Origin of the sequence: Cytobacillus gottheilii (assembly GCF_001636345.1) — a bacterium.
GTDB lineage: Bacteria > Bacillota > Bacilli > Bacillales > Cytobacillaceae > Cytobacillus > Cytobacillus gottheilii.
Genome location: NZ_KV440945.1, coordinates 1721677 through 1771549, shown reverse-complemented (window position 1 = coordinate 1771549; position 49873 = coordinate 1721677). Strand labels below are relative to the sequence as shown.

58 protein-coding genes and 1 riboswitch (1 of these 59 cut by a window edge) are annotated in these 49873 nt (G+C 38.9%); of the genes, 14 read left to right on the top strand and 44 right to left on the bottom strand.

Annotation, left to right across the window (positions count from 1 at the left end; translation table 11 throughout):
• Nucleotides 1-477: 477 nt before the first annotated feature.
• The 8 genes from A6754_RS08545 to spoIIIAA are packed head-to-tail and all read right to left on the bottom strand — an operon-like array spanning nt 478 to nt 5718.
• Nucleotides 478-1047 (bottom strand): SpoIIIAH-like family protein, encoded by a 570-nt coding sequence (locus A6754_RS08545; protein ID WP_066443767.1) that lies wholly within the window; start codon nt 1045-1047, stop codon nt 478-480.
• A gap of 15 nt (nt 1048-1062) precedes the next feature.
• Nucleotides 1063-1719, bottom strand: coding sequence for a stage III sporulation protein AG (gene spoIIIAG / locus A6754_RS08540; RefSeq protein WP_066443765.1), 657 nt, complete (start codon nt 1717-1719; stop codon nt 1063-1065).
• Nucleotides 1720-1725: 6 nt separating this feature from the next.
• Nucleotides 1726-2337 carry a stage III sporulation protein AF gene (spoIIIAF, locus tag A6754_RS08535; protein WP_066443763.1) on the bottom strand — a complete coding sequence of 204 codons (612 nt, stop codon included), beginning with the start codon at nt 2335-2337 and terminating at the stop codon, nt 1726-1728.
• A gap of 11 nt (nt 2338-2348) precedes the next feature.
• Nucleotides 2349-3548 carry a stage III sporulation protein AE gene (spoIIIAE, locus tag A6754_RS08530; protein WP_066443761.1) on the bottom strand — a complete coding sequence of 400 codons (1200 nt, stop codon included), beginning with the start codon at nt 3546-3548 and terminating at the stop codon, nt 2349-2351.
• A gap of 60 nt (nt 3549-3608) precedes the next feature.
• On the bottom strand, nt 3609-3998 hold the full coding sequence (spoIIIAD, locus tag A6754_RS08525) for a stage III sporulation protein AD (protein WP_240056581.1): 390 nt from the start codon (nt 3996-3998) through the stop codon (nt 3609-3611).
• 14 nt (nt 3999-4012) lie between these two features.
• On the bottom strand, nt 4013-4219 hold the full coding sequence (gene spoIIIAC / locus A6754_RS08520; RefSeq protein ID WP_009332905.1) for a stage III sporulation protein AC: 207 nt from the start codon (nt 4217-4219) through the stop codon (nt 4013-4015).
• Between the two features lie 57 nt (nt 4220-4276).
• Nucleotides 4277-4792 carry a stage III sporulation protein SpoIIIAB gene (gene spoIIIAB / locus A6754_RS08515; RefSeq protein ID WP_066443755.1) on the bottom strand — a complete coding sequence of 172 codons (516 nt, stop codon included), beginning with the start codon at nt 4790-4792 and terminating at the stop codon, nt 4277-4279.
• Nucleotides 4786-5718, bottom strand: coding sequence for a stage III sporulation protein AA (gene spoIIIAA / locus A6754_RS08510; protein WP_066443750.1), 933 nt, complete (start codon nt 5716-5718; stop codon nt 4786-4788). Before spoIIIAA ends, spoIIIAB begins: the two co-directional genes overlap by 7 nt.
• A 280-nt stretch (nt 5719-5998) precedes the next feature.
• Here spoIIIAA and A6754_RS08505 point away from each other — a divergent pair, with 280 nt between their 5' ends.
• Nucleotides 5999-6667, top strand: coding sequence for an SIMPL domain-containing protein (locus A6754_RS08505; RefSeq protein WP_066443747.1), 669 nt, complete (start codon nt 5999-6001; stop codon nt 6665-6667).
• A 53-nt stretch (nt 6668-6720) separates the two neighbouring features.
• On the opposite strand, the gene efp is transcribed toward A6754_RS08505, so the two are convergent.
• From efp to A6754_RS08485, 4 genes are all read right to left on the bottom strand, one after another.
• A complete protein-coding gene (efp, locus tag A6754_RS08500) occupies nt 6721-7278 on the bottom strand; it encodes an elongation factor P (protein WP_066443744.1) in 558 nt (185 codons plus the stop codon).
• A 22-nt stretch (nt 7279-7300) separates the two neighbouring features.
• Nucleotides 7301-8362: a M24 family metallopeptidase gene (locus tag A6754_RS08495; RefSeq protein ID WP_066443743.1), complete on the bottom strand. Its 1062-nt coding sequence runs from the start codon at nt 8360-8362 to the stop codon at nt 7301-7303.
• A gap of 13 nt (nt 8363-8375) precedes the next feature.
• Nucleotides 8376-8807: a type II 3-dehydroquinate dehydratase gene (gene aroQ, locus A6754_RS08490; protein WP_066443738.1), complete on the bottom strand. Its 432-nt coding sequence runs from the start codon at nt 8805-8807 to the stop codon at nt 8376-8378.
• Between the two features lie 260 nt (nt 8808-9067).
• Entirely contained in the window at nt 9068-9592 is a 525-nt protein-coding gene (locus A6754_RS08485) for a YqhR family membrane protein (protein WP_082851650.1), read from the bottom strand.
• 308 nt (nt 9593-9900) lie between these two features.
• Between A6754_RS08485 and A6754_RS08480 the strand changes: the two genes are divergently transcribed.
• A complete protein-coding gene (locus tag A6754_RS08480; protein WP_257297431.1) occupies nt 9901-10287 on the top strand; it encodes an SA1362 family protein in 387 nt (128 codons plus the stop codon).
• 19 nt (nt 10288-10306) lie between these two features.
• On the opposite strand, the gene A6754_RS08475 is transcribed toward A6754_RS08480, so the two are convergent.
• A complete protein-coding gene (locus A6754_RS08475; protein WP_066443733.1) occupies nt 10307-11191 on the bottom strand; it encodes a patatin-like phospholipase family protein in 885 nt (294 codons plus the stop codon).
• A gap of 195 nt (nt 11192-11386) precedes the next feature.
• Nucleotides 11387-12223 carry an octanoyltransferase LipM gene (lipM, locus tag A6754_RS08470; RefSeq protein WP_066443723.1) on the bottom strand — a complete coding sequence of 279 codons (837 nt, stop codon included), beginning with the start codon at nt 12221-12223 and terminating at the stop codon, nt 11387-11389.
• Nucleotides 12224-12403: 180 nt separating this feature from the next.
• On the opposite strand from lipM, the gene A6754_RS08465 reads away from it, so the two are divergent.
• Entirely contained in the window at nt 12404-12784 is a 381-nt protein-coding gene (locus tag A6754_RS08465; protein ID WP_066443721.1) for a rhodanese-like domain-containing protein, read from the top strand.
• A 193-nt stretch (nt 12785-12977) separates the two neighbouring features.
• Nucleotides 12978-13754, top strand: a complete 777-nt coding sequence (locus A6754_RS08460) for a serine/threonine protein kinase (RefSeq protein WP_306806922.1) — start codon at nt 12978-12980, stop codon at nt 13752-13754.
• Here A6754_RS08460 and A6754_RS08455 read toward each other — a convergent pair.
• The gene (locus A6754_RS08455) at nt 13751-13939 is read right to left on the bottom strand and encodes a hypothetical protein (RefSeq protein ID WP_066443719.1); all 189 of its coding nucleotides are present in this window, start codon (nt 13937-13939) and stop codon (nt 13751-13753) included. The genes A6754_RS08460 and A6754_RS08455 overlap by 4 nt on opposite strands.
• 153 nt (nt 13940-14092) lie before the next feature.
• The gene (locus tag A6754_RS08450; protein ID WP_066443716.1) at nt 14093-14698 is read right to left on the bottom strand and encodes a YdcF family protein; all 606 of its coding nucleotides are present in this window, start codon (nt 14696-14698) and stop codon (nt 14093-14095) included.
• Nucleotides 14699-15007: 309 nt separating this feature from the next.
• Here A6754_RS08450 and A6754_RS08445 point away from each other — a divergent pair, with 309 nt between their 5' ends.
• Together A6754_RS08445 and A6754_RS08440 are read left to right on the top strand one after the other, a co-directional pair.
• Nucleotides 15008-16117 (top strand): acyltransferase, encoded by a 1110-nt coding sequence (locus A6754_RS08445; RefSeq protein ID WP_180320205.1) that lies wholly within the window; start codon nt 15008-15010, stop codon nt 16115-16117.
• A 190-nt stretch (nt 16118-16307) separates the two neighbouring features.
• On the top strand, nt 16308-16745 hold the full coding sequence (locus A6754_RS08440; protein ID WP_066443711.1) for a cell wall hydrolase: 438 nt from the start codon (nt 16308-16310) through the stop codon (nt 16743-16745).
• Between the two features lie 53 nt (nt 16746-16798).
• Here the strand turns inward: A6754_RS08440 and gcvPB are convergent, their stop codons facing one another.
• The 3 genes from gcvPB to gcvT are packed head-to-tail and all read right to left on the bottom strand — an operon-like array spanning nt 16799 to nt 20717.
• A complete protein-coding gene (gene gcvPB, locus A6754_RS08435; protein WP_066443708.1) occupies nt 16799-18259 on the bottom strand; it encodes an aminomethyl-transferring glycine dehydrogenase subunit GcvPB in 1461 nt (486 codons plus the stop codon).
• Entirely contained in the window at nt 18252-19598 is a 1347-nt protein-coding gene (gene gcvPA / locus A6754_RS08430) for an aminomethyl-transferring glycine dehydrogenase subunit GcvPA (RefSeq protein ID WP_066443705.1), read from the bottom strand. The genes gcvPB and gcvPA overlap by 8 nt, the downstream gene beginning before the upstream one ends.
• 15 nt (nt 19599-19613) lie before the next feature.
• Complete coding sequence (gene gcvT / locus A6754_RS08425) at nt 19614-20717, bottom strand: glycine cleavage system aminomethyltransferase GcvT (protein WP_066443699.1); 1104 nt, start codon at nt 20715-20717, stop codon at nt 19614-19616.
• 184 nt (nt 20718-20901) lie between these two features.
• A riboswitch (glycine riboswitch) is annotated at nt 20902-20994 on the bottom strand.
• A 417-nt stretch (nt 20995-21411) separates the two neighbouring features.
• Here gcvT and A6754_RS08420 point away from each other — a divergent pair.
• Both A6754_RS08420 and A6754_RS08415 read left to right on the top strand, forming a co-directional pair.
• The gene (locus A6754_RS08420; RefSeq protein ID WP_066443697.1) at nt 21412-23088 is read left to right on the top strand and encodes a DEAD/DEAH box helicase; all 1677 of its coding nucleotides are present in this window, start codon (nt 21412-21414) and stop codon (nt 23086-23088) included.
• Nucleotides 23075-23872: a YqhG family protein gene (locus A6754_RS08415; RefSeq protein ID WP_066443694.1), complete on the top strand. Its 798-nt coding sequence runs from the start codon at nt 23075-23077 to the stop codon at nt 23870-23872. The genes A6754_RS08420 and A6754_RS08415 overlap by 14 nt, the downstream gene beginning before the upstream one ends.
• Nucleotides 23873-23932: 60 nt before the next feature.
• On the opposite strand, the gene A6754_RS08410 is transcribed toward A6754_RS08415, so the two are convergent.
• From A6754_RS08410 to comGA, 7 genes are all read right to left on the bottom strand, one after another.
• A complete protein-coding gene (locus A6754_RS08410; protein ID WP_066443687.1) occupies nt 23933-24118 on the bottom strand; it encodes a YqzE family protein in 186 nt (61 codons plus the stop codon).
• A 113-nt stretch (nt 24119-24231) separates the two neighbouring features.
• Nucleotides 24232-24612, bottom strand: coding sequence for a competence type IV pilus minor pilin ComGG (comGG, locus tag A6754_RS08405; protein ID WP_066443683.1), 381 nt, complete (start codon nt 24610-24612; stop codon nt 24232-24234).
• Nucleotides 24609-25082 carry a competence type IV pilus minor pilin ComGF gene (gene comGF / locus A6754_RS08400; RefSeq protein ID WP_082851648.1) on the bottom strand — a complete coding sequence of 158 codons (474 nt, stop codon included), beginning with the start codon at nt 25080-25082 and terminating at the stop codon, nt 24609-24611. Before comGF ends, comGG begins: the two co-directional genes overlap by 4 nt.
• 251 nt (nt 25083-25333) lie before the next feature.
• Nucleotides 25334-25774 (bottom strand): competence type IV pilus minor pilin ComGD, encoded by a 441-nt coding sequence (gene comGD, locus A6754_RS08390; RefSeq protein WP_066443677.1) that lies wholly within the window; start codon nt 25772-25774, stop codon nt 25334-25336.
• Complete coding sequence (comGC, locus tag A6754_RS08385) at nt 25771-26088, bottom strand: competence type IV pilus major pilin ComGC (RefSeq protein ID WP_066443675.1); 318 nt, start codon at nt 26086-26088, stop codon at nt 25771-25773. The genes comGD and comGC overlap by 4 nt, the downstream gene beginning before the upstream one ends.
• Nucleotides 26088-27122: a competence type IV pilus assembly protein ComGB gene (gene comGB / locus A6754_RS08380; RefSeq protein WP_306806921.1), complete on the bottom strand. Its 1035-nt coding sequence runs from the start codon at nt 27120-27122 to the stop codon at nt 26088-26090. Before comGB ends, comGC begins: the two co-directional genes overlap by 1 nt.
• Entirely contained in the window at nt 27106-28176 is a 1071-nt protein-coding gene (gene comGA / locus A6754_RS08375) for a competence type IV pilus ATPase ComGA (RefSeq protein ID WP_066443673.1), read from the bottom strand. The genes comGB and comGA overlap by 17 nt, the downstream gene beginning before the upstream one ends.
• A 203-nt stretch (nt 28177-28379) precedes the next feature.
• Between comGA and A6754_RS08370 the strand changes: the two genes are divergently transcribed.
• Together A6754_RS08370 and A6754_RS08365 are read left to right on the top strand one after the other, a co-directional pair.
• Nucleotides 28380-29081: a helix-turn-helix transcriptional regulator gene (locus A6754_RS08370; protein ID WP_066443665.1), complete on the top strand. Its 702-nt coding sequence runs from the start codon at nt 28380-28382 to the stop codon at nt 29079-29081.
• An 82-nt stretch (nt 29082-29163) separates the two neighbouring features.
• Nucleotides 29164-29409 (top strand): DUF2626 domain-containing protein, encoded by a 246-nt coding sequence (locus A6754_RS08365; protein ID WP_066443663.1) that lies wholly within the window; start codon nt 29164-29166, stop codon nt 29407-29409.
• A 164-nt stretch (nt 29410-29573) separates the two neighbouring features.
• On the opposite strand, the gene A6754_RS08360 is transcribed toward A6754_RS08365, so the two are convergent.
• The gene (locus tag A6754_RS08360) at nt 29574-30209 is read right to left on the bottom strand and encodes an MBL fold metallo-hydrolase (RefSeq protein WP_066443660.1); all 636 of its coding nucleotides are present in this window, start codon (nt 30207-30209) and stop codon (nt 29574-29576) included.
• Between the two features lie 416 nt (nt 30210-30625).
• On the opposite strand from A6754_RS08360, the gene A6754_RS08355 reads away from it, so the two are divergent.
• Nucleotides 30626-30799: a DUF2759 domain-containing protein gene (locus A6754_RS08355; RefSeq protein WP_066443657.1), complete on the top strand. Its 174-nt coding sequence runs from the start codon at nt 30626-30628 to the stop codon at nt 30797-30799.
• 46 nt (nt 30800-30845) lie between these two features.
• Here A6754_RS08355 and A6754_RS08350 read toward each other — a convergent pair whose 3' ends face one another.
• The 8 genes from A6754_RS08350 to A6754_RS08315 form a co-directional block, all read right to left on the bottom strand.
• Nucleotides 30846-31160 (bottom strand): MTH1187 family thiamine-binding protein, encoded by a 315-nt coding sequence (locus A6754_RS08350; RefSeq protein ID WP_066443655.1) that lies wholly within the window; start codon nt 31158-31160, stop codon nt 30846-30848.
• A gap of 17 nt (nt 31161-31177) precedes the next feature.
• Nucleotides 31178-32338: a YqgU-like beta propeller domain-containing protein gene (locus A6754_RS08345; protein WP_082851647.1), complete on the bottom strand. Its 1161-nt coding sequence runs from the start codon at nt 32336-32338 to the stop codon at nt 31178-31180.
• 231 nt (nt 32339-32569) lie between these two features.
• On the bottom strand, nt 32570-33757 hold the full coding sequence (locus A6754_RS08340) for a M14 family metallopeptidase (RefSeq protein ID WP_066443650.1): 1188 nt from the start codon (nt 33755-33757) through the stop codon (nt 32570-32572).
• Nucleotides 33758-33879: 122 nt separating this feature from the next.
• Nucleotides 33880-35736, bottom strand: coding sequence for an LTA synthase family protein (locus tag A6754_RS08335; protein WP_180320202.1), 1857 nt, complete (start codon nt 35734-35736; stop codon nt 33880-33882).
• A gap of 268 nt (nt 35737-36004) precedes the next feature.
• Entirely contained in the window at nt 36005-36970 is a 966-nt protein-coding gene (locus A6754_RS08330) for an ROK family glucokinase (protein ID WP_066443647.1), read from the bottom strand.
• Between the two features lie 4 nt (nt 36971-36974).
• Nucleotides 36975-37187: a YqgQ family protein gene (locus A6754_RS08325; protein WP_066443644.1), complete on the bottom strand. Its 213-nt coding sequence runs from the start codon at nt 37185-37187 to the stop codon at nt 36975-36977.
• A gap of 288 nt (nt 37188-37475) precedes the next feature.
• A complete protein-coding gene (locus A6754_RS08320) occupies nt 37476-38966 on the bottom strand; it encodes a spore germination protein (protein WP_371806974.1) in 1491 nt (496 codons plus the stop codon).
• A 97-nt stretch (nt 38967-39063) separates the two neighbouring features.
• The gene (locus A6754_RS08315) at nt 39064-40605 is read right to left on the bottom strand and encodes a rhomboid family intramembrane serine protease (RefSeq protein ID WP_066443636.1); all 1542 of its coding nucleotides are present in this window, start codon (nt 40603-40605) and stop codon (nt 39064-39066) included.
• A 300-nt stretch (nt 40606-40905) separates the two neighbouring features.
• Between A6754_RS08315 and yqgO the strand changes: the two genes are divergently transcribed.
• Nucleotides 40906-41082 (top strand): protein YqgO, encoded by a 177-nt coding sequence (gene yqgO, locus A6754_RS22935; protein WP_180320201.1) that lies wholly within the window; start codon nt 40906-40908, stop codon nt 41080-41082.
• A gap of 56 nt (nt 41083-41138) precedes the next feature.
• Here yqgO and A6754_RS08310 read toward each other — a convergent pair whose 3' ends face one another.
• The 7 genes from A6754_RS08310 to A6754_RS08280 all read right to left on the bottom strand — a co-directional run bounded on the left by A6754_RS08310 (nt 41139) and on the right by A6754_RS08280 (nt 47327).
• The gene (locus A6754_RS08310) at nt 41139-42092 is read right to left on the bottom strand and encodes an L-lactate dehydrogenase (RefSeq protein WP_066443634.1); all 954 of its coding nucleotides are present in this window, start codon (nt 42090-42092) and stop codon (nt 41139-41141) included.
• 43 nt (nt 42093-42135) lie between these two features.
• Nucleotides 42136-42927: a DUF92 domain-containing protein gene (locus A6754_RS08305; RefSeq protein WP_066443629.1), complete on the bottom strand. Its 792-nt coding sequence runs from the start codon at nt 42925-42927 to the stop codon at nt 42136-42138.
• Nucleotides 42920-43492, bottom strand: coding sequence for a 5-formyltetrahydrofolate cyclo-ligase (locus A6754_RS08300; protein WP_082851815.1), 573 nt, complete (start codon nt 43490-43492; stop codon nt 42920-42922). The genes A6754_RS08305 and A6754_RS08300 overlap by 8 nt, the downstream gene beginning before the upstream one ends.
• Before the next feature lie 82 nt (nt 43493-43574).
• Complete coding sequence (gene rpmG / locus A6754_RS08295; protein ID WP_066443624.1) at nt 43575-43724, bottom strand: 50S ribosomal protein L33; 150 nt, start codon at nt 43722-43724, stop codon at nt 43575-43577.
• Nucleotides 43725-43780: 56 nt separating this feature from the next.
• Nucleotides 43781-44413 (bottom strand): hypothetical protein, encoded by a 633-nt coding sequence (locus tag A6754_RS08290; RefSeq protein WP_066443620.1) that lies wholly within the window; start codon nt 44411-44413, stop codon nt 43781-43783.
• 19 nt (nt 44414-44432) lie between these two features.
• A complete protein-coding gene (locus A6754_RS23170) occupies nt 44433-46691 on the bottom strand; it encodes a glycosyltransferase (protein WP_156495733.1) in 2259 nt (752 codons plus the stop codon).
• 3 nt (nt 46692-46694) lie between these two features.
• Nucleotides 46695-47327 carry a DUF4912 domain-containing protein gene (locus tag A6754_RS08280; protein ID WP_066443618.1) on the bottom strand — a complete coding sequence of 211 codons (633 nt, stop codon included), beginning with the start codon at nt 47325-47327 and terminating at the stop codon, nt 46695-46697.
• 342 nt (nt 47328-47669) lie between these two features.
• Between A6754_RS08280 and A6754_RS08275 the strand changes: the two genes are divergently transcribed.
• Together A6754_RS08275 and A6754_RS08270 are read left to right on the top strand one after the other, a co-directional pair.
• Entirely contained in the window at nt 47670-48071 is a 402-nt protein-coding gene (locus A6754_RS08275) for a hypothetical protein (RefSeq protein ID WP_066443616.1), read from the top strand.
• A complete protein-coding gene (locus A6754_RS08270) occupies nt 48064-48570 on the top strand; it encodes an endolytic transglycosylase MltG (RefSeq protein WP_066443614.1) in 507 nt (168 codons plus the stop codon). Before A6754_RS08275 ends, A6754_RS08270 begins: the two co-directional genes overlap by 8 nt.
• Before the next feature lie 26 nt (nt 48571-48596).
• Here A6754_RS08270 and phoU read toward each other — a convergent pair whose 3' ends face one another.
• A complete protein-coding gene (gene phoU / locus A6754_RS08265) occupies nt 48597-49256 on the bottom strand; it encodes a phosphate signaling complex protein PhoU (protein ID WP_066443611.1) in 660 nt (219 codons plus the stop codon).
• Nucleotides 49257-49268: 12 nt separating this feature from the next.
• Nucleotides 49269-49873, bottom strand: the 3' portion of a protein-coding gene (gene pstB / locus A6754_RS08260) for a phosphate ABC transporter ATP-binding protein PstB (RefSeq protein ID WP_066443609.1). It continues 217 nt past the right edge of the window; the window shows 605 of its 822 coding nt (coding positions 218-822); the start codon falls outside the window, past its right edge — the gene reads right to left on this strand; it ends in the stop codon at nt 49269-49271.

Genomic DNA, 49873 nt, shown 5'->3' with positions numbered 1-49873 from the left:
CTTCTACACAGGAATTGTATGCCTAGTTCTCGTTCTTCCTAATTGTTCAGTCCTTCCCTTACCGTCTCGAGTAGGTAAGGTACTATGACCTCTGCTGACTTCTGGTTGTTCAGCTATCTATTTCTAGATAGGTTACCAAGTGTACTTGGCGTACCAACCAGACCTCCCCGGGTAAGAGTACAATCTTTCCCTCCATCTATCTGCTCCATTTACTCTGTACCACCTTCGGCAGTAAGGACTTTGTTTTGTCTGGCAAACTCATCCAATGATACCTAGCCTTGTATGAAGTTCGTGTTCCTCAGACCGGAGGTTTGCCGCTCGCTTCCTTCAGATTCCGCGTCGCCGCGGACACCCTTGCGTTAAGCTAACCACTACTACTGCCTTCGTGGCTCGGGACTTGCACCCTATAGATTGCACCCATGCCGGGCGCACCAACAAAAAGCAGCTGACGCGACCGCCAGCTGCTTTTAAACCATTTTATTTTACTTGAAACTCAACAGCTACTGCTCCTAGATTTTCAATTTCATTCTTTGCTGCACGGATAATTTCATTTGCCGCTGATTTAGAATGCTCTTCAGCTTTTACAGTGATTCTTACTTCTTCACCCTCAGCACGGACGAGCACGTCTTCATAGTTCATGGATTTGATCAGCATTTCTAATGTGTGTTCTTTGGTGGCAATTTCATTCAATTGCTCAATCTGATCCTTCGCTTCACTGATTTGGGCAGTTGTAGCTTCACTTGAAGCAACTACAGCTGTTAATGCCTCTTTCTCTTTGCTTCTTTGGTCATCTAAGTCCAAACGCAGCTGAACAAACATTTCATCTGATTCTACTGTTGAAACAGTTGCATCTGCATTTTCACCCTGCATCTCAGCTTCTTCTTCAACAGTTCCTGTTTCTTCTGCATTTTCTTCAGCATTTTCTGATTCCTCAATTCCTGCTAAATCCTGGCTGCCTTGTTCTGGAGACGTAATGTAATACACCGATAATACCACCACTAAACTTAACATTGTTAATAACCAAACCGTTTGTTTTTTTAATAACATCTATGATTCCTCCTCTTATTTTTTAGGCATTACAGATACTCTATGGCTAGGCACATCAAGTGCTCTTGTTACTGCTTCGATAATCATTTTTTTCACTTGGATGTTTTCGGCTCCTTTGGCAACGATTAAGACCCCTCTGATGGCTGGTTTCTTCGTTTCTATCACAATAGGAACCTCTTTTTCTCCTTCACGGATGATGACGAGCTGTTCTTCCTTAGAAGTATCTTCAACAACCCTCTTTCCGCCTTCGCGATCCGTTTCGTCTGTTGTTTGAGTCTGGCTTGTTCTATTTTTTTCAAGCACTTTTTTCTCTGTTGCATCCACATTGACGACAACTGCTACATCGTCAACCCCTGCAATGGTGTCGAGCGCTTCTTTTATTTGTGATTCATACATCTTTTCATAGTCCGTTATAGCACCTGTACTTTCTCCCTGCTTCTGGCCAAATGTGGCTACATCTTCTTTGCTGCTATCTTCTTCACTGTTATTAAACACCGGAAGCTCTGAGGTCGACTCTTCCTCACTGAAAAACATATTGCTTACCAGCATGATGGCTGCTCCAAAAAGGAGAACAAGCAGTAGATAATGGTATTTTCCAGGCTTTTTATCAGGCTGATTTTCCTTTGAGAGCCATTTTTTCAACAACGATATGGGCCCTTTATCTTTGTCCATTGCTGTTTATGCCCCCCCTTCCACCAATACTTCGATTATTTTTCCATCTACATCCCATGATTCGGAGAGGAGTGAGGCAATACGATCAGAGTTATGATCCTCCGAACGTGAAGGCAGTGGTTTTCCGGTATTGATATCAACCGGTTCTACCGCTTCAACTGCTTCGCTTTCCTCTTGTGCCTGCTCCAGCTGCACAATCAGCTGCTGCAGGACAGGAATGTCGTTTTCATCCTTTTCATCAGATATTATTTCGATATGAGCGATTTGCAGCCCGTATTGTGCCATCAACTCCTCCTCTGCGTCCATTTTCAGTTGGACAGCCATGTTTTCTAAAATATATGCATCATGTGAGGCTTGTATTTCTTTTTTTTTCATTTCTATCGAATTTTCCATATTATTTTCATTTACAGCCTGAAAGGAGGGCACATCAGCAAATGCCTGCTCAAAATCCTTTGATATAAATTGCAGGATTGGAGTAAGGATTATCGCAATTAATAGCAGTCCGGTGACCATCTTCGTATATTTCTGCAGCTTTGTATTCGGCAGCAGCATATCTATGACTGTTGCAATGAGAATAAATAGGATAATATTTGTAATCCACTCTTTAATAAAGTCCATCATCTGCCTCCTTACCGGATCATCATCGTTAAATTTCCTGCGGCAATGATAACGGTTAAACTAAGGAAAAACATTAAAGAAACAACCGCCAATGCTGCAAACACATAAATGACACTTTTGCTGATAATATCCAGACAAGTGATGATTGGCCCACCGCCAAGGGGCTGGAGAATGGCTGCAGCAAATTTATAAATGAAGGCGATCATTAAAATTTTGATTGCCGGAAATGCTGCAATAATAATTAAAATCGCTACTCCTGCGATGCCGACTGTATTTTTCAAAAGAACCGAAGCACTAATCACTGTATCTGTTGCATCTGTAAACATCCGACCGATAACCGGGATAAAGTTTCCAGTGATAAACTTGGCCGTTTTGATCGTAATGCCATCTGTTACTGCTGAAGATGCACCCTGCACAGAAATAACACCTAAGAAAACCGTTAAAAACAGACCGAGCAGACCAATGCTCCAATTACGCAATAAATTAGCCAGCTGTGTTACTTTATATTGATTAGATAAAGCACTGACAATACTTAATATTGCTGATAATAACAAGAGCGGCAAAATCACATACTGTATAAGCAATCCGCTGATATTCATTAGAAAGAGAATAACGGGATGAAAAAATGCTGCTGATACAATTCCTCCCGATGTAGCAATCAATGCCAAAAGCAAGGGAATCAGTGCCATGATAAATGAAATCATTGTGCTAATGGCATCTTCTGTGTATTGCATGGCAACATGAAAGCTGTTTAACGCAATAATCATCAGAACCATGAACACGATCGCATAAGCAACCTTGCTGATCGTACTTTGTTCAAAAGCGTTCTGCAGAGATTGCAGAAACATGCTAAAAACCGTTAAAAGGATTAAAGTTCCGAGCAGCTTTCCATTCACAATTAATTCATGAAAAGCAAACTTTAGAGCCCCTTTAGCCCATTCCTGAAAGGAAAACTGCTTGTCCCCTTTAATAAATTCATACAAACTGCCTTTTTGACTCTCTGGCAGAAAGCCTCCGTATGTGGTGCTGATCTCTTCCCAGAATGTCTTTAATTCATCAAGATTTAAGGATTCTATTTGGCTATCAAGCAAGTCTTCCGCATGAATGGCCGCTTCGGCATGATCTGTCTGCGGGGAGGCTTGTACACTCGGAATGAATAGGAAAAAAGCAAAAATACTTAACATCAGCACGTTCCGGATATAGTGCTTCATATGGACACCTCTTTAAAGGAATTACGACTATTGCTGCGTCTATTGGTGCAGTGCTTCAAACTAATTAGGGATCATCTGAACAATTGTTTCGATTAAAACGGTTAAAATCGGAATAGCCATGGCTAATATTAATATTTTTCCTGCCAGTTCAATTTTGCTGGCGATCGCTCCCTGGCCGGCGTCCTTTGTCATTTGTGAAGCAAATTCTGCAATATAAGCAATGCCGATGATCTTTAAAATCGTTTCCAGGTAGACCATATTAACGTTTGCATTCACAGCAATCTTTTCAATCATCATGATGATTGCATGTACTTGGTCGATTAAAAATAAAAAAATGGCGCAGCCGGCAAACATAACGATAAAAAAAGCAAAATTGGGCTTTTGCTCTTTAACAACCAGAACTAAAAACGTTGCAACAAGACCGAGACCGACTATTTGAAGAATTTCAATGGCAGCCGCCTCCCTTAGCCCTGGAATAGAAAGACCGATTTAATTTTTTGAAATAGGTTATCGACAATCGAGGCAACCATAAACAAAATATAGATAAAACCAAATAATGTAACCCACTGGGCATATTCCTTTTTGCCAACTTGATCAAGAATGGTATGAAGAAAGGCAACGACAATTCCTACACCAGCAATTTTAAAAATAATATCAACTTCCAAGCCCATTATTTACTCCTCCTAAGGTCTCGCCCTCTTGGTTCATTTAGATTGATTTGAAGAATTTTATATTAATAAGATGATAATGAGCAGACCAGAAAGAAATCCAAAGCTTTTGGCCATTCTTTCATATTTCGCCTGTTTTTCATGTGCATCATTGACTTCTCTTTCCAAATGAGCAAGCGCAAGCATGATCTGCTTTTGCTGAGAAATCCGATCATGTCTGCCCAGCGTTTCACCAAACTGTTTCATAATCTCAAATTCCCCTTGCTTTAATGCTGTCTTGCTCCAAATCTCTTTTAAGCTATCCTCCCATGCGTCTCTAACCGTCGTCTCTGTCTCTGTTAACCTATTAGAAAATGACGAGAAAAATGAAGCCAATGGATTAGATAGCTGAGCAGATAGCCTTCTTGCCGCTTCATGCAGAGGTGTATGACCATACATGATCTCTGCATCCAGCGACTGCAAAGCTGATTTCAGCTGTCTCAGCTGCCGTGGCCTTTCACTAAGATGCCTTGAGGCTTCAAAGCCGATCCATGAGGTAGCAAGTATGATTAAAATGGCACCGATGACCTTTACCATTTTGCCATCGCCAGCTTTTCAGATGTCACAAGCAGACCTTGTCCATCTCTAATTGCCTTAATGCCACCCGGTCCATGCTTCCGATCCAGTTCAATAAATCGCTCAAATATGCCTGCTTCTATGATCGGGGCTAAGGTAGGACGCTGCTTGATTTCTTTAAAGGAGGTGCCATGTGTAGTCATAATCAGCTTAATTCCAGCATTTACAGCTTCCATGATCGCTTCTTTATCTTCATGAGATCCTATTTCATCCACGATTAATACATCTGGGCTCATGGACCGGATCATCATCATCATACCCTCGGCCTTTGGACAGCCATCGAGAACATCAAGGCGGTGTCCAAAGGTCATTTCTGGAATACCGTTTACACTCCCGGCAATCTCAGATCTTTCATCAACGATCCCGACTTTTTGAGCCTGAAACCTCCCAGAAGGATCTCCACTTGAAATGATCCTTGCAATATCACGGAGCAGGGTTGTTTTTCCGGTTTGCGGCGGACCGATGATCATTGAATGCTGCCAGCACCCGTTATAAATAAAAGGAATTAATTTTTCTGCTATGCCAAGCTGTTCTTTGGCAATCCGAATATTGAAAGAGGAAATATCTCTTATGGCTTTCACCTTCCCTCCTTCAAGAATGACCTTTCCGGCTAGACCAATGCGATGACCGCCTTCGATCGTAATAAAACCTCTCTTCAACTCTTCTTCTAATGTGTAGATCGAATGGTGACTGATTTTATTTAAAAGCTGAACAGCATCATCATGTGTAGCAATATAGGGCAAGAAGCTTGTCTCACCTTTCCAAGTCAATTCCAGCGGTCGATGAATGCGAACGCGTATTTCTTCAAGCTGTGATAGATGGTCTGGAGGAATATGTCTGCAATGATCTGAAATATTATTTGGCAAATAGGCTAGAATGTTTTCCAAAACGCAATGCCTCCCTTTAAAAATTCAACAGCTATTGGACTAGCTTTCATTACTTAAAATGTATGCTGGGGAATGGACTTTATGACCTTGTTTGAATTTTTTTAGGTGGATATTAAGGATAGGCGGTGTTGATGCATTTTTAAACGTGGCAATCCTTCTTATGAGAAGGGGTGTGACTGAAGGCAGAGGAAATTAGAAGATATTAATTAAAGGAAAACAAAGACATCTACCTGAATAAAATAGATAAGACCAACAATACATCACAAGTGGAGGAGAGAGAATGGTATACGGACAATCATTTTATCGGGAAACTGGACATTCTGCTTCAAAGAAACGAATAACGGTTGTCGGCGTGGGAGAATGGAAAATACAGCCGACCGAGGCACAAATCCAGCTGGGCGTGAGGGAGGAACAGAAGACACTAAATGAGGCTCAAGCGATCAGCACATCTACGATGACAAGAATTATACAAGGACTAAAAGAACAAGGTATTCCTGAGGAACAAATTCAAACGGCAAGTTATCAAGTGTTCCCTGTTTATGACTATGATGAAGGCACACAAGTTCTGCGGGGCTATCAAGTTGAACATCTTCTGCAGATTACAGTAAAGGAATTAGAAAAAACTGGAGAAATTGTTGATACAGCTGTACAGAACGGTGCAAATATAGTGAACAGCATTCAGTTTACTTCTTCACTTCCAAATGCCTATAAGCAGCAAGCACTTTCCATTGCCGTATTTAATGCTGTTGAGAAAGCAGAAGCTATTGCCAGGAGCATGGGTGTTCAATTGAATCAAACACCGCTGCGTGTCTCAGAACAATTACAAACTGATGGAATAGCCCCTTTCAGCAGTACGGCTCTAATGGCTAAAGCAGAAGCAGTTCCAATTCAGCCGGGAGAAATAACAATAAACAGCAGGATCATCGCAGAGTTTTCTTATTATTCATAAACAGAAAATCCCGAGGAGCAATAACCCTCGGGATTTTTGTCTGATGCTATTGATTATGCACGAGATACATAAGAACTATCAGTTGTATTAATGATCAGTTTGTCGCCTTCGTTAATGAAGAATGGCACTTGAACACTTAAACCAGTCTCCATAATTGCTGGCTTTGTACCGCCTGAAGCAGTATCCCCTTTGATGCCCGGCTCTGTTTCAGTTACAACAAGTTCAACTGTATTTGGCAGTTCAATTCCAAGAGATTCGCCTTGGAACATCATAATATGAATTTCCATGTTCTCTTTCAAAAACTTCAATTCGTACTCAATTGAAGTTGCAGGAAGTTCGAGCTGCTCATATGATTCATTGTCCATGAATACATGCTGATCACCGTTTGCATATAAATATTGCATTTTACGGTTATCAATTTGTGCTTTTGCTACTTTTTCTCCACCACGGAATGTTTTTTCCTGGATTGCACCTGTACGCAGGTTTCTAAGCTTTGAACGAACAAAAGCAGCACCTTTCCCTGGCTTAACATGCTGGAAATCCAGTACGCGCCAAATGCCGTTATCTACTTCAATTGTCAATCCTGTACGAAAGTCATTTACTGAAATCATGCAAAAAATCCTCCAATTTTCATTACAATATAATTAAATCTTTTTTAGAATGAGTAAGCGATTCATTATGATCAGCTGTAATAATCGTATCATCTTCAATACGAACGCCGCCTACACCTGGAATGTAAATTCCTGGTTCTACTGTTACAACCATGCCTGGCTCTAGAACTACTTCTGATTTACTGGAAAGTCCAGGACCTTCATGCACTTCAAGACCAATCCCATGACCTGTTGAATGTCCAAAGTATTCGCCAAAGCCTTTTTCAGTAATATGATCACGAGTTAAGGCATCAGCTTGTTTTCCAGTAAGACCTGGCTTAATTCCATTCATTCCTTTTAATTGTGCTTCTAAAACCACGTTATAGATTTCTGCAAGCTGATCTGACGGCTGTCCAACAGCAACGGTACGAGTGATATCTGAAATATAGCCGTTATACAGTGCACCGAAATCCATTGTGACAAAATCACCAGTTTCAATGACTTTATCACTTGCCACACCGTGCGGATAAGCTGAACGGTATCCTGAAGCAACAATAATATCAAAAGAAGAAGAAGTAGCACCAGCTTTTCTCATAAAGAATTCCAGCTCATTCGAAACCTCAATTTCCGTTTTGCCTGGCTTAATGAAGTTTAATATATGCGAAAAAGCATCATCCGCGATCTTCGCAGCTTCCTTTAATATCTTAATCTCAGATGCATCCTTAATCAAGCGCAACTTTTCAATAACACCTGAAATCGGTACAAGTTCGGCTGAAACAGCTTTTTCATACGTTTTAAAACTAGCAAATGAAACATAGTCCTGTTCAAATCCAAGCTTTGTTATGCCCAGCTTTTTCACCTGTTCCTCTACTTCAGCAGGGATCACGCCAGTATGCTGAACAATTTCATAGCCTTCGCATTGCTTGCCTGCTTGTTCAACATAACGAAAATCAGTGATAAAAAGTGATTTTTCTTCACTTATTAAAACCACACCAGCACTGCCAGTAAAACCTGACATGTAACGGCGATTATACGAACTCGTAATCAGCATCCCATCAATGCCTAATTCACTAAACTTTGAACGCAATTTTTCAATTTTCCCCATGTTTCTCTCTCCTTTATAAATCCAATAATGCAAGAAGCGCCAGCTCATAGCCTTTTATCCCTAAGCCAGCAATCTGTCCCTTACTTACAGGTGCAAGCACGGACGTATGGCGAAAAGATTCTCTTGCATGGATATTTGATATATGTACTTCGATAACAGGAACTTGTATTCCTGCAATAGCATCCCTAAGGGCATAGCTATAATGGGTATAAGCACCAGGGTTAAAAATAATGCCTGTACACTCAGAGGCGTTTGCTTCCTGCAGCTTATCAATTAAAGCTCCCTCATGATTGGACTGAAAAGCAGAAAGCTCGGCTCCATGCTTTGCTGCAGCTTCTTTCATTTGCTCTTCGATCTGCAAAAGAGTGACAGCACCATAAATACCAGGTTCCCTTTTCCCGAGCATATTCAGATTCGGTCCATTCAGCAACAGAATTTTTTTCATTCCCCACACCTCTGCCAAACAATTTATACAACACTCTTATTTTATCACAATTATGGCAATTGAATAAAAAAGAAAGTTTGAGACACGAAAGAATGTTCAAAACAGCTATGAATTATTAGAAAGACTACCAGTTGGCATTAGACGGAAACTGAAAAATCACAGCAATAGCTCCAGATTTAAAACGTGCTTATCATTTAGATCTGATCTGACCTGTCCTGAAACGATTTTCAGAACAGGTTTTTCTCTGCTTCCAAAGACCTTTAACCGCGCGCATCGGCTTCTTCTGCCTTTTGTTCCATTTTCTTTAGCTCGCTATTTTCATAAGAAATTGAATAACCAACAAACACTCCATATAAAATGTATAAACAGCCTGAAGTTATAATTGTATTCCTTTCCAGCTCCCCGAACGGAGGAATCCCTGGAAAAATTGGATTTAACACCAAAAATACTAATAAAAATAAGACAATTCCGTACCCCATTCCGATCCAGATACTGTAGAATCTTCTTAATAAAACATAATAAATGAGAGCAGCTACAATGGAGATCGCTCCCATCATTAAAATAGAGATGACGATTCCCAGCCAGCCGTCTTTCCAATCTCCAATTGTCCATGGCTCTAATATTGTATTTGCAGGTATCTCTGTAAAATTAAAAACATGTGCAATATAACCTACACCACTCCAGAGTATCCCGCCTATCAGACCAGTTAAAACCGTCATCATTAAAATTGACATCGGCTTTTCTTTTTGATTTTGCTCCAGTTTTTTGTTATCTTTATCAGCCAAAATAAACACCTCCACACCTAGTATGCCCCGCTGCAATTATTCCTTTGCATGCTCAATAGAATTTAATAAGGCATGTGTTTGGTGTGCATGATGATCGGATGACATGAAACGAGCATTAAACCTCTTTTCTTAAACATATTTTTATTTCTTCTAAAGGTTTTGACGCAGAAAAAGAGAATTTATTATAATAACGAATACAACCTTCATTTTTATCGTTTAAAAATGTCTTTTATGGAAAAAATATATAGAAGTATATCGTGCCAAAAATTGTTATGAAAATAATTTTTGAATAGCAAGTACCTAAGGAGGTGGCATTCTTGAAGAATCGAGTTTCATTTTATGTTGTTGCAGCACTCATTGTATTGGGGGTATTGGGAATTGCCGTCAGTGTATTCTCTGATCCAGCTGGCGTTTTGCGCACAGTCGCCATATCTGCGATTGTCATCGCAATAGTCTATTTTCTGATTACGCGTTTAACCTCCAGTAACTCTGGCAATAAGGAAAACCGTGCGTTTAAACAAGCTGCCAGAAAATCCAAAAAACGGTTTATGAAAAAGGACGCGACTTCAAGTGCAAGCCGCAAAACAAAAACTGCTTCCCTAACCTCTATCAAAAAACCAAAGAAAAAATCATCTGTACAGCTCACTGTTATAGAAGGAAAAAAAAGCAAAAGAAAAAATCGGGCATCTTTATAAAGAAGCCCGTTTTTATGTTTTAATAACTCCACTTTGAAAAAAACTGCTGAGCACACTGTCTACCCAGTTCAAGCAGATCATTTCTTCTTTCCTCTGTCAATTCGAATTCCGTTGCCAGTACGCCATCTGTCGGTATAAAAATAATATTTTGCGCATGTTTCCTGGAGATATAACGAGCATCATGTGCATCCTTCATCGTTTCAAACAATGCTTCATACAACTTAAAAGCATTATTAATTTTCTTAGGATCACGCTCATTTAAATTGTGGCTTAACTTAACGCCAAGTACCGGCCGCACTTTCTTAACATTTTCTTTATCAAAAAGCCACATTGGAAAATTGCTTAATACACCGCCATCTACCATCAGACTTGTTTGATTCTGGGCATGCAATTTAACAGGTTCAAAAAAATAAGGAAGACTGCAGCTCATTCGGATTGCTTTTGCAACAGAAAATGACCCTGGATCGATTCCATAATTCGGGAGATCATCTGGCAAAACAACAAGTCTGCCGTTCGTTAAATCCGACGCAACCACCCGAAGAGCCTGTGGCGGCAAGTCAGAGAACGTCTTAATTCCTCTGATTGCCAACTTTTCTGCCATCCACTTTTCAAGCTCTGCTCCTTTGTAAAGCCCCAATCTCCAATACAAAAAAATCCACTTTGTCACCGCAAACGGAATAAGTGCCTTCCGATCATCCATAAATGTCTTAACATCCAGTTCCTTCATTAATTCAGCGATTTCATCACTTGTATATTGAGCCGCAATTAAAGCCGCCACGATTGAGCCGGCACTTGTTCCAGCTACCCTTTTAAAACGGAAGCCCCGCTTCTCCACTACCTCATAAGCACCAACTAACGCAAAACCTTTAATGCCTCCCCCTGAAAACACGCCATCAATAAACATGTTTGCCACCCCCTGCGCAGAACTCGCCTATTACATCTTTAAGCAGAGGTCATGGAAAATAGTACGATTTTATTTAATCAGCATTAGAGTGATATTTAAATTAAAGATATAAATTGGTTCAGTGGCTTAAGTGAGGAAATCCTAAAGAAAAAGAGAGGCTGGAACATGATCCTCCAGCCTCTCTCGGTTGCTATATTATCTTTTAAAGTTCCACTCATCGCTTTCATATCGTTCTTTTGCAATTTTGTGGACGTATGCCAATTCTTCTTCTGTTAGCTCATAAGGCTCAAGTTCAATATCCAGGCCTTCCTCAAAACCTGCTTTGAATGCTTTTTTCGCCATTTCAATGGTTACGTTCTCTTTAGCAATTTCATTGATTGCTACTGCTTTGCTTTTGAATGCTTTTTGCATTCTTTCTTTTACGCGCTCATTGGGATATTTAAATAAGCTAAAGAGTTTATCTTCATCAAGGTCAAGCAAAATCGAGCCATGCTGGAGGATGACCCCTTTCTGTCTCGTTTGTGCACTTCCAGCTACCTTACGTCCTTCTACAACTAGCTCATACCAGCTTGGTGCATCAAAACATACAGCAGAACGGGGGTTTTTTAATGATTCGCGGTCTGCTTCTGTTTTTGGAACGGCAAAATAAGCATCCATCCCAAGATTGTGGAATCCTTTTAAAATTCCTTCTGAAATAACACGGTAAGCTTCTGTAACTGTTTTTGGCATATCAGGATGTTCCTCTGAAACAATAACACTATATGTAAGTTCATGCTCGTGCAAGACACCTCTGCCACCAGTTGGGCGACGCACAAAACCAAGCCCATGCTGTTTGACCATGTCCATATTTATTTCCTTCTCGACTTTTTGAAAATAACCAATCGATAAAGTCGCTGGTTCCCAGCCATAAAAACGGATAACCGGCGGGATTTTCCCTTCGCTGTTCCAATCAAGAAGCGCTTCATCAAGCGCCATATTAAATGCTGCTGAATGATTTCCTGAATCGATAAACCGCCATACTTCCTTTGCCATTTTAAACCCTCTTTTACGAATTGTTATTTACTTGCTGTCAAACCAAAGTTTAGCAAACTTCCATTTAGAAAAAAAGCAATTGAGTTTCAGATAAAAATTTATCTGTTTTTCTTTACTCATATAGTGATGCCTTATATAATTATACTTGTCTTATCATATGTGTGAAAGGAGAAAGACACATTGGATATCCTTTATTTCCTTTTGATTATGCTTGGTGCGATTGTTGTTTATTCTGTCGTTAACTGGCTAATTCAGAAGAGAATCGTTAAAACACTTACAGAGGAAGAATTCCGGGAAGGCTACCGCAAGGCACAGCTGATTGATGTCCGCGAGCCAAACGAATACGAAGCTGGACATATTCTCGGTGCAAGAAACATCCCATTATCACAGCTTAAAACGAGACTTCAGGAACTGCGTCCTGACAAGCCTGTTTATTTATATTGCCAAAGCGGCATGAGAAGCGGCAGAGCGGCTCAACTTTTAAACAGAAAAGGCTACAAAAACCTTAGTCATCTGCAGGGCGGTTTCAAAAAATGGAGCGGCAAGGTTAAGAAAAAATAAACTCGTGCATATTGCACTTATACTTCATATTTGAAATTTTGTTTGTCAGGAATTTTATTTTTTGAAAGTATAAAACAGCAAGAGGCTGCCTTTTCTGTGAAGGAGCCTCTTTTGCATTTATTTTTTAAAACAGTGATATTGTAATTTCCTCTTCTGAACAAAAACCGAAAACAATCCTAAAGGGGATACTATTGTGCGTTTTATTCGAAAAATCCATCAATTTTTTACCGATAAACCAATTCACAAAGGAACCGTGCTAAACCAGCACTATGAAATATTGAATATAATAGGTGCAGGCAGTTATGGACTTGTGTACTTATGCAATGACCGATTAACACACGAGAAAAAAGTGGTTAAACAGCTGCGTCCAAGTAAATATCAGAACAAAAAGGAAGTAGAACTATTTAAAAATGAGGTTTCTATTTTAGGCCGTCTCGACCATCCTTATATCCCAAAGGTTTATGATACGTTTGCAAGTAATGGCTCTCTGTTTTACGTTATGAACTTAATTGAAGGAGATAATTTAGAGGATCTCATATTTAGTAAAAAAATGACCTTCAATGAAAAAGAATCCCTGCTGGTTCTTAATCATCTGCTTCATTTCATAAACTATCTTCATGATAAAAACATTTACCATCAAGATATACGGATCCCCAATATCATCTACAACAAAGAGGAGTATTATTTAATCGATTTAGGATTAGCACAGTCACCCAAAAATCACGATGACATGCTGGAAATGAAACTGCAGGATTATTATGATTTAGGAGAAATCCTATTATATTTACTTTATACCACTTACACATCTAAACATAAAAAAGCTCTTCCATGGACAGAAGAACTTTCAATAAAATCGGAAACAACTCTCTTGTTGAAGAGACTTTTGCAAATTCAGGACCCATACGGAAACATTGCTGAAATCTCTGCCGATCTTCAATTAGCATTAGAAGCACAGACGCCTTCCGATTAACTGCTGCTTCTGCCTTTCCGTTTATAATATTTGCTTCCTCCCAGCGGATTGCGTTTGTAGCCACGGCTGCTGCTTCCCCTGCCATAGTATTTCCGGTCACTGCTGCTGGAGCGGCGATGATGGCGTCTGCGATCACTGCTGTCACGGGACATCTTTGTAATCTGCTTTAATATTTTTTTAAACATAAGTACCCTCCTCTTCTGATTGAATGCAGTCTTTGTGTTTTTTTCATATTTTATTAGCGGTATACATAGTTAGTCTAAAGTCACTTTATGATTTTAGGCAAGTTTTAAGTAGATATACAAGCTCAACTCTTCATTTGTGTTGATCAGTACAGTTCACATATCGATCTCCTGATCAAACAACGCCCCTTGTTTTACATATTGAATAATCTTTATACATTCGCTCTTCACACGCTGTCTGCCAATATCACTAAGGAACCAGTTATCTTCCCTTGTATTCTGATCTTCAGCAAAGCACAGGGTGTATTCGATCCAGCTAGGCATATACGTTTTTAACGTTAGATGCAGCCGTCTCATATGCCAAGAAGCTGTGACAACCAGCAGCCGCTTCATTTTATACAGATGAAATTCTCTATTTAACAAAAGAAGTGAGGCAAGAACATTCTCTAATGTATGTACGGACACGTCTTCTACTAAAATATCTTTTTCTGGTATCCCTAATTTAATGGCTTCTTTTTTTAGCATTACTGCTTCTGAATCACTGTTTCCATTCCACTTTACTCCTCCTGCAAAAAGTAATTTATTCGCCCGGCCGGCACGATATAAGTCAACAGCTTTTGGCAGACGATACTGAATTGCCTTGCTGCTGCCTGCTACAAATATACAATCTCCATTTTTCTGATCATCTTCAATACCCGAAAATAACAATTTGGACATTTGAAAATCTGTCAGCTTTTCAGCATCTAATTCGGAAATGAGCATTTGCCACCTCTATTTTTCTTTAAAATTTACATATTAAGTAATTTCAACAATCATAGCTGGAATCCTTTTTTGATCTTGAGGTCTCCACTGCCATTACAGATTGTCAGCAGATGTATCCACTTAATGGCTTTATTCTGAATACCAGCGTAAAATATCTCTTTTATGGTTGAGATTCAAACAAATATAGCTTGGATTATATTACCTTTTACAAAAAATAGCATGTTAAATCAGTCTAGTAGTATACTAATACTTTAAATTAATGGGTATGCTTACTTATAACTAACAAACTATATAAAAAGGGGCATGGTTATGAAGAAAGAGATTTTATCCGTATACTATCTAAGAGTATTCGCTATGCTTTTTGTGGTATTTGTTCACACTACTGCTCAATATCGGCACTTATTTACAGTAGATTCGATCCAGCATCAGTTTTATCATTTTATGAATAACTTTGTTCGTGTTGAAGTTGGAATTTTTATTATGCTGGTTGGGATTGTTTTTTTCTATATTTATAGAAACAAATCATTTACCCCACAGGAACTTTATAAGTATGGGAAGAAACGTGTCGTCTTTATATTGGTGCCATATATCATTTGGTCCCTTATTTACGAGATGGAGCAAATATATTTGGGCACAAGGGTTTTTAGTATTAATAATATATGGGAGAATATTTTAACCGGGGGCAGCAAGTATCAACTGCATTTTATTTATTTAGTCGTTCAATTTTATTTACTGCTTCCCTTTATGATCATGATTGTGAAAAGATCTCATCTGCTAAAAAAATACCTTTGGCTCATTGGGATTATTCTCGAATTCTTTTTCTTTATGATGAGGATGAATTATGGCTGGGATAATTTCCGTTTTGTTAATTCGTTGGGTGCATTTTTACTTGGGGGCTGGATTGGTCTTCATTATGACGAAATAAAGGCTAAAGTGACAAATAAGAAAATGTGGACCTTCGCGGTTCTATTTTTAGCATGTAGCATATCAGTCATATACATTCGTTACCAAAATTCGTTCATTGAACAGATTGCCATTCCTGATAGTGTCTATAAATTACTTGTTATGGGTTTTTATGTTGGAGGAAGCTTCTTTTTCTTTTACATGTCAGAACGATTCAGTACAGCATTTAGTGAGACCACGACAAAAAGATTTAAAAATGTAGCATCATATTCATTTGGTTTTTACCTGCTTCATCCACTTGTGTTATATCAAGTAATGAATTTTCTCCCAACTAGGGGAACGGGCCTATCTTTTCATATCATGATTCCATTACAATATGCCATTACCGTTATTTTGTGTTACTTAATCATCTTGTTTGTTCATTCATATGTTCCTTTTGCAAACTTCTTATTTGGAAAGCTGCCCCAAAAACAAAAACCAGTTTGGAAATTTAAAACGAAGGAACCAGTAAGTTAATCGTTTTTAGTAAGAATTGATACAGTTCTCTTCTATCCTGTAAAGCCCTGCTGAATCTAACCTCTGCAGGGCTTTTTTATATTCAAATTCAACAAACAGCTTGTTACATAAGGATTTCTGCAAAGAAAAATTACGAAAAGCTAACATGTATGAACGGTTTTTTCATACAATATTTTTAGAGGTGATCACCGTGACAAGAGTGAGGTATACCAGCAAAGACATTGATTTAATTGCAAGAATGATGAGAGCAGAAGCTGAGGGTGAAGGACAGCTTGGAATGCTGATGGTTGGAAATGTTATTGTCAATCGAGCTGCAGCTGATTGTTTAGATTTTAGGGATGTAAGAACGATAAGGGATGTCATTTTTCAAGTTCAAGGCGGCAATTATTCTTTTGAAGCAGTACAAAAAGGCAATTTATTTTATAACCCCGCAAGAGAGGTTGAAAGAGAATTGGCACGCAGAGTAGTGAAAAATTGGCGGCAGCATCCTTCAAAATATGCTCTTTGGTATTTTAATCCTTATGCGCCATGTCCTCCAACATGGTATGGCCAGCCATTTGCCGGGCAGTATAAACAGCATTGTTATTACGAGCCGCAGGCAAATACATGCGAAAGTGCTTATAGATAATTGTTCATTAAGAAGTAGAGGGATGCAGCATGATGCAGCATCCCTCTTTATTATTATTGTTTTACATACTTCAATACTGGTTTTCTGGCTGCAAGAGTTTCATCCAGGCGGCCAATAACCGTTGTATGAGGAGCTTCCTGCACAATTTCCGGATTCTCCTCTGCTTCTCGCACAATTTGCAGCATTGCATCAATAAAACTGTCGAGCGTTTCTTTTGATTCTGTTTCTGTCGGTTCGATCATGATGCACTCCTCGACATTAAGCGGGAAGTATATGGTTGGCGGATGATAGCCAAAATCAAGCAGGCGTTTGGCAATATCAAGTGTACGTACTCCAAGCTTTTTCTGTCTTTTTCCGCTTAAAACGAACTCATGCTTGCAATGTCTGTCAAATGGCAGATCATAAGCAGAAGACAATCTTCTCATCATATAGTTTGCATTTAATACTGCATATTCCGTAACAGCCTTTAATCCATCTGGGCCCATTGTGCGGATGTACGTATAGGCACGTACGTTAATGCCAAAGTTTCCATAGTAAGGTTTTACACGGCCAATAGAATCCGGTCTGTCATAATCAAATGTAAATACATCATCTTTTTTCACAAGAACAGGCTTTGGCAAATAAGGAATCAGATCTGCTTTAACACCAACTGGGCCAGATCCTGGACCGCCGCCGCCGTGCGGGCCTGTAAATGTTTTATGAAGATTAAGGTGAACGACATCGAAGCCCATATCTCCAGGACGAGCTTTAGATAAAACGGCATTTAAATTGGCTCCATCATAGTAAAGTTTCCCGCCGGCACCATGAATGATTTCAGCCATTTCAAGAATATTTTCTTCAAACAATCCAAGGGTATTCGGATTCGTCAGCATAAGTGCCGCTGTGTCATCTCCCACTACACGCTTTAAATCTTCCAAATCCACTAATCCATGTTCATTCGATTTAACTGTAACTGTCTCAAAGCCAGCAACGGTTGCAGAAGCAGGGTTTGTTCCGTGTGCTGAGTCTGGCACGATCACTTTTGTGCGGTTTGTATCGCCATTTGCTTCATGGTAAGCACGGATCATCATTAAGCCAGTCCATTCGCCATGTGCTCCGGCAGCAGGCTGAAGTGTTACTTCATCCATCCCTGTAATTTCCTTTAAGTGCTCCTGCAGGTCGTACATTAATTCCATTGCACCTTGAACAGAGCTTTCATCCTGGAGCGGATGAACATGTGCAAAGCCATTAAAGCGCGCAACATTTTCATTGATTTTCGGATTGTATTTCATTGTGCAAGAACCTAGAGGATAAAAGCCTGAATCTACACCATGATTCCGCTTTGATAAGGCCGTATAGTGGCGCATGATATCAAGCTCCGAAACTTCCGGAAGATCGGCTTCTTCCACGCGCACGTATTCTTCCGGCAGCATTTCGCTCATATCAACCTCAGGTATATCCATTTCCGGCAAGCTGTAGCCAATACGTCCTGGCTTTGTTAGTTCAAAAATAAGCGGCTGATCTTCCTTATGCATGATAATCCCCCAATTCTTGTACAAAAGTATCGATTTCATCTTTTGTTCTTAATTCTGTCACTGCAACCAGCATATGATTAGCCAGCTCTGAATAATCTCGGTGCAGATCATATCCGCCGATTATTCCTTTTTTCAATAGCTCAACATTCGCTTCTTTAACAGGTTTATTTAGCTTTACCACAAATTCATTAAAAGAAGGTCCTTCGAATGCAATCTCAAATCCAGCTTTTTTGAATTGATTTCTTGCGTAAAAGGCCTTTTGCATGTTCGCGGCAGCCATCTCTTTAACGCCCTTTTTCCCAAGTGCAGTCATGGCTACTGAAGCTGCCAGTGCATTTAATGCCTGATTAGAGCAAATATTAGATGTAGCTTTATCGCGGCGGATATGCTGCTCACGTGCCTGCAATGTTAAAACAAAGCCGCGGCGGCCTTCCTCATCCACTGTCTGCCCAACTAAACGACCAGGTACTTTACGCATTAATTTGCTGCTGACTGCAAAATATCCGCAGTGTGGTCCCCCGAATGCAGTAGGAATGCCAAATACTTGTGCATCTCCTGCTACAATATCTGCTCCAAAGGCACCAGGCGGCTTTAGTGCACCAAGCGCAAGAGGGTTGCTGGATACAACAAACATTGCTTTGTGTTCATGAACGATCTGCTCAAGCTCCTGCATCGGCTCAATCCGGCCAAAGAAGTTCGGATACTGCACGACAACAGCTGCAATTTCATCATTCATCATATTGCTTAATGCTTCAAGATCTGTCACACCATCTTTATGAGGAATTTCAATTACTTCAACATACTGGCCTTTTGCATATGATTTAACAACTTCCTTGGAATCTGGATGCACAGCACTTGAAACGAGCACCTTTTTGCGGCGAGTTTGCCCTGTTGAAAGCATGGCAGCCTCTGCTAAAGCTGTTCCGCCGTCATACATAGAAGAGTTCGCTACATCCATACCTGTTAACTCACAAATCATCGTTTGAAATTCAAAGATCGCCTGCAGTTCACCTTGTGAAATTTCAGGCTGATAAGGTGTGTAAGCTGTGTAAAACTCGGACCTGGACAATACATGGTCAACGATGACAGGCATATAGTGATCGTAAACTCCTGCACCAAGGAAACTTGAATGTGTTTTAAGATCAGCGTTTTTTTGTGCCAGTAATGTCAGTTCCTTCATTAAGGCTGTTTCCGGTTTTGCAGGTTTAATATTGTATTCACCTTTAAAACGAACTCTTTCTGGTATATCACTGAATAACTCATCTACTGATTGAACGCCGATTGCTTCGAGCATGGCATTTTTATCTGACTCTGTCATCGGTAAGTAGCGATGTTTCATGTGTTTGGCCCCCTATTATTTCTTCTCTCTTTTATAAAAAGGTGTAGCGGCAACCTGTGCTTTTACACGCTTTCCGCGAATTTCCACTTCTACTTCTTCATTTACAACAGCATGTTCTGTCTTTAATAAGGCTAAGCCGATATTTTTCTTTAATGTTGGTGATTGTGTACCCGTTGTTACTTCGCCGATTTTTTCATCGCCTTTGTAAACAGGGTAGCCATGGCGGGGAATTCCCCGCTCAATCATTTCAATTCCAACAAGCTTGCGCGGGATGCCGTTTTCTTTTTGACTCTCTAGAGCTGCTTTTCCAATAAAGTCAGCTTCTTTATTTAGTTTAACAGCAAAGCCGATGCCTGCCTCAAGCGGTGAAATATCTGCGGAAAGCTCTTGCCCGTAAAGTGCAAGATTGGCTTCAAAACGCAAAGTATCCCGGCAGCCTAGTCCGCATGGCAAAACACCATCTTCTTTACCAGCCTCTAAAATATCTTTCCACATAGCAGCTGCATCTTCTGTTTTGCAATATATTTCAAATCCATCTTCACCTGTGTAGCCTGTGCGTGAAACAAGCGCTTGTTTACCATTTACATCGACATTTTCCTGAAATTTAAAAAATCCGATCGCGGATAAATCATCGCTTGTCAGCTTTTGCAGGACTGTTTCTGCAAGCGGTCCCTGCAGTGCCAGCTGTGCGTATTGCTCTGATAAGTTAATAACCTCTACATTTCCTTCTTCATGCTGTTTCAGCCAATCGTAATCTTTATCAATATTTGCTGCATTAACTACCAGCAAATAGTGTTCCTCTTTTAATTTATAAACAAGTAAATCGTCAACTGTTCCGCCGTTTTCATAGCACATGGCTGTATATAAGGCACCATCCGTTTTTAGACGCGAAACATCATTTGTCATCATTTTTTGAAGATAGCTTAGGCTGTCTGGTCCTTTCACTTCAATTTCTCCCATATGGGATACATCGAATAGTCCAGCTTTTGTTCTTACTGCTTCATGCTCTTCTTTAATGCTGGAAAACTGGACAGGAAGATCCCAGCCTCCAAAATCAATTGTTTTCGCACCATATTCCTTATATACATCAAACAAAGGTGTGCGCTTTAATTGTGACATTTACTTGTCCTCCTCTAATTTGAAAGTGAAAACTCAGAAAATTCAGGAACAGCTAAATTCATCAAAAAAGGACAGAAAATCCCCTCATATAATTTGAGAAGACCTCTGTCCTTTCACCTGAAAGTTTAACCATATGTATGGCTGTCCTCTTGGGTGGCCCTTTTATGGACTCTCTCCAGAGATGCGTCAAGCAAGAGTTCTTTTGCCTGAGAGATTCACATGTGGATGCTTGCTCCTTCGGCGCTGCTTAAATAGCAGTCTCTCCCCTTGCTGTCATTCGCATTATAAAAATTTTCCAAGATGGTCATACTGATAGATAAGCAAAAATGTCTCGTATGAAATAACGCTTGCATTAGCATTCTAAATTTCATACTGGTCACTTTAAAGTTGATGGAATCAATCATGATTTCATAAAAAAAGATGTCAGCCATTTTTCATAATGTGACAAATTTCAAAACTTTCAAAGCTATTTACATCCTAACACCTCCATGTAAATTGAGCAACAATTTTATCAGGAGAAATTAAGAAAATCATCCGTAATCTCTTAAATTTATTCATATTTATAGATATCATAACAAATATTAATAGTAAAACACGAACATTTAAATGATAAAACAAATAAATATTCGCGAATAAACTCTCATATATCTATGTTCTTCATCTTTGCTTCATCTGAAAGGAGAGAATAATTTTTATGTCTGTGCAAATTGAGTTTGATACATCTTGGCAAGAAGAATTTTTTAAGAGAATTGATTCGGATGGACCCTGGGGGAATTGGGAACTTTACAAACTAGCAATTGAGGTAGAAAATCATACAACCATTCCGGAATTTGAGGGCTTGCAGGCACCTGAGCATCTTCCGAATTTAACGCCACTTCCCCATCAGCTGGAAGTCGCCAAGCAGGTTGTAGAAAATATGAATGGCAAAGCAATTCTTGCTGATGAGGTCGGTTTAGGCAAAACGATTGAAGCAGGTTTAATACTAAAAGAATATATGATTCGCGGGCTTGTGAAAAAAGTATTGATCCTAGTCCCAGCTTCCCTTGTATCTCAATGGGCAATCGAGTTGAACAGTAAATTTTTCATTCCTGCCATTGCCCAGAAAAAAAGCTATGTTTGGGAGCAATGTGATGTCGTTGTTTCCTCGATTGATACAGCTAAACGAAACCCCCACCGGGATATTATTAATAATCTTGATTATGATCTCATTATTATCGATGAAGCTCATAAACTGAAAAACAATAAAACAAAGAACTATGAATTTGTACAGGGCTTAAAGAAGAAATTTTGTTTACTGCTGACAGCAACACCTATTCAAAATAGAATCAGCGAGATTTTTAATCTTGTTTCACTCTTGAAACCAGGACATTTAGGCAATGAAGCCGCGTTTTATGAGAAGTATAAGAAGGACACACGTTCGCTGGACGACCATGATCATTTGAAGGAACTCGTCAATAAAGTCATGATCCGAAACCGCAGAGCAGATACAGGCATTGAATGGACAAAAAGGCATGTGGAAACAATACCCATAGAGTTTTCGGAAAAAGAAAGAGCCCTATATGATGCTGTGTCCGCTATTCGCTCAGATGAAACAATGTCATCCAGCCAGTTCTCTATCATGACGTTGCAGCGTGAGGCATGCAGCAGCAGAGAAGCAGTCTACTACACCCTCAGAAACATGCTGACCAAACAAGAAAATCCATCTGCTCAGTTTCAAGGCAGCATACAAAGACTGGTTTCCATGGTGGAAGCGGTTGATAAAAATTCGAAAGCAGAAAAAGCACTTGAATTAATTCAAAAAATTGACGACAAAGTCATTATTTTTACCGAATATCGCTCAACACAGCTTTACCTGCAATGGTATCTCAAGCAGCATGGAATTACATCTGTACCCTTTAGAGGCGGCTTTAAACGAGGCAAAAAAGACTGGATGAGAGAGCTTTTTCAAAAACATGCGCAAGTTCTTATTGCGACCGAAGCCGGCGGAGAAGGAATTAACCTTCAATTCTGTAATCATATGATCAACTTTGATCTTCCGTGGAATCCAATGCGTCTTGAGCAGCGGATCGGCCGTGTTCATCGCCTTGGTCAGGAAAAAGATGTTATGATCTATAACTTTGCCATTAAAGATACGGTTGAGGAACATATTCTAAAGCTTCTTCACGAAAAGATACACCTATTTGAGAAGGTGGTTGGTGAACTGGACGATATCCTGACGAAACTTGAGTTTGGTAATATTGAAGATCATTTGCTTGATATCTTTGGAAAATCTTCTTCTGAAGGCGAGATGAAGATTAAAATGGATAATCTCACAAGCATGATTCAATTCGCAGAAGATATGAAGGAAGGGAATATACATGCAGCAACATGAAATACATCGTTTCCTCGTTAAGTACTTTCAGGCCAATGAATGCGACATTATTGAGCAGGGTCCTGGTTTTTTACGAGTACAACTGACGATTGAGCTTGATAAAGAATTAATGAACAGGCCGTTTTATTGGCATTATCTTGAGAAAACAGGCGGAATACCAAATCCTATGCAGCTAACATTAATCACAAATAAAATGCTGGCACCTAAAAATATGCAAGGCGAGGTTATCCATTTTGGCTCGCCTCGCTTGCATCAAATTTTCCAATCAGCCAGAAGCTTAGCTGGCTATATCCGCCTATATGAAAACCATCATCATCAAAATGGGACCCAAATACCGCTGCGTCCATGGCTTGGGATGAACGTTCGTATTTCGTATCAATGTGACCGTAAAAAAGATATCTTCAAATCCATTGGACTGCAGCTTATTAATGGCCAAATGATTGAAAACTTTCATGATAGGCTGCTAACAATGAACTTAACACCTAAAATCCCTGACTATTCTTTCACTCTTTCGCCCATTATTATGCCAAAAAGCGGGATGACAAGAGTAGCGGGTTTCTTACAGAACAGTATTCTTCAAGAAGACCATACATGGGCAGATGAAGCGAGAGAACGGTGGAACAAGGACCTTGATCTGCTCGAGCATTTTTATGAGGATGAGGAAGAAAAAGCTGACAGCTATGAAATTGAAAAAAAGGCACTGCAGGAGCAATATGAACCAAAGATTTCGATATCAATGGTCAATGGAGGATTGTTTTATTTAACAGATCATGCAGTATCATAAGAAAAAGCAAGAATGCTGTTTATGGCATTCTTGCTTTTATATGAAATTCTATTTTTAATACTAATTTTTCCGTTTCGTTTTCAATCCATAATAAAACACATACGGAATGACACCAAACCAGCGAAATAAAAAGGGTTCTTTTTCAACCTTCTTCTGCTGGCGATTTTTCTTTCGTTCATCTTTTGGCTGATCCATATATTTAACGAAGGTTTCTGTCATAAACTTCACATAGTCATTGGACTTCATTTTGTCACCTGCTTTGCAGAAATAAATAGTGCAAATTGTTCCCCATATAGTAACAAGTATGTCCAAGTCTAATTTTTCTAAACAGCTAAACCATCTTTCCCGGGAAATAGTGGCTAATTTCGCTCAATCCATCTTGTCATCTGCTTTGTATCCTGATCATAATAGCTATAAGCTGTAAGCTGATATTCATCCTCCAAATTCAGTTCATATATTATTCTGAGCTGATTATTGTTCATCTGTTCTGTATGATAGGCAACTCGTCCATGATTAAAAGCAAGAACACCATTCATGTTGTGATTCTTCGTCTGCAATAATTCCTCCACATGATGGAAAGTACGAAAATAATAATATTCCTGCTGCAAAAGTGCATTTTCTTCAACAATGATCCGTTTTTCATTTAAATATAACTCCAAATGCAGAGTAAGCAGAAACGACACTAACAGCAATAATGCTAACGTAAGAGGATACGTAAACCCGTTCTCTTCTCTGATCATTGGGATGCTCCATTAATAAAAGGTGTTATTAAAGTGGTATGTGTTTCATCCCTTGTATCTATCATTCTAATTTCCATACTTTTTCTCTGTTCTTCGTATATTACATCTCCCACATTTTGCAGTACAATTTCGTGTCCAGTTCCATTAACCCGCCTTCTAATATTACTTCCGTATTTTTCATAGCTGATTTGCTGCTGATTCTTTCTTACAATCAATTTTCCGTTTGCAATCTCAATTCCTTCTGATAAGCGCACTTCTTTTTTCAGCTGCTGAACAAAGATATTCCACTCCATTTTGGCAATGATCTTATCTGTCTCGGAACTTTGAATAATATGATTCATGGTTAGGGGAATTAAGCTCATAATAAGCAGAAAAATAGTAAAACCGTATAGAGCATCAACCATTGTAAATCCTTTTTCATTGATGGATTGATTCACATACTTGCCCAGCAGCTTCTCCGTTCCTTTCATAGGACACACACACCTCCCCCTTATTTAAAATTAGGCTGTATACCACACCATCTTTCAAAAAGGTTTCCGAACGGGGAGACATCATTGCAGCCTCACTTTCCATCAAGCTTTCATACAATAGCTTGACCGCTATATGATGGCTTTGAACATTTTGCTGTGACTCATAAATTTTTGTTAATAACGGCATCAATAACGCACCAATAAGAAAAAGAGCTGAGAGGGACAAAAATAAATCTGTTAGAATAAAGCCATCACATTTCCGCAACATAAAATCGTCCTCTCCCGATTAAAAAGGTCATCTTAAAGCTCTTTTCGTTGAAGAAAATATAAAACTGGCCAAATTGATTGACATTCCCATCTGACAAAAAGGAAAAATACAAGTCCATGCTCCCTTCTTGAATGGAAATATCTTTGGAATACTGTCTGCTAAATAGAATTTCTTCACTGTTTTCTATTACGTAATACATATGGTTTTCAGGCTGAATAAACACGCGGATTTGCTTTTGGTGAGAAATAGCGTAGCTTTGAGCGAAGAGGAGATCAGATTTTAGTTGAGAAAAGAACTGCTTCTCTAAAAGTGTGTTTGTCATTGGACTGATTTTTACAACTGAAGCTGTTAAGATGATTAATACAATAGAGAATACAATTAATGATTCTATTAAAGTGAAACCAGACTCAGTATGAAGTTTCATGATGAGGGCGATTCAGATGATACTACTCCATCAGCGGAAATGACTATTTCATCACCATTTTGGCACTTTAGCTGATTTTCATTTAAGTATTCTTTATCAGCAAGCTCTTGAATCGTTGCCGGCAATTCCTTTTCATCCATTTCGTATGCTTGGACTTGAGCCTGCACCATCTGAACAAAAGCATCACAGCCTTTAGAATTAATTTTTGAATTATGCTGTGTTACATTTGGTACTGTGATAATTAATAATACAGATATCACCAGCAGAACAATCATCATTTCAATCAGAGTAAAACCACGCTGATTTTTTAACATTAAAATCCCTCCATTAAATGAAACATAGGTAATAAAACCGCCAAATACATAGAAACAAGCAGAAAGCCAATAAAAGAATAAATGATCGGCTGTATCGTTTTAATCGTCTTTTCCACCTTTTCTTCCAATCTCTCCATACAATGCTCGCCAAAAAAAGCAAGCTCCTCTGCCAGCTTTCCGTTTTTCTGTCCATGTGCAATGATTCGGGAAAGCTCAAAGTCAAAAATAAAATACTTTTGAATTAACATTTCAAGCGCTTCCCCTCTTAATAAGCCGCTCTGCAATTCACAACCCAGTTCCTGATAAAGTGGCTGCTTTTCATTCTTTTCGAATAGCTGCAGAGCCTCAAATACAGACAATCCTGCCTGCAGCAAATAATGAAGCTGTACCGAAAAATAATGTGAATAGAATAGTTTTAAAAATATCCCGAAGACTGGAATGGAGGAGATCATTGTCTTTTGCTTTAAAAACGTTAAACGTTTAAAGCGAAAGGAATAATAACATAGGAGCACAATGACTAGAAGGAAGGTCACACTCAACATAATAGGAAATAAGTTACCGAAGCCATACACTATGTTTGTGAAGAAATTAGCCTCCAAATCCAATGATAGAAACAAGGATGAAAACTTAGGAAGCAGGATTTGTATAACAAACAAAAACAGTACAATCGTAACCAATATCAAAAAAATGGGATACATTAGCAGCTTCTTAAGTTTTTGCCAATTTTCATCCCGCTTTAAAATCATCTCACTTCCATCTTTAAATGCATCTGCCAATCCGCCATGCTGCTCTGCAAAATAAACATACCCAATGACATCTTCATTAAATTTTAGTTTTGAGAAGGCATTATATAAGGAATAGCCTTCACGCAATTCTGATAAGCATAGCTCCATTGCCGGCCTTTTGTGATGCGGCAGGTGCAGAATGACTGACTCAATCGCCTCGGATAATGGATAACCTCTTTTCAGAAGGTCACCAATCCATTTTAATAGCAGCCCCTGCTCCTGAAGGCTCCATTTATTCTTTTGCATCATCCATCACCCACCGTTCATATTCCGATCCCTTTACATATCCAAGGGCAATTCCTTTGCGGATATAATCCTTCAATGTCCGATATTCAACTAATGTTCCTCCATCATTCAAATGATTGATGACACTATGCAGCGCTTTCCCTGTTAAAAGTTCAAAAATAGTAGCACGTTTTAACTGTCCATAACTCAAGCAATAAGGAGAACACTCTCCCCCGCAATAAGGGCAAGTCAGCTCCATTAGCCGCTGAGCTGTAACAGCAATCAGTGTTTGCTGAATTTCCAGTAAACTCACACCAAACTCCTGCAGTCTTACAATCGCTCCCTGTGCATCTCTTGTGTGCATCGTTGTTAATACTAAATGTCCTGTCAACGAAGCACGCACCGCTATTTGAGCAGTTTCAGCATCCCTAATTTCTCCAACCATAATAATATCCGGATCATGGCGCAAAATGGCCTTTAAACCGGTGGCATAAGAAACTCCTGCTTTTTCATTTACCTGCACCTGCATAACCTGATCATTTTCTTTTTCAATTGGGTCTTCTAATGTGATTACATTTCGATTGTAGATATGTGAGGTTTCGTTGAGGAGTGAGTATAAGGTTGTTGTTTTGCCGCTGCCTGTAGGACCTGTTAAAATAATCAGTCCATGAGCATGTTTTAATAGTGCCAGCATTTTTCTTGTCGTCTCAGGGAATAATGAAATGTGATAGTAAGGGATATTCTGATGTGCGGGAAGGATGCGGATAACAAGACTTTCTGAAAACCGGGAAGGTAGAGTGGAAAAGCGCAAGCCAATCTGATAACCATTCATCGTGTAAGAGCTGGCTCCATTTTGCGGACGTCTCTTTTCACCGATATCCATGGATGCAGTGAATTTAAAGTGAGAGATGAGACGGTCGCAATCCTCTCTTGGCAATTGAATTCTGGGGACAAGTTTGCTGGCTAAGCGAAACTGAATCAATGTATCGTTTTTGCGGGGAAGAATATGAATATCTGTCGCCTGTTTTTGGACAGCATCACGGATAATACTTTCTGCGAGCCTTTCAATATTGCTCACCGCTGTTGTACACCACCTTCTTATTTAGGATGATATTAAATTTCGACAATTTCCTGCCTTTCCCTTCTTTTTTCTTGAATTTTTTTCAACATTCTTCAAAAAACGTGAAGATGTGAACATTTTCTAAACTTATGGTGAAAACAGTGTTTACTTCAAATGGCTGTATTATAATGGAATAAATACTCAGTCTGAGGTGAATTCTAGTGGAACAAACATTAAAGATCACGAATGTATTATCTGATCCAACCCGCTATTATATATACCAATATATCTCTGAAAAACATCGTGATGTGACGGTGCAGGAGATTGCCGACAATTTTTCCATTCATCCAAACGTTGCAAGACTGCATTTATCAAAGCTCGAAGATGTAAATATGATTATTTCTGAAACAAAGAAAACCGGAAAAGGCGGACGCCCTAGCCGGCTATATCGCCTTTCTGATGAAGTTATTCAGCTTCAGTTTCCTTTCAGAGATTACCAGCTCCTTTCAGAGATTGCACTTGAAACCCTCATGTCACTTGGAGAAGCAGGCAAAGCTGCCTTATATGCGACAGGCAAAAAGTTTGGCCAGCGCTTAATGGATCAGGAAAATCAGCGTCCGCACAGTAATATGGCTATTTCCAGTTTTGATCAAAAGCTGAACTTGATTAAAAACGCAGCAACGCTATCTGGCTTTCACCCTGAATTTGAAGTCAATGAAGATGGAACATCTGTTTATTTTCAAATTTACAATTGTCCGTTCAAGGAAATTGCTGCAGCACATCCAGAGTCCGTCTGTCACATGCATTATGAATTCTTAAATGGAATGTTTTCATCTGTCTTTCCGGATGTGGAGCTAATGGAAAAATCCAATATGCTTAAAGGCTGTGATTTTTGCTCCTACCAGACGGTCTTGACAAACTGATAACATGTTATTTACTTTTATCTAACATTTACCTTATAATAAGATCGTATGCAATTGTATGCGTTTTAAAGGAGGGATACATATGGATCGTATGTACAGAGTACTCGGATTCTGGACTGGCATATTCGCGATAATGTTCTATGTAGGCGATATGTATACTACGTCCTTAATCTTTTTCGGTCAAACAGGATTTTTCCTGCTTCTAAGCTATTTAAAGCTTTCCGAACGTATGTATATCTATGTATTTGGAGCTTATTTAACTGTGTTTTTCGTTGGGTTTACGTACTGGTCAACATTTATGATGATCCCGGGTTCAGGCGGCCACTAATCAGATTGACTTAGTGCGCAGCAATGGAACCGGCAAACTGCACTAATAGCTTCGATGGTTACCGTGCGTTATTGCTTTTGTTCTAGCTTCTTTAATCCAAAAAGCACAAATAAAAAAACGATGATGATTTCATCGTTTTTTTATTTGCAGTAAGCTAACCTCGATTAAAATCCGTTTAAAAATGGATTAGAATCCATTTCTTGTCCAATAGTCGTTGCAGGTCCATGTCCTGATAGTACGATTGTTTCTTCCGGCAGTCCCAAAAGCTTATCATGAATACTTTTTATCAGTTGTGCATGGTTGCCGCCCGGCAAATCTGTTCTTCCAATACTTCCTTGAAAAAGCGCATCCCCGGAAACAGCAATTGATGATTCTGGAAAATAAAAAGTCACACTGCCAGGTGAATGTCCAGGTGTCTCAAGTAACTGGAACTTAAAGTCACCAATTTGCATATGTTTTTCTTCTGTAAGGATATGATCTGCTGGCTTCATTCGTATCAATGTGCCAATTTGAAAAAATTGTGAGCCATTTAGAGATGGATCAAAGAGCCATCCTGCCTCTTGTTCATGTATATAGACAGGAATATCAAAGTATTCACGCACCTCATCTAGAGCACCAATATGGTCAAAATGGGCATGTGTCAGTAAAATCGCCTGTGGCTGATATTTTTTTTCATTTACAGCGCTGATTAGCCTTTCAGCATCTCCGCCTGGATCTACAATTAAACATTTTTGATTGTCTATAGCCAAAACATAGCAATTTGTCTGTAAAGCACCTAAAGGAATACAATGCCATTTCATGTTCTCAACCTCCATCTAGTCCGTTTGTTCCCTTCATTTTACACTAGATTATACAAGATGTTAAAGAGAAGCATGCAGATATAAGCGCTCCTCATTAGCCATATATGCCATTAAAACTTTAAAATCCTTCTCAAAGTGATTTAATGCATTGCCCTAAAGACAAATAAGTGTCATTTTTAGACCTCGACAAATTCTCGAAAAACTTATAAAATAATAACGAATGCAAAATGATAGTAAGGTAAATACTTCTTAAAAAATGCAGTCATCCATTGCCGTTTTGTAAACGTTTAATTTAAGCTTTCTTCACTGGAATACATTGAAGGAATTATAAACGTTTAGCTATGGCACAAAAAGAGTACATAGTAAAACTGTACAAGGCTTTCGCCTGCTGCAAAAACATAAAGGAGGCTAACTGAATGGGACTTGTAATTATTTTTGCTTTAACAGCACTGCTGGCACTATTTGGAACAATTAGTGCACTAAAAAACAAAAATTTACTTGGAATTGTCTTTGGCGGAGGAACACTAGCTGTTTTTGGCTGGTTCGCGGTTATGACTTTAATCAATAGCGGGTATCCTGCTGTACACTAAGACATTAAAAAGAAGAGGATTGCCACTTGTGGCAACCCTCTTCTTTTTATTCTTCCAATAAAGACTGAACTCTCTTTACCTTATCCTCCATCTTCCTTTGAATATCACGGCGATCATCAATTCGAATATTAGTAGCAACCCGTTCAATATTATGCTGAAAAGGAGCTTCATGGATTTTTTGAATGACTTCAAACAATACTGGAAGTTCCCCTTCAATAATGGTATTCATCGGCGTCAGCTGGAAATGAATTTTCCCGGCTTCCTGATAGGAAGCAAGGATTTTTTGTATTTCTGCTACATACTTGCTTACACTTGGTGTTTTCGTTCCAATTGGAATGACTGTTACATCAACTATTGCCATTTTATTACGTCCCCTTCTTATAAAATTTCCTCTTTCATTAAAGAGATAATCTCACCGCTCTCCAGGTGGATCAGCTTCTCAAAATAATAACCATACAAACAAGCTTTGCCATCAGGTGAACAGCTGAGCGGCTCATTTTCTGCGTTTTCGAGCAGGATTTCCTTTTCTCCGCTGCTCAATTTTGTGTTGATTAGCTGAAATCCGTCCTGATATAAATCTGCCTCAGAGCTATGTAAAGGCTGGAAAGAGAGGAAAGATTCATTCCCGATGAAGTCAGAGTATGGAATTAGCCAATCTGAATAGTTCGTTAATTGCGGGACAGAAAAGGAGGATAATACTTCAAATTGTTCTGTCATAAACGTATAGACCGCTTCGTCCATTTTACCATTTTCAGCAGATATCGTCATAACTCCTTGATCAAATCCCTTTACTTGAAAAATGTGATCAAGAATCGTTTCATTTTGATCATTAAAAATTGAATGCTTAACTAAGGGTGCAAAAAGAGCTGGGTTTTCTGAACTCCAGTCAAGATATACTACCTCTTCGCTATTAAGCCAATGCACAAAAGGTTCATTTAAAGTCAATTCACTTAAGCTTTCTTCTTCGATATTCATTAAATAAGGAGTGAAAGTCCAATCCTCTGAAAAAGCCGAAATGAGAATCAGATTCGAATCATAAGGATTCCATGTATAGGTTAGCTCAGCAGCAGTTAAAGATTGCGAATTCAGGACCTTACCTTGCAGATCAATAACCGTCAGCAGTCCTTCATACGTAGAAACGGATGTGTGTATAAAAAGGTTCTTTTCATCCGGACTGATTAAAACATCTACAATGGGCAGTTCTGATGTGTACAATAATGATTTCTCACCTGAATAGAGGTTATATTCATAGATATCAGAGGTGTTGCCTTTTGATACGGTATAAACAACTTTTTCATTTGATAGCCAACCGCTAATTCCTGAAAATTGTCCGTCGTTCACCTCTATAGGAACCAATTCTTTCTTAGACTCTACTAAATTTTCCGGCGCTGCATCGCCATCTTTTTCAAGTTCGCCGTCATCGCCTTTTTGACAGCCTGCCAAAAGAAGAAGAGAAAAAGCAAGAATCAGTAAAAGGCCCTTACACAGATATGTAGATGTTAAAAAACCTCTCGCCTTTTGCCTCTGATTACCGCTCATCTTCTTTCCCCCTTTAATCCGCTATTTATTTGTACGTAAATATGTTAAAAATGTTTCAATTATTTCAAAAATATTTTAAAAAAACAACAAAAAGCCGAAATCGGCTTTTTGTACTAACAGCGATTATAGTTTTTTGTGTCCGTGTACCCTTGTTTATTTGCTTAACTGGACTAGAGTAATAAGGACTTCAAGCTATTATACTTTTCTTCCTCCCTAAAATACAAGCGTTAATTACATATATAATGAAGCTAGAAAGATTCCCAGCACTTCTTCATATATTTCATCAAACTGGGACAATGGCAGCGGATTAATGCCTTTTCCTAACTCAATTGTAAATCCTGGCTTGCGAAACTCTTGAACAAACCAATCTTTATACCCTGCAAAGCTGTCAATATACTGTACGGATGTATATCCGCTGACTCGTTCAAATTCATCTGCAATGACTTGAGATTCTGGAGGTTCAAGCCCTTCATATCCCCAATAAAACTCTTCTCCTTGTGTATGAAAAGCAAGCATTCTGTCAAATTGATTTTCACGGGCAAACTCTGCCATCGCTACAGCCTCAGGCTCTGTTAATGGTGCAGTTCCCGGAAAGTCTCTTGGAGCTGGTGCTTTTTCCTCTTTGCGTTCCTTCTCTACTTCCCATTTAGCTGGATATTGATTATTTAAGTCTACCCCACGGATATTCGCTTTCCAGCCTGAGAAATCTGTACTGCCATTGTTAATCTGCAGAACCTGATCTCTCATCTGGGCAGGAGGTCCTTTCAACACTAGGTTAACACCATCTGGATTAACCATCGGTACAATGGATAAGCTGACATTCTGATAATATGGCAGCACATCTAATCCTCTGATCGGGCGCATATTAGTGAGTGCAAGCAAATAATTGTTAACTAAAGCCATTAAAATGGGCGTTGTAATCCATTCATTTGCATGGAAGGATGCATTGATTTGCACTTTCTTAGGACCAGTTCCTATTTTTATTTCTTGTATAGGTTTCCCAAGAACACTATTTCCGATTGTGTTTATTTGTATAAAAGGAAAAACTCCTTTTAGGGAAGTCAAATCCGTCTGCAGGGATTCAAATGTATAATTCATGCGCCGATTGAGCGACGGAGCGATCATTCTTTTAGGCAAATTAATTACTGATCCAATAACGAGCTGATTTGGATTGATATTTTGATTCAGCAATAATAATGCATCTGCAGAAAGATGCCGTCCTGCACTTAATTTCCAAAATGTATCCCCTCTTTTGACTGTATAACGTTCTATCGAAAAGCCAGGGATTTGTACTTCCTGCCCTATTTGCAGAGCAGATGGATTTATATTCGGATTAGAATCAATAATTAAATTTAACGGAACCATAAACAGTTGGCTATAGTACCATAATGAGTCACCTGAACGAACAATGATCTTCATTCTACTCCCCCTTTCCATCATTCATACTGTATGAAAGAAAGAGAAGAAAAATGACTATGATCAACCATTGGTGCGGGCACTGCTTATGAGGACAAGTGCTTAGAGCCGATAGATTTCAATTGCTATTTATTATTGTTTGGATAAAATCGAAGCAAATCACCATTTATAATGGAATCTGAATATTCAAGCTCACGTTTGGCCTCTTCAATAAATGGTGCGCACTCTCTTTCTCCAACCTGTTCTCCTGTGGTTTGATCATAACAAGTATTCCGGGTATAGACATACTTTTCGGATATAAAGCTGCCATCCCTTAGCACCGTAAACTGAGAACGGTTTTCTGAAAAAAGATCTGAGCCAAAATTGAAGCCATTCTTCGTATCAATACCAAGTAAATGCAGCAGTGTTGGCTTTACATCAATTTGGCCAGAAACCTTTGAAATGGTTTCTCCCTTTTGCCCAGGAATATGAATAACTAGCGGAACCCGCTGCAGCTCCATATTCACGAGTGGAGTAACTTCTTTACCTAAAAATCCACTCAATGTGCCATTATGGTGCTCTGATAATCCGTAATGATCACCATAAAGTACAATGATCGAATCTTCATATAATCCTTCATCCTTCAGCTTTTGAACAAAAGTCTTAACCGCTTCATCTGTATAACGGACAGTTTGAAAGTAATTATCTACAATACTATCCCCTGATCCATAGGATTCAATCAGCTGATCGCTTTCTTTTAATTCAAAGGGAAAATGATTTGTAAGAGTAATAAACTTAGCCAAAAATGGTGAGGGAATTTCTTTTATATGCTCAATAGATTGCTCAAAAAATTCAATATCTTTTAACCCCCAGCCTACAGAGTTATCTTGATTCACCTCATAAGATGGCAATGAATAAAATCGGTCATATCCTAAAGTGCTATACATAATATCGCGGTTCCAAAAGCTTTTATTATTGGCATGAAAAGCGGCTGTTGTATATCCATGATCTCTCAGTATCTCAGGCATTGCTTCATATTGATTACCCGAATGTGTAAAAAAGACGGCACCCCGGTCCAGCGGGTACAATGATGTATCAATTAAAAATTCAGAGTCAGACGATTTGCCTTGTGCGGTCTGGTGATAAAATTGATCAAAATAGTAACTTTCTTTTATAAAATCATTTAAAAATGGTGTAATTTCCTGTCCTTTAACTTCTTGGTCAACCACAAAGCTTTGGACAGATTCCATCGCAATCAGATAAACATTCTTATTTTTAGCTGCTCCAAATAAATGATCATTTGGGAGATCATAGCCAGCATGAATATAATTATCGATATCAGCAAGTTCGCTTCCATCAGCCATTGCACGCTGTGCAGAAGACTTTGACTGCAGAAACAAGTCATATACATGATAATTATACGTTCCAATATTTTTCACAAGCACCTCCCGATCAAAGGTGCGGGTCAGAAGATCTGACCATTGTGATTCCGCCAAGCCAATATTAAAGAAAGCAAGTGCTGCTGCTGCAATAAAAAAAGCAGCCCTTTTGATCTTCGAATACTTTTTATATAATGCAAATTTTGGTTTTAAAAGAATGATAAGGGCTATTAGGACAACATCAGTAAAATAAAGAAGATCACTAAAACGAAGCAGTTCATTCACACTGCTGCCGAGGTCACTCATATTGCTTGTCTGAAACAATACGGGAAGTGTTATATAATCATTATAAAATCGGTAAAAGACAACGTTTGCAAAAAGAACAGCCGAGATCAGGAAGCTTGATGTCAAAACATAAATATTTCTCGTCCTCTCTTTAAAAAACAAGCCAATACCTAAAACAATTAACAGAAAGCTCAATGGATTTATAAAAAGAATTAACTCCTGTTTCCAGTTATCAATCTGTATATCAAAACTGGTTTTATAAACGATATATGTTTTGAGCCAAAGCAAAACTACTGCAATTGAGATAATTGACATTGCAGGCATTGTTTTTTTGCTCATATCATGCAAACCTCCTTGCATAAGAAATGATCTCTTAAAAACGTTTTCTTATTTAACTTATTTCGATACTGTGCGGTTTTTTCCAAAATAAATACTTTTTAAAAAATGGCTTAATTAATAGACGTTTGAGACCTTAAAAAGTTTCGAATATTACATCATTAATAAAAATAAATAGGAACCTTCTGGCCTTTATACTTTCCTTTTTCAGTATGAAATAAAAGAAAATGAAAAAAAGCACCTTGATCAAAAGGCGCTTGTCTCTTATAGATTATTTATTTTTTGCCAGCCAAGCTGCACCAATGACGCCTGCGTCATTTCCCAGAATGGCTAAATCAATTGTTGTTGTATTTCTGACCCCTGGAAAAGCGTATTTTTGAAAATGTTCAATTACAGGTTTTAATAAAATATCTCCTGCTTTTGAAACTCCCCCTCCTAATACAATCTTTTCAGGATTTAAGGTATTCGCAATATTTGCGAGAACAAAGCCAAGGTGAAAGGCTGTTTCCTTTAACACTTCCGATGAAAGCTTATCTCCGCTTCGTGCTGTATCAAATACATCTTTTGCTGTAATAGCTCCAGCTGTCTGATAAATCGAGAGCAGCTCGCTTTCCATATTTTCATTGATTTTGATTTTTTCGGTCGCCTGCCGAACAATTCCTGTGGCAGATGCAATCGTTTCAAGGCAGCCGGTTTTGCCGCAGTTACACGGGGCACCGCCTTCTGGGATCACCGTTATATGGCCAATTTCGCCCCCAGAACCTGCTACACCTTGTACAATATCCCCGTTGGCAATAACTCCGCCGCCAACACCGGTGCCAAGCGTAACACAAACAAGATCCTTCCCTCCATTGCCTGCACCCTTCCACATCTCTCCTAGAGCTGCACAGTTTGCATCATTATCTACCACAACAGAAAGGCCTGTTTCAACTTCAAGCAAGTCTTTTACCGGATAGTTATCCCGCCACCCTAAGTTTACAGAATGGTATACAATTCCTGCATCAAGATCAACTGGTCCTGGTGCCCCCATCCCAATCCCTTGGACCTGGCTTTTTTCAATACTCCATTCTTCAAGCTTCTCATCAATACTTTTAGCTATATTTACGGTAATGTTTCTTCCTTCTTCACTATTATCAGTCGGAATTTCCCACTTATGCTGAATTTCTCCGTATGTATTTAACAGTGCCAGTTTGGTAGAAGTGCCTCCTAAATCTACGCCAATCAACCATCTATCCATAACCCTACTCACCCTTCTGCTGTTTCTCTTTTAATAGCTGTGCTTCATGCCTTAACAGCAAAATCGCACTTTGGTATTGCTGCGGTTCTATTAGCAAGGAGTCATATAAATCTTGTATCTCTGCTTCCATTAACTCCAAATCAGCGACACGATCTCCTATATAAACAAAGATGCCAAATTTCTTCAGCAGCTGCTGAACATCATAAATACTATTCATAGTTGCTCCTTTACTGGAAAAGTGAAGCGCTTTAAACATTTGCATAATTGAAAGAACTTCATCTGAATAAAAATATAAAATTAACGTTATTTCGTGCCAAAAAAACCCTTAAAACACGCCCATTGTCACGTTTACTGCTTACCTTAAAGTATAATCGAAAGCTCCTGTCCTCTCAAGGGTTAGAATCAGCTGCTAAATACTTTTTTCCAAAGTAGTAGATTCCTCTTGATTTTTACAAATGAAAAAACTTCCCTTATATAAAAGAGAAGTTTTTAATTAGCATTTTATTTATCTGTCAGGATCTTTGGGATGGATAACCCTCGGTCTTCTATTTTTTAAAGGAATAGGAGAGCGAATTAGGACATCCCGGAAGGCTCGCAGGTTGAAAGGTATAAACGGCCAAAAATATGGAACGCCAAATGACTGCATTCTTGAAAGCATAATGATCAGCAGGACGACCGCGATCATGAATCCATATTCATGGAATAAGCTTGTCATGAGCAAGAGCCCAATTCTAATAAGCCGGTTTGCAAGACTCATCTCATAGCTTGGTGTTGCAAATGTTCCTATTGCTGCGATTGCTAAGTACAATACCACTTCATTAATTAGGAGACCCACATCAACTGCAACGGAACCAATCATTAATGCTGCAACTAAACCTAGCGCAGTTGCTAGTGAGGAAGGGGTATGGATTGCGGCCATCCTCAGCATATCAAGGCCTGTTTCAATCAGCAGAAATTGCAGCAGCAATGGCAGATGTCCTGTATCCTCTGGCACCAAAAATAGAAGTCCAGCTGGCATTAACTCCGGTTTTACAGCAAGTAAGTACCATAATGGCAGTAAAAAAAGGGACGCAAATACAGCTAAGAATCGTACAGCTCGCAAATAGGCACCTACCAATGGCTTATTGCGGTATTCTTCAGCATGCTGTAGATGATGCCAATACGTTGTCGGTGTAATGATGACACTCGGTGAACCATCGACAATAATACAGACATGTCCCTCGTATAAATGGGTGGCTGCTGTATCAGGTCTTTCCGTATAACGCACGAGCGGATAGGGATTCCAATGCCTTCCCGATATAAACTCCTCGATTGTTTTTTCAGCCATCGGCAGTCCATCTGTATCGATTTTGGCTATAGCATCCTTTACTTCTTTTACAATCGCTGGATCTGCTATATCCTCAATATAACTAACTACGATATCGGTTTTTGATCGTCTGCCTACCTGCATATATTCCATCCGCAAGGTTTTGTCTCGAATCCTTCTTCTTGTTAAGGCTGTGTTAAATACAAGTGTTTCAACAAATCCATCTCTTGATCCCCGGACCACTCGTTCTGTATCAGGTTCCTGCGGCCCTCTGACAGGATATGTACGAGCATCGATTAAAATGATTTCGGGAACTCCATCGACAACGAGTGCGGTTGGCCCAGCCAGTACAGCACTTATAGCTGCATCAAGATCTGTTGTTGTCTCAACCTCTACATATGGGATATACGTTTTAACTAATTTAGATAATGTATCGCCTTCCAGCTGTTTTGGATCAAGGCCAGAGAGCATTTTCATTAAATAATGGAGAATATCATCTTTCACAAATCCATCCACTAAATAAAGCGCCATTTCCCTTTCCGCATATTCCACATCGAGCTGAATAATATCAAAGCTCTTCTCTACACCTAAAGCTTCTTTTAAATATGCGATGTTCTCTTTAAGATTAGCAGAAACTTGTTTTTTCTTTGTTTCTTCCAAATTCTCCACCTCAATATGATTTTCCAGCATTTTCAATGCATATATTCATCAGCATTGACATACAGAAAAAAAATCATACCATCTACTGGTATGATTCGATAAAATGAGGATTATTTTTAGCAATGTATCAGTTTCCGGATTCATATTGATTGATTTGCTCTAAGAGATTTGTATATAACTCTTCACCATTTTCCAATTCAATCGCCCGTGTCACAAGCTCCTTTGCTTCTGCCACATTATTTTCATTTAAATAAATCAGAGCCAAGTTATAATATGCTTCATGAAATTGATCATTTTTCTCTATAACACCCTGAAGATGCTCTTTTGCTTCTGTCATTTTTCCAGTATGAATCTCCGCATAGGCCAGCTGGAACAACACATTAGCTGATGCGTCTTCAGACTGTGCAGGCTCTTCTAACAGTTCTATGACCTTTTCGTGTTCTCCCGCATCAATGTATTCACTTGCGGCAATCATTAAAGATTGTTCATCGACCACTTTGGAATGATCGCTAAATCCGTACCATAAAAGTGCACCAAAGATCAGCGCTGTTAAAAGCAATGCTGGCACTTGCAAACGCATATTTTTCTTTTTAGGCAGATGGACAATCGCTGCGGCGAGGAAGCCTCCAATCATACCGCCGATATGGCCTGCGTTATCAATTCCTGGTATCACAAATCCCAGTACAAGGTTAATTCCCAATACAACAATGATATTCATCCCAATGGTTCTAAAAAATAATTCTTTATACATAAAGCCAAAATAAATCAATGCACCAAAGCAGCCAAAAATGGCTCCGCTCGCTCCTGCAGACAGACCGTCGCTAAAAATAAAGCTGGCAAGCGTACCGGAAAAACCAGCTATCAAATAAATTAGAAAAAAGCGGATGCTGCCAAAAATCCTCTCTACAGCAGCACCTAAATAAAATAATGCAAGTGTATTCATCAATAAATGCACCAAGCCAATATGAAGAACAATCGGAGTGAAAAATCTCCACCATTCCCCTTCAAGAATGAGCGGGTTAAACTTAGCACCATATTGAATTAGAGTGGAAGTGTTTGTACTGCCTCCTTTCCATTCGAGTAAAAGAAACATAAGAACTTGAATGGCGATAAAAGCATAGGTAAACAGAGGTTTCCCAGCCCGAAAAACTGCCTGTTCTTCCTTTTCCTTTTTAACTGCTCCTGCTAACGTTTTTTGCTTAAGGTTCTCTATTTCTTCAGGATCGGTATGTAACTCTGCAGGAATGTCAAATCGAGAAGAGAATAAGCTATTAAGCTTTGCTGTTTCTTTTTCATAAAGAACTGGAGCCATAATCATTGTTGTAACTTCTGTTTTACTGCCTTCCTGGAGTTGAAAAGGTGCCTCCAACCGATATTCATAATCATCAACAGGAGGGTATGGAGAAATATAAATATTTAAAATGCCTAATTGCTTTTTCGCCAGCTGCTTTCTAATTCTTTCACCGTTTGCAGCTGTATGTTCAATATCCCTTTCCATCCAGCTGCTCCAGTCAAGATCATACCGCAGCAATCGAATCACCTGCAGCTGTTTATTTTCCATTTTTTCAAGCCACAATTCTTTATCGCCTTCCCCTAACTGAACAATGCGAAAATCATGATCTGAAATAAAATACCATGCTAATCTCCAAAACATATACTCTTCTTGCATAAGATCTCCACCACTCTATGTTAACTTTTCGGAAAAACACATTAGACAAATCTTGAAAGCAGGCTTTGATCCTGCTTTTCGATACAGCTTCTAAAAGAACAGGCTGCATGCTGCCTTCGTGTGCGTTTAAACCATTTTAATCTTGTATCTATACGGCTAACTTATCCTTTAACTATAGAAAAAAACACTTTGTATTGTAAAGCAATATCATCCTTATATGTCTTTTTATAAATTCAGGAAGAAATTTGGATAAAAATGCTGTCTTTCATTCAAACTAATAAAAAAACAGGAGGTTGGATCATGGGAAAATTTGTTTCGATCTTTGTTATTGGTCTTAGCGGCTATTTATTTTTTCAAAATCGCTATCGATTATTAAACTTTGTCTTAAGCAATGTATGGCTGCGCAGATTTGTTGTTGGCTCTTTTCTAAATATGCCTGGAATGCGCGATCGCATGATGAATTCGGTCTTCCGTTAGAATGTAATCTCCTAAAAGAAAAAGGCCAGAGCGGCCTTTTTCTTTTTCTATCATTATTAATTGTTTGAGAAAAATGGTTTCATCGTTTTCTTAAGCACTTCAGCTGAGTGTGTAAACTTCTCTTGTTCATCTTGATTTAAGTGAAGCTCAATTACATCGCGTATTCCCTTTCTGTTCACAATAGCAGGAACCCCAATGTACACATCACTTTGTCCGTATTTGCCGTCCAAGTACGCAGAAACGGTCAAGACCGAATTTTCATTTTGCAGAATGGCCTTTGTTAGCCTAACCAGTCCCATCGCAATGCCATAGTAGGTTGCCCCTTTACGTTCTATGATATGATAGGCGGCATCCCTTACATTTAAAAATAACTGATCCAGATCCTCTTGCTTATATTGCTCTTTCTTTTTCACCCAATCAGCGATCGTTTTACCGGCAATATCTGCATGGCTCCATACCGGAAGCTCTGTATCCCCGTGTTCTCCTATAATATAGCCATGAACATTTCGGGAGTCCACTTGAAAATAGTCTCCAAGCAAGTAGCGGAACCGTGCTGTGTCCAGAATCGTGCCAGAGCCAATGACTCTTTCCTTTGGCAATCCGGAATACTTCCAAACCGCATAAGTGAGAATATCGACAGGATTTGTCGCAACAAGAAAAATACCGTCGAAGCCATTGTTCATCACTTGATCGACAATGCTTTTAAAAATTTTTGTATTTTTCTCTACTAAATCCAAACGGGTTTCGCCAGGCTTTTGATTGGCCCCAGCACAAATCACAACAATATCTGCGTCACGGCAATCAGAATAATCTCCATACCAAATGCTTGTGGGAGAAGGAGCAAAAGGCAGGCCGTGATTTAAATCCATCGCATCTCCCTCTGACTTCTCCTTATTCAGATCAATGAGCACTAATTCCTCTGTAACTCCTTGATTCAGCATCGCAAAAGCATAGCTGGATCCGACAAATCCAGTTCCAATTAAAGCTACCCGATTCACTCTTTTTGACACGATATCTCCTCCTTTATATTTCAATCATTGTATCAGATTATTATTAACTAATTGTAAATTGAAAATATATAAAACCTAGAAGAGCAGCAATAAATCCTGATAGAAAGTTTACTGAATCATTGTTAAGAAAAGCAGACCCTTTTTGCAGACTTGTTTTTGTCTGACAATGCACAGTCTTTTCCATTTGTTTTCCACAAATAGTACAAACATAAACAGCTTGGAAATAGGCTCCCATTACAGTATCGAGTAAGTTGCCTATAAAGCCAAATAAAAAGACAAGCCAGAAGGCAGCTAACTCCAGATCAAATAAATGTAAACCAGCAAACCCAATGACAAAAGATCCTGCAATCCCCGCAAGTGTACCCATAACACTCACTGCTCCAGAAGTACCTGCTTGTGCCTGTTTGAATGTTCTAATTGATATGGGCGCTTGCTTACTGAGGGAACCGATCTCTGATGACCATGTATCCGAATTGGCACTCGCTATGCAAATAAGGAATGCAAGCAGCCATGCTTCATCAGCAGTCTGAAAATAAAGCAGACTGGCCGCTGCAGCAGCACCGCCATTGGCAGCAACCTGCTGCCAATCCCGATTGGAGCCTTTTTGTACAATTTCCTCTATAGCAGCTTTTTTTTGCTTCTTATAAAGAGACAATATGCTAGATGAAAGAAAGAACAGACCAAGGATCAGCAAACCTTCATAACCAAAGCTATAGCCAATACTAATCCCTACGACAACAGCACATATGCTACCTGAAAAGGAAAGAACCTTTAACTTATACCCGCCGATTGATGCGGCGAGAATGATGAAGATGAGAATAAGATCATTAGACATGTGGATTGTAAACCTTCGCATCCGTTATTATTTGCATAACAGACTGATCGTACACATCGACTGGCAAAGTTTTCACGATTTGTTCATCAAATGCAAGCGCAATGGTTTTACCTTCATAAAAGGGAAGAAAACGGTCATAGTATCCGCCCCCAACACCTAGGCGCTCTCCGCTTGAAGTAAAGGCAAGACCAGGCACAATTAATAAATCAATCTCTTCCGCTTTTTTTGCCTTTGTCTGCTCTTCAATTGGCTCTAACAATTGAAAGTAAACCCGCTCTAGCTGTTTAAAATCTGTAATGGTACGAAAAATCAATTTTCGCTCTTTTGGTTCACATTTTGGAACAGAGACCGTTTTTCCTTCCTCCCATGCTTTTTTGATGATTGCATATGTATCGACTTCAGGCTGAAGAGAAATTGTAATGCCTATACTTGATGCTTTCTCCCATGCCGGCTGCTGAAAGAGTTTATGAGCAATGATTTCAGAACGCTGCATATATTGAGCTTCTGTTAACTGGGCAAGAGTATTTTTTATATACTTGCGTAAATCTTTTTTTTGCTGGTCCAGTTCCATCCTCCAGTCCTCCTTTTATCTGCTATTTCATTTGTTTTTTTACATACAAAAAAAGCAGCAGGAATGACCCCGCTGCTTATTTTGTCTCACGATGTGTAACAGAACGCTTATCTCTTGGGCAATATTTCTTAAGCTCAAGACGATCTGGATTGTTTCGTTTATTTTTTTTAGAAATATAGTTACGATCTCCACATTCTGTGCAAGCTAACGTAATATTCACACGCATGTAATTTCCCTCCAAACTATAGATGACTAGTTCGTTCATACGACTTTTCTATAATATCACTTTTTAGTTTGAAATGCTAGTGTGTTTTTTAAAAGAACAGAATTTAAGTTTTGTAATTCCGTTTTGCTGCTGCCGCTAATAATCCAAGACTCGCCTTCACATGTTTGCCTTCCGTCAAATTCAATTTCTTTTGTATACAGACTGACAGCATTTCCCTTTACCATCGGAAGATATTTTAATCTTCCGCTAGCTGATTCCGCCCATATATTATCGGTATGAATATTCCAATAAGGCTGGATTGTACATTCGCTCATTTTTTCATTTTCCAGATACCCGTTAACTAAGTAAACAGTTTGATCAGCCAAATGGTATACAAGGTTATCAACAGGAGAAACAAAAGAAACATGTTCTCTAGAATGAGTTTCGTGTTTGTATTGAAGCAATACATTCACTTTTCGTGAAAATGGGTAATGGTTTGTGACATACACTTTGTAATAGCGGACCTTTGAATGAATGTGCAATTCTTTCACATGAATCGATAAGCCGATCTCATGGAGTGTCTGCTGAAGCCCTCCGTTTAGCCAATAGGTGACTCCATCGACCCTAATGCCAGGAAACATTCTCAGCTTTCTATTAACACTTTCATATAGAGGATCATGATCAGTTATTCTAAGAGAATTTGTATTCATTTTAGGACACCTTTTTTATTTATTTTTGTATAATCATTTTGCTTTCAATCAATATTTCTTCGTATACACGCTTCGTCAATTCAGCTGTACGATTCCAGCTGAAAAGGCTGTCTGCTACTCTCTTTCCATTTATTCCGAGTGTGATGGCTTCTTCTTTATTCGACAGAAGGAAAGATGCTTGGTCTATCAGGCTGTCCGGATCACCTGGGTTCATCAATAAACCAGTAGAACCATGCTGCACGATCCCTTTTAATCCCCCTGTATTTGAAGCAATGACTGGCTTTCCTGCAGCCATCGCTTCAAGAGCCACAATCCCAAAAGGTTCATAGTTACTTGGAAATACGGCCATTTCACACATTGAGAAAAGCTCTGCACGCTGCTGATCACTGATAAAGCCTGGAAAATAAAAGCGGTTCTCCAGTTTATACTCTTTCACTTTGCTGCGATATTCTTCTAATAGCGGACCTCTGCCTGCAATAACAAAATAAATATCCTTAAACGTTGCACAAAGCTCATTCGCTGCCTCAATAATCGTTTCAAATCCCTTTTCCTGTACCATTCTTCCAATGGAAAAGATAAGTCTTCCGTTTTCCTGCACATAAGGCATTCCCATAGCAGAGCATTTAGTCTGATGATGAGATACATGTTCTACGCCGTTTGGAATGATCGTCATTTTGTTTTCTGAATGCTGAAACAGATCAATAACTTCATTTTTCATATATACACTGCAGACAATGATGTGCTCTGAGTGTTCAATCAATTGTTTTTCCTTTTTGTGTATAAAGCTTTGCATCTCCGTAAAAATTCCGCCATTTCTGCCTGATTCCGTTGCGTGAATGGTCGTAACGAGGGGAATATTAAGCAGCGTTTTTAGACTCATTGCACAAGCTCCAACCAGCCAATCATGCGCATGTATTAATGAAAAAGAATGTATGAAGCGTAACTCTCTTGCTTTTCTTTCCATTGCCAGATTTAAACCGCCAATCCATCTTAAAAAATCAGGATCTCTGCTATTTAATGGCTCTACACGGTGAATAAAGACTCCGTTTACTGCCTCTGTTTCAGGCAGTTCTCCTGTATTAGCTGTAAGGACATGAACCTCAAAACCTATTTTTACAAGGCTTTCTGCCAGGGCACCAACATGTCTTGCCAAACCGCCAACAAGGTTAGGTGGATATTCCCAAGAGAGCAGAAGAACCTTTCTCTTTTGTTCCTTTCTTTCCAAATGCACTTCTTTTAAAGGATAAAACCTTTTGTAAGAGGACTTATCTATAGTGAGACCTGTTGAGATTCTTCCAGTTGCATCAAGCCATTCATCAATAAGCTCATCCATCATTGATTCATCTTTATGATATGTGGAGTTTCTCCCAACCAATTGCTCCATTTTGTGAACATATGTCCACGAATAGGCCAAATCTTTCGAAAATAGAGAATGCGGAGTCACTTCAGGCAGAAACGATTGACACAAGTGAACATTCTCTTCAGTTTGAGAAAGGTTTCCCTTTTCACTTCCTTGTAATATAAGATCCATTTTTTCAAGTTCTTCCAATCGTGCCAGAAGAGTAGAAATATCGGAATAGATCACTACTTCTTCAGAAGAAGCAGAAGTTTGAGCTAACCAATCTTTCATCTCTATTCTTTGATTGCTGAATTGCTCTGAGAAATCAGTATGAATAGGAAGGATCGTTAAACCATGAGGTGACTTTACAATGCTTCTTCCCTCATGGATAGGTGGGGGATCAGCAAATTTTATGGTTTCAGAGCTTATAAAAGTATGAGAAAATGCCTGGTCCATTAAAAATAAATCTAGTCCAGGTGCATACATTCCGTAAGGAAACCAGAATCCTTCTGGTTTAATCTGCAAGTGCTTCTGCAAACAAGTTAAACTATTTCTAATCTGCAGCTGTGTTCCAACAGAGGTTGTTGCATAAGGAAGGATACCAGTTGAAGTGGCTAAAACTTGTATGCTCTTTCTTTGCAGCAGTGCTGATATGAGCTTATTAATATTTTTATTAAAACCATGCCAATACTCTAGTACCTCTTGATCTTGTTTTAAGTAGGTGTCCATTTCTTTTTGAAATTCAGGACTTTCAAAGATCTGGTAATATGAAGACGATAAGGCGATTTGGATGTTTACATAGTGTCTAGTATTCTCCAGATGATGAAACAACTGCAGAAGCTTATGAACGAAGGGATAAAGGTCCGGCCAGTATTCCACCTGCTTGGGATAATAATGCACATCAGGCTGAAGTATAATCGTAATTGGCTGCTTGTCCATTGTTTAATTCACCTTCGTTTCCTTTTCGTAATAGCTATATGTGCTCACATGCTCAACCCATTTTGGCATTTCATTACGGTTAAGCAGAAATTGCTGAACATCATGACCTAGGTGTCCAGTCTGCTCCATACTGTTTCTTGGGGCATGAATAGAATTGGACCTTACAATAGGAAAGAAATATGTATCTGAAAACATTATGCCAATCTCAGCAACATAACAGTGATTAGCCTCCAATTCAGAGATGATCCAATGGGAATCCTTCTCCGAGATTCCAATATCAGTAGTTGAATGGGCATTAGAACCATCATAAATGATGCAGGTGACGTCGTTTAACCTAATAACAAGGTTTAAGTCGTTTAGATGAAAATACTGCTTTACAAGGTCTCTCGTGTTGTCACACACATTCCAATGCAAAAACACTTGCTGAGGTGAAATCAAAGACATGGATAAATAGTTATTATCTATACTTTCAAAAGTCTGCTGATCATCTGCAATCTTTATGTCCTTTTCGCCTTTTTTATGATTGATTAGCTTTACCCACTGATATTGTACCTTACCAACCGTTGTATTAAGTTCTTTTGCAATTTTACGGAAGGATAATCCGCTTCGTTTTAACGCAATAATGTCTTCAATCATTTTTGCACCTCACTCTCATTCTCACTTAGCATGTTTACTATATGAAAAGCTGAATTTATTTTGATTTCTATTAATTTTATTTTGTAAGTTAATGTTATCATCGAACAAGCACACCAGCAATGAACGGAATTTGTCGGGAATTGTATGATAGGCACTCGAGGCATACTATATATGCAAAAATATTTTTAACAAAAATCTATTAGGCTGGAAAAAGAAGTTCTTTCGACTAGATCAGCTATTCAAAACGACAGATTCACCCTTTTTTCTAACTTCATTCGAAAATTGTCGTCTTCATATGATAGAATGTTTTTGTCTATAAAACAGAGAGTGAGTTGAAAAACATTGATATATGTCTTAATTGCCTTACTAGTTTTTTCTTTATTGCTATTCGTAGTGTCAATTTTCTTAAAAGATCCCTATAAAACCTTAAGAGAAGATATTGATCAGCTCACCATGCAGCAGGTCCAGGATATGTATGTGGTTAAAAAGAAGCTAAAGGTACTAGAAGAAGAGCTTTTATTGGATGAACAAGTCATGCCACAAATACTGAACACAGTTAAAGCTCAGTCACCTGCCCCGAAACCAGAAAAGAAAGAAATCCATGATATTATTAAAAATCAAGTTCTTGTTCTTAGTAAACAAGGCTTAAGCATCGACCAAATTGCAAGGCAATCTTCATTGACGGAAGAAGAAGTTGAAAACATCTTACGGACAATGAAGCTAAAAGGTGATTTTTATGCATAAAAGAAATGTACGTTCCTTTTCATTTGGCATCTTCTTCTCTGTTCTGGTTATTGCTATTTACACGTTTATAGCCGATCCAGAACGTAAAGAAACTGCCTATACAGACAACGGAGCCAAAGCATACTTAGAAGAGGCGGGTTACACTGTTTTGACTGAGGAAGAATTGAATAATGCGATTGACTCCTCTGAAAAACAGACAGAGCAGCCAGACACAGATAGCAACGACGGCGACGAGGCCGGCAGTAATCCTGATCAGCCACAAGGAGAAGACACAGCTCCTGAGGAACCCCCTGTTTCCTTTGAACTGGAGATAAGCCAAGGGATGAATGTTGGGCAAATCGCATCATTATTAGTTCAAGTTGGTTTAGTAGAGGATGCGAGTGCGTTCACACAATATATGGAGGAAAATGGCTATAGCACAAAGATCCAGCTTGGCACATTTGAAATTAAACAAGGCATGAGTATTGAAGAGATTGCTAAAACCATAACAAAAAGCTAAAGGTCAGTGACCTTTAGCTTTTTTACTTACGAATTTAAATCATATTGACGTCCTTTAACAAGGTAGAAAACATGTTCTGCAATATTTGTTACATGGTCAGCTGCTCTTTCTAAATAACGAGAAGTAAAAGAAAGCTGAGTGATTTGCGGAAGACGATCTGGCATGCTAACGCTTATTTTCATCAGATCCAAGATGGTTTCACCATAAAGATCATCTACCTTATCATCCATATCTGCCACTTTTTTCGCCTTTACAATATCTTCTTCATTAAAAGCTTCTAAAGATAGCTTGAGCATCTTGATCATAATTGAATACATCTCTTTGATGTGAACAATTGGCTTAACATGCTCCTCAGAACCGATACGAATCGTTGATTTGGCGATATTTACAGCAAAATCTGCGATTCTTTCAATATCTGTTGCAATCTTAATAGCCACGATAATACGACGTAAATCAATAGCCACAGGCTGCTGTTTCGCAATTAAAAGAATGGCAAAGTCATTAATTTCTTCATAAAGCACATCTGCTTTAATATCATCTTCCATAATTTCAATCGCTAGTTCGATATTTTTTGTTTCTAGGGCCAGAATTGATTTTGATAAAGCAGACTCAGCAAATTCGCCAAGCTCAATTAATTTTTGTTGAAGACGGATTAATTCATCATCAAATTTTTCACGTACAGACATAGCGGCCTCCTATTAACCAAATCTACCAGTAATATAGTCTTCTGTTCTCTTATCAGTCGGATTCGAAAAGATCACATCGGTATCTGCATATTCAATTACTTCACCATTTAAGAAGAAAGCCGTTTTATCTGAAATCCTTGCTGCCTGCTGCATATTATGTGTAACGATAATAATACTAAAATCCTTCTTAAGCTCTTGTACAAGCTCTTCAACTTTTAATGTTGAGATTGGGTCAAGTGCGGATGTTGGTTCATCCATTAGAATAACATCAGGTTCAATTGCTAGACAGCGTGCAATACACAGACGCTGCTGCTGACCGCCAGATAAGCCATATGCATTTTCATGGAGGCGATCCTTAACTTCATCCCAAATCGCTGCGCCACGCAAACTTTTCTCCACAATCTGATCCAAGACTTTCTTGTCGCGAATGCCATGGATTTTTGGACCATACACAACATTTTCATAAATTGACTTTGGGAATGGATTTGGCTTTTGGAATACCATTCCTACATGTGTACGCAAATCTTCTACTTTAAAGTTTTTATCAAAAATACTTTTTTCACGATATTGAATATCACCCGAAATCTTCACAATTGGAGTCAATTCAACCATGCGAT

Coding starts and splice junctions, on each gene's coding strand:
- A6754_RS08545 (WP_066443767.1), bottom strand. CDS start 1,047: ATGTTATTAAAAAAACAAACGGTTTGGTTATTAACAATGTTAAGTTTA.
- spoIIIAG (WP_066443765.1), bottom strand. CDS start 1,719: ATGGACAAAGATAAAGGGCCCATATCGTTGTTGAAAAAATGGCTCTCA.
- spoIIIAF (WP_066443763.1), bottom strand. CDS start 2,337: ATGGACTTTATTAAAGAGTGGATTACAAATATTATCCTATTTATTCTC.
- spoIIIAE (WP_066443761.1), bottom strand. CDS start 3,548: ATGAAGCACTATATCCGGAACGTGCTGATGTTAAGTATTTTTGCTTTT.
- spoIIIAC (WP_009332905.1), bottom strand. CDS start 4,219: ATGGGCTTGGAAGTTGATATTATTTTTAAAATTGCTGGTGTAGGAATT.
- spoIIIAB (WP_066443755.1), bottom strand. CDS start 4,792: ATGGTAAAGGTCATCGGTGCCATTTTAATCATACTTGCTACCTCATGG.
- A6754_RS08505 (WP_066443747.1), top strand. CDS start 5,999: ATGGTATACGGACAATCATTTTATCGGGAAACTGGACATTCTGCTTCA.
- efp (WP_066443744.1), bottom strand. CDS start 7,278: ATGATTTCAGTAAATGACTTTCGTACAGGATTGACAATTGAAGTAGAT.
- A6754_RS08495 (WP_066443743.1), bottom strand. CDS start 8,362: ATGGGGAAAATTGAAAAATTGCGTTCAAAGTTTAGTGAATTAGGCATT.
- aroQ (WP_066443738.1), bottom strand. CDS start 8,807: ATGAAAAAAATTCTGTTGCTGAATGGACCGAATCTGAATATGCTCGGG.
- A6754_RS08475 (WP_066443733.1), bottom strand. CDS start 11,191: ATGTTTATTGATGGCGTGTTTTCAGGGGGAGGCATTAAAGGTTTTGCG.
- lipM (WP_066443723.1), bottom strand. CDS start 12,223: ATGGCAAAGGAAGTATGGCGGTTTATCGATTCAGGAAATCATTCAGCA.
- A6754_RS08455 (WP_066443719.1), bottom strand. CDS start 13,939: ATGTTTAAAAAAATATTAAAGCAGATTACAAAGATGTCCCGTGACAGC.
- A6754_RS08450 (WP_066443716.1), bottom strand. CDS start 14,698: ATGCTCATTTCCGAATTAGATGCTGAAAAGCTGACAGATTTTCAAATG.
- A6754_RS08445 (WP_180320205.1), top strand. CDS start 15,008: ATGAAGAAAGAGATTTTATCCGTATACTATCTAAGAGTATTCGCTATG.
- gcvPB (WP_066443708.1), bottom strand. CDS start 18,259: ATGCATAAGGAAGATCAGCCGCTTATTTTTGAACTAACAAAGCCAGGA.
- gcvPA (WP_066443705.1), bottom strand. CDS start 19,598: ATGAAACATCGCTACTTACCGATGACAGAGTCAGATAAAAATGCCATG.
- gcvT (WP_066443699.1), bottom strand. CDS start 20,717: ATGTCACAATTAAAGCGCACACCTTTGTTTGATGTATATAAGGAATAT.
- A6754_RS08420 (WP_066443697.1), top strand. CDS start 21,412: ATGTCTGTGCAAATTGAGTTTGATACATCTTGGCAAGAAGAATTTTTT.
- A6754_RS08415 (WP_066443694.1), top strand. CDS start 23,075: ATGCAGCAACATGAAATACATCGTTTCCTCGTTAAGTACTTTCAGGCC.
- A6754_RS08410 (WP_066443687.1), bottom strand. CDS start 24,118: ATGAAGTCCAATGACTATGTGAAGTTTATGACAGAAACCTTCGTTAAA.
- comGG (WP_066443683.1), bottom strand. CDS start 24,612: ATGATCAGAGAAGAGAACGGGTTTACGTATCCTCTTACGTTAGCATTA.
- comGF (WP_082851648.1), bottom strand. CDS start 25,082: ATGAAAGGAACGGAGAAGCTGCTGGGCAAGTATGTGAATCAATCCATC.
- comGD (WP_066443677.1), bottom strand. CDS start 25,774: ATGAAACTTCATACTGAGTCTGGTTTCACTTTAATAGAATCATTAATT.
- comGC (WP_066443675.1), bottom strand. CDS start 26,088: ATGTTAAAAAATCAGCGTGGTTTTACTCTGATTGAAATGATGATTGTT.
- comGB (WP_306806921.1), bottom strand. CDS start 27,122: ATGATGCAAAAGAATAAATGGAGCCTTCAGGAGCAGGGGCTGCTATTA.
- A6754_RS08365 (WP_066443663.1), top strand. CDS start 29,164: ATGGATCGTATGTACAGAGTACTCGGATTCTGGACTGGCATATTCGCG.
- A6754_RS08360 (WP_066443660.1), bottom strand. CDS start 30,209: ATGAAATGGCATTGTATTCCTTTAGGTGCTTTACAGACAAATTGCTAT.
- A6754_RS08355 (WP_066443657.1), top strand. CDS start 30,626: ATGGGACTTGTAATTATTTTTGCTTTAACAGCACTGCTGGCACTATTT.
- A6754_RS08350 (WP_066443655.1), bottom strand. CDS start 31,160: ATGGCAATAGTTGATGTAACAGTCATTCCAATTGGAACGAAAACACCA.
- A6754_RS08345 (WP_082851647.1), bottom strand. CDS start 32,338: ATGAGCGGTAATCAGAGGCAAAAGGCGAGAGGTTTTTTAACATCTACA.
- A6754_RS08340 (WP_066443650.1), bottom strand. CDS start 33,757: ATGAAGATCATTGTTCGTTCAGGTGACTCATTATGGTACTATAGCCAA.
- A6754_RS08335 (WP_180320202.1), bottom strand. CDS start 35,736: ATGAGCAAAAAAACAATGCCTGCAATGTCAATTATCTCAATTGCAGTA.
- A6754_RS08330 (WP_066443647.1), bottom strand. CDS start 36,970: ATGGATAGATGGTTGATTGGCGTAGATTTAGGAGGCACTTCTACCAAA.
- A6754_RS08325 (WP_066443644.1), bottom strand. CDS start 37,187: ATGAATAGTATTTATGATGTTCAGCAGCTGCTGAAGAAATTTGGCATC.
- A6754_RS08320 (WP_371806974.1), bottom strand. CDS start 38,966: ATGCTGGAAAATCATATTGAGGTGGAGAATTTGGAAGAAACAAAGAAA.
- A6754_RS08315 (WP_066443636.1), bottom strand. CDS start 40,605: ATGCAAGAAGAGTATATGTTTTGGAGATTAGCATGGTATTTTATTTCA.
- yqgO (WP_180320201.1), top strand. CDS start 40,906: ATGGGAAAATTTGTTTCGATCTTTGTTATTGGTCTTAGCGGCTATTTA.
- A6754_RS08305 (WP_066443629.1), bottom strand. CDS start 42,927: ATGTCTAATGATCTTATTCTCATCTTCATCATTCTCGCCGCATCAATC.
- rpmG (WP_066443624.1), bottom strand. CDS start 43,724: ATGCGTGTGAATATTACGTTAGCTTGCACAGAATGTGGAGATCGTAAC.
- A6754_RS08290 (WP_066443620.1), bottom strand. CDS start 44,413: ATGAATACAAATTCTCTTAGAATAACTGATCATGATCCTCTATATGAA.
- A6754_RS23170 (WP_156495733.1), bottom strand. CDS start 46,691: ATGGACAAGCAGCCAATTACGATTATACTTCAGCCTGATGTGCATTAT.
- A6754_RS08280 (WP_066443618.1), bottom strand. CDS start 47,327: ATGATTGAAGACATTATTGCGTTAAAACGAAGCGGATTATCCTTCCGT.
- A6754_RS08270 (WP_066443614.1), top strand. CDS start 48,064: ATGCATAAAAGAAATGTACGTTCCTTTTCATTTGGCATCTTCTTCTCT.
- phoU (WP_066443611.1), bottom strand. CDS start 49,256: ATGTCTGTACGTGAAAAATTTGATGATGAATTAATCCGTCTTCAACAA.